The sequence below is a fragment of the Cedecea sp. genome, assembly GCF_036500665.1.
In the GTDB taxonomy this organism is placed as follows: domain Bacteria; phylum Pseudomonadota; class Gammaproteobacteria; order Enterobacterales; family Enterobacteriaceae; genus Cedecea.
The window spans coordinates 114,000-171,091 of record NZ_DASYBS010000042.1; the positions used below are offsets into that span (position 1 = coordinate 114,000).

General features: G+C 53.9%; 54 protein-coding genes (2 of these 54 cut by a window edge). 28 read left to right on the forward strand and 26 right to left on the reverse strand.

Going from position 1 to position 57,092, the window contains the following annotated elements:
• Positions 1-322: the start of a zinc ABC transporter permease subunit ZnuB gene (gene znuB, locus VGM55_RS07160; RefSeq protein WP_331635090.1), read on the reverse strand. Its footprint begins 464 nt before the window's first position; only the first 322 of its 786 coding nucleotides appear in the window; its start codon is at positions 320-322; the stop codon falls past the left edge of the window.
• Entirely contained in the window at positions 322-1,074 is a 753-nt protein-coding gene (znuC, locus tag VGM55_RS07165; RefSeq protein WP_154186638.1) for a zinc ABC transporter ATP-binding protein ZnuC, read from the reverse strand. Before znuC ends, znuB begins: the two co-directional genes overlap by 1 nt.
• A 79-nt stretch (positions 1,075-1,153) precedes the next feature.
• Between znuC and znuA the strand changes: the two genes are divergently transcribed.
• From znuA to lpxM, 3 genes are all read left to right on the forward strand, one after another.
• A complete protein-coding gene (znuA, locus tag VGM55_RS07170) occupies positions 1,154-2,098 on the forward strand; it encodes a zinc ABC transporter substrate-binding protein ZnuA (protein ID WP_154186640.1) in 945 nt (314 codons plus the stop codon).
• Between the two features lie 15 nt (positions 2,099-2,113).
• The gene (gene mepM / locus VGM55_RS07175; RefSeq protein ID WP_331635092.1) at positions 2,114-3,436 is read left to right on the forward strand and encodes a murein DD-endopeptidase MepM; all 1,323 of its coding nucleotides are present in this window, start codon (positions 2,114-2,116) and stop codon (positions 3,434-3,436) included.
• Positions 3,437-3,559: 123 nt separating this feature from the next.
• Positions 3,560-4,540 (forward strand): lauroyl-Kdo(2)-lipid IV(A) myristoyltransferase, encoded by a 981-nt coding sequence (gene lpxM, locus VGM55_RS07180; protein WP_154186641.1) that lies wholly within the window; start codon positions 3,560-3,562, stop codon positions 4,538-4,540.
• Positions 4,541-4,594: 54 nt separating this feature from the next.
• On the opposite strand, the gene msrA is transcribed toward lpxM, so the two are convergent.
• From msrA to VGM55_RS07200, 4 genes are all read right to left on the reverse strand, one after another.
• Positions 4,595-5,314, reverse strand: a complete 720-nt coding sequence (gene msrA / locus VGM55_RS07185) for a peptide-methionine (S)-S-oxide reductase MsrA (protein ID WP_331635094.1) — start codon at positions 5,312-5,314, stop codon at positions 4,595-4,597.
• A 14-nt stretch (positions 5,315-5,328) separates the two neighbouring features.
• On the reverse strand, positions 5,329-7,086 hold the full coding sequence (locus tag VGM55_RS07190) for a cytochrome c biogenesis protein DipZ (protein ID WP_154186645.1): 1,758 nt from the start codon (positions 7,084-7,086) through the stop codon (positions 5,329-5,331).
• Positions 7,087-7,370: 284 nt separating this feature from the next.
• A complete protein-coding gene (gene pyk / locus VGM55_RS07195) occupies positions 7,371-8,813 on the reverse strand; it encodes a pyruvate kinase (protein WP_154186647.1) in 1,443 nt (480 codons plus the stop codon).
• 126 nt (positions 8,814-8,939) lie between these two features.
• Positions 8,940-9,809 (reverse strand): MurR/RpiR family transcriptional regulator, encoded by an 870-nt coding sequence (locus tag VGM55_RS07200; RefSeq protein WP_154186649.1) that lies wholly within the window; start codon positions 9,807-9,809, stop codon positions 8,940-8,942.
• A gap of 376 nt (positions 9,810-10,185) precedes the next feature.
• On the opposite strand from VGM55_RS07200, the gene zwf reads away from it, so the two are divergent.
• The 3 genes from zwf to kdgA all read left to right on the forward strand — a co-directional run bounded on the left by zwf (position 10,186) and on the right by kdgA (position 14,430).
• Positions 10,186-11,661, forward strand: a complete 1,476-nt coding sequence (gene zwf, locus VGM55_RS07205; protein WP_331635095.1) for a glucose-6-phosphate dehydrogenase — start codon at positions 10,186-10,188, stop codon at positions 11,659-11,661.
• A 256-nt stretch (positions 11,662-11,917) separates the two neighbouring features.
• Positions 11,918-13,729 (forward strand): phosphogluconate dehydratase, encoded by a 1,812-nt coding sequence (gene edd / locus VGM55_RS07210; protein ID WP_154186653.1) that lies wholly within the window; start codon positions 11,918-11,920, stop codon positions 13,727-13,729.
• Positions 13,730-13,788: 59 nt separating this feature from the next.
• Positions 13,789-14,430 carry a bifunctional 4-hydroxy-2-oxoglutarate aldolase/2-dehydro-3-deoxy-phosphogluconate aldolase gene (gene kdgA / locus VGM55_RS07215; RefSeq protein ID WP_154186655.1) on the forward strand — a complete coding sequence of 214 codons (642 nt, stop codon included), beginning with the start codon at positions 13,789-13,791 and terminating at the stop codon, positions 14,428-14,430.
• A 68-nt stretch (positions 14,431-14,498) separates the two neighbouring features.
• Here kdgA and purT read toward each other — a convergent pair whose 3' ends face one another.
• A complete protein-coding gene (gene purT, locus VGM55_RS07220) occupies positions 14,499-15,677 on the reverse strand; it encodes a formate-dependent phosphoribosylglycinamide formyltransferase (RefSeq protein ID WP_154186657.1) in 1,179 nt (392 codons plus the stop codon).
• A gap of 137 nt (positions 15,678-15,814) precedes the next feature.
• On the opposite strand from purT, the gene VGM55_RS07225 reads away from it, so the two are divergent.
• From VGM55_RS07225 to ptrB, 3 genes are all read left to right on the forward strand, one after another.
• On the forward strand, positions 15,815-16,165 hold the full coding sequence (locus tag VGM55_RS07225; protein ID WP_154186659.1) for a YebG family protein: 351 nt from the start codon (positions 15,815-15,817) through the stop codon (positions 16,163-16,165).
• Positions 16,166-16,283: 118 nt separating this feature from the next.
• On the forward strand, positions 16,284-16,961 hold the full coding sequence (locus tag VGM55_RS07230) for a tellurite resistance TerB family protein (RefSeq protein ID WP_154186661.1): 678 nt from the start codon (positions 16,284-16,286) through the stop codon (positions 16,959-16,961).
• Positions 16,962-17,085: 124 nt separating this feature from the next.
• Positions 17,086-19,143 carry an oligopeptidase B gene (ptrB, locus tag VGM55_RS07235; RefSeq protein ID WP_331635121.1) on the forward strand — a complete coding sequence of 686 codons (2,058 nt, stop codon included), beginning with the start codon at positions 17,086-17,088 and terminating at the stop codon, positions 19,141-19,143.
• On the opposite strand, the gene exoX is transcribed toward ptrB, so the two are convergent.
• From exoX to VGM55_RS07250, 3 genes are all read right to left on the reverse strand, one after another.
• Positions 19,140-19,811 (reverse strand): exodeoxyribonuclease X, encoded by a 672-nt coding sequence (gene exoX / locus VGM55_RS07240; RefSeq protein ID WP_038481862.1) that lies wholly within the window; start codon positions 19,809-19,811, stop codon positions 19,140-19,142. The genes ptrB and exoX overlap by 4 nt on opposite strands.
• A 29-nt stretch (positions 19,812-19,840) precedes the next feature.
• Entirely contained in the window at positions 19,841-20,569 is a 729-nt protein-coding gene (locus VGM55_RS07245; protein WP_154186663.1) for a carbon-nitrogen hydrolase family protein, read from the reverse strand.
• 130 nt (positions 20,570-20,699) lie between these two features.
• On the reverse strand, positions 20,700-20,930 hold the full coding sequence (locus VGM55_RS07250) for a DNA polymerase III subunit theta (RefSeq protein ID WP_154186920.1): 231 nt from the start codon (positions 20,928-20,930) through the stop codon (positions 20,700-20,702).
• Positions 20,931-21,071: 141 nt separating this feature from the next.
• On the opposite strand from VGM55_RS07250, the gene yobA reads away from it, so the two are divergent.
• The 6 genes from yobA to VGM55_RS07280 all read left to right on the forward strand — a co-directional run bounded on the left by yobA (position 21,072) and on the right by VGM55_RS07280 (position 26,792).
• Complete coding sequence (yobA, locus tag VGM55_RS07255; protein ID WP_331635096.1) at positions 21,072-21,446, forward strand: CopC domain-containing protein YobA; 375 nt, start codon at positions 21,072-21,074, stop codon at positions 21,444-21,446.
• Between the two features lie 5 nt (positions 21,447-21,451).
• Positions 21,452-22,327 (forward strand): copper homeostasis membrane protein CopD, encoded by an 876-nt coding sequence (gene copD, locus VGM55_RS07260; RefSeq protein ID WP_331635097.1) that lies wholly within the window; start codon positions 21,452-21,454, stop codon positions 22,325-22,327.
• Between the two features lie 29 nt (positions 22,328-22,356).
• The gene (locus tag VGM55_RS07265) at positions 22,357-22,701 is read left to right on the forward strand and encodes a YebY family protein (protein WP_154186667.1); all 345 of its coding nucleotides are present in this window, start codon (positions 22,357-22,359) and stop codon (positions 22,699-22,701) included.
• Between the two features lie 543 nt (positions 22,702-23,244).
• On the forward strand, positions 23,245-24,741 hold the full coding sequence (locus tag VGM55_RS07270; protein ID WP_154186669.1) for a SulP family inorganic anion transporter: 1,497 nt from the start codon (positions 23,245-23,247) through the stop codon (positions 24,739-24,741).
• A gap of 255 nt (positions 24,742-24,996) precedes the next feature.
• Positions 24,997-26,244, forward strand: a complete 1,248-nt coding sequence (locus VGM55_RS07275) for an MFS transporter (protein ID WP_154186671.1) — start codon at positions 24,997-24,999, stop codon at positions 26,242-26,244.
• Between the two features lie 17 nt (positions 26,245-26,261).
• Positions 26,262-26,792, forward strand: a complete 531-nt coding sequence (locus tag VGM55_RS07280) for a GNAT family N-acetyltransferase (RefSeq protein ID WP_154186673.1) — start codon at positions 26,262-26,264, stop codon at positions 26,790-26,792.
• Positions 26,793-26,808: 16 nt separating this feature from the next.
• Here the strand turns inward: VGM55_RS07280 and VGM55_RS07285 are convergent, their stop codons facing one another.
• The 5 genes from VGM55_RS07285 to yebS form a co-directional block, all read right to left on the reverse strand.
• Positions 26,809-27,000, reverse strand: coding sequence for a YebW family protein (locus VGM55_RS07285; RefSeq protein ID WP_154186675.1), 192 nt, complete (start codon positions 26,998-27,000; stop codon positions 26,809-26,811).
• A gap of 242 nt (positions 27,001-27,242) precedes the next feature.
• Positions 27,243-27,482: a YebV family protein gene (locus VGM55_RS07290; protein WP_038482028.1), complete on the reverse strand. Its 240-nt coding sequence runs from the start codon at positions 27,480-27,482 to the stop codon at positions 27,243-27,245.
• A gap of 105 nt (positions 27,483-27,587) precedes the next feature.
• Positions 27,588-29,036: a 16S rRNA (cytosine(1407)-C(5))-methyltransferase RsmF gene (rsmF, locus tag VGM55_RS07295; protein ID WP_331635098.1), complete on the reverse strand. Its 1,449-nt coding sequence runs from the start codon at positions 29,034-29,036 to the stop codon at positions 27,588-27,590.
• A gap of 79 nt (positions 29,037-29,115) precedes the next feature.
• A complete protein-coding gene (locus VGM55_RS07300; protein ID WP_154186679.1) occupies positions 29,116-31,749 on the reverse strand; it encodes a PqiB family protein in 2,634 nt (877 codons plus the stop codon).
• Positions 31,718-32,962: a membrane integrity lipid transport subunit YebS gene (yebS, locus tag VGM55_RS07305; protein WP_414648215.1), complete on the reverse strand. Its 1,245-nt coding sequence runs from the start codon at positions 32,960-32,962 to the stop codon at positions 31,718-31,720. Before yebS ends, VGM55_RS07300 begins: the two co-directional genes overlap by 32 nt.
• A gap of 146 nt (positions 32,963-33,108) precedes the next feature.
• Here yebS and VGM55_RS07310 point away from each other — a divergent pair, with 146 nt between their 5' ends.
• The 4 genes from VGM55_RS07310 to htpX all read left to right on the forward strand — a co-directional run bounded on the left by VGM55_RS07310 (position 33,109) and on the right by htpX (position 37,533).
• Positions 33,109-33,597 carry a GAF domain-containing protein gene (locus VGM55_RS07310; protein WP_331635100.1) on the forward strand — a complete coding sequence of 163 codons (489 nt, stop codon included), beginning with the start codon at positions 33,109-33,111 and terminating at the stop codon, positions 33,595-33,597.
• Positions 33,598-33,701: 104 nt separating this feature from the next.
• A complete protein-coding gene (gene proQ, locus VGM55_RS07315; RefSeq protein WP_331635101.1) occupies positions 33,702-34,388 on the forward strand; it encodes an RNA chaperone ProQ in 687 nt (228 codons plus the stop codon).
• A 20-nt stretch (positions 34,389-34,408) separates the two neighbouring features.
• Positions 34,409-36,457, forward strand: a complete 2,049-nt coding sequence (prc, locus tag VGM55_RS07320; protein ID WP_154186685.1) for a carboxy terminal-processing peptidase — start codon at positions 34,409-34,411, stop codon at positions 36,455-36,457.
• Positions 36,458-36,651: 194 nt separating this feature from the next.
• Complete coding sequence (htpX, locus tag VGM55_RS07325; RefSeq protein WP_154186687.1) at positions 36,652-37,533, forward strand: protease HtpX; 882 nt, start codon at positions 36,652-36,654, stop codon at positions 37,531-37,533.
• Positions 37,534-37,578: 45 nt separating this feature from the next.
• On the opposite strand, the gene VGM55_RS07330 is transcribed toward htpX, so the two are convergent.
• A complete protein-coding gene (locus tag VGM55_RS07330) occupies positions 37,579-38,952 on the reverse strand; it encodes an MFS transporter (protein ID WP_331635102.1) in 1,374 nt (457 codons plus the stop codon).
• A gap of 175 nt (positions 38,953-39,127) precedes the next feature.
• Between VGM55_RS07330 and kdgR the strand changes: the two genes are divergently transcribed.
• A complete protein-coding gene (kdgR, locus tag VGM55_RS07335; RefSeq protein ID WP_154186691.1) occupies positions 39,128-39,919 on the forward strand; it encodes a DNA-binding transcriptional regulator KdgR in 792 nt (263 codons plus the stop codon).
• Positions 39,920-39,958: 39 nt separating this feature from the next.
• Here the strand turns inward: kdgR and VGM55_RS07340 are convergent, their stop codons facing one another.
• Positions 39,959-40,198: a YobH family protein gene (locus tag VGM55_RS07340; RefSeq protein WP_154186693.1), complete on the reverse strand. Its 240-nt coding sequence runs from the start codon at positions 40,196-40,198 to the stop codon at positions 39,959-39,961.
• A 159-nt stretch (positions 40,199-40,357) separates the two neighbouring features.
• Between VGM55_RS07340 and mgrB the strand changes: the two genes are divergently transcribed.
• From mgrB to rlmA, 7 genes are all read left to right on the forward strand, one after another.
• Entirely contained in the window at positions 40,358-40,501 is a 144-nt protein-coding gene (gene mgrB, locus VGM55_RS07345; RefSeq protein ID WP_008454016.1) for a PhoP/PhoQ regulator MgrB, read from the forward strand.
• Between the two features lie 55 nt (positions 40,502-40,556).
• Positions 40,557-40,838, forward strand: coding sequence for a YebO family protein (locus VGM55_RS07350; RefSeq protein WP_154186695.1), 282 nt, complete (start codon positions 40,557-40,559; stop codon positions 40,836-40,838).
• A 16-nt stretch (positions 40,839-40,854) separates the two neighbouring features.
• Positions 40,855-41,850, forward strand: a complete 996-nt coding sequence (locus VGM55_RS07355; RefSeq protein ID WP_154186697.1) for an MBL fold metallo-hydrolase — start codon at positions 40,855-40,857, stop codon at positions 41,848-41,850.
• Positions 41,851-42,394: 544 nt separating this feature from the next.
• Positions 42,395-42,538 (forward strand): DUF2627 domain-containing protein, encoded by a 144-nt coding sequence (locus VGM55_RS07360; protein ID WP_008454022.1) that lies wholly within the window; start codon positions 42,395-42,397, stop codon positions 42,536-42,538.
• A 12-nt stretch (positions 42,539-42,550) separates the two neighbouring features.
• Positions 42,551-42,760, forward strand: coding sequence for a transcription antiterminator/RNA stability regulator CspE (gene cspE, locus VGM55_RS07365; RefSeq protein ID WP_001062678.1), 210 nt, complete (start codon positions 42,551-42,553; stop codon positions 42,758-42,760).
• Between the two features lie 231 nt (positions 42,761-42,991).
• Positions 42,992-44,737, forward strand: coding sequence for a peptidoglycan glycosyltransferase FtsI (ftsI, locus tag VGM55_RS07370; RefSeq protein WP_331635103.1), 1,746 nt, complete (start codon positions 42,992-42,994; stop codon positions 44,735-44,737).
• 62 nt (positions 44,738-44,799) lie between these two features.
• Entirely contained in the window at positions 44,800-45,603 is an 804-nt protein-coding gene (gene rlmA / locus VGM55_RS07375) for a 23S rRNA (guanine(745)-N(1))-methyltransferase (RefSeq protein WP_331635104.1), read from the forward strand.
• Here rlmA and mntP read toward each other — a convergent pair whose 3' ends face one another.
• The 5 genes from mntP to manX all read right to left on the reverse strand — a co-directional run bounded on the left by mntP (position 45,604) and on the right by manX (position 49,778).
• On the reverse strand, positions 45,604-46,176 hold the full coding sequence (gene mntP, locus VGM55_RS07380) for a manganese efflux pump MntP (RefSeq protein WP_331635122.1): 573 nt from the start codon (positions 46,174-46,176) through the stop codon (positions 45,604-45,606).
• 392 nt (positions 46,177-46,568) lie between these two features.
• Positions 46,569-47,027, reverse strand: coding sequence for a DUF986 family protein (locus tag VGM55_RS07385; RefSeq protein WP_331635105.1), 459 nt, complete (start codon positions 47,025-47,027; stop codon positions 46,569-46,571).
• Between the two features lie 60 nt (positions 47,028-47,087).
• Positions 47,088-47,939, reverse strand: coding sequence for a PTS mannose transporter subunit IID (locus VGM55_RS07390; protein ID WP_154186703.1), 852 nt, complete (start codon positions 47,937-47,939; stop codon positions 47,088-47,090).
• A 12-nt stretch (positions 47,940-47,951) separates the two neighbouring features.
• A complete protein-coding gene (locus tag VGM55_RS07395; RefSeq protein ID WP_008454035.1) occupies positions 47,952-48,752 on the reverse strand; it encodes a PTS mannose/fructose/sorbose transporter subunit IIC in 801 nt (266 codons plus the stop codon).
• Positions 48,753-48,815: 63 nt separating this feature from the next.
• Positions 48,816-49,778, reverse strand: a complete 963-nt coding sequence (gene manX / locus VGM55_RS07400; protein ID WP_331635106.1) for a PTS mannose transporter subunit IIAB — start codon at positions 49,776-49,778, stop codon at positions 48,816-48,818.
• A 475-nt stretch (positions 49,779-50,253) separates the two neighbouring features.
• On the opposite strand from manX, the gene yoaE reads away from it, so the two are divergent.
• Complete coding sequence (gene yoaE, locus VGM55_RS07405; protein WP_154186705.1) at positions 50,254-51,816, forward strand: CNNM family cation transport protein YoaE; 1,563 nt, start codon at positions 50,254-50,256, stop codon at positions 51,814-51,816.
• Between the two features lies 1 nt (position 51,817).
• Here yoaE and VGM55_RS07410 read toward each other — a convergent pair whose 3' ends face one another.
• The 4 genes from VGM55_RS07410 to pabB all read right to left on the reverse strand — a co-directional run.
• Positions 51,818-53,416, reverse strand: coding sequence for an EAL domain-containing protein (locus VGM55_RS07410; protein ID WP_154186707.1), 1,599 nt, complete (start codon positions 53,414-53,416; stop codon positions 51,818-51,820).
• Between the two features lie 273 nt (positions 53,417-53,689).
• Positions 53,690-55,054, reverse strand: coding sequence for an L-serine ammonia-lyase (sdaA, locus tag VGM55_RS07415; RefSeq protein ID WP_331635107.1), 1,365 nt, complete (start codon positions 55,052-55,054; stop codon positions 53,690-53,692).
• 183 nt (positions 55,055-55,237) lie between these two features.
• Positions 55,238-55,834 carry a CoA pyrophosphatase gene (locus tag VGM55_RS07420; protein ID WP_331635108.1) on the reverse strand — a complete coding sequence of 199 codons (597 nt, stop codon included), beginning with the start codon at positions 55,832-55,834 and terminating at the stop codon, positions 55,238-55,240.
• 3 nt (positions 55,835-55,837) lie between these two features.
• Positions 55,838-57,092: the 3' portion of an aminodeoxychorismate synthase component 1 gene (gene pabB, locus VGM55_RS07425; protein WP_331635109.1), read on the reverse strand. 113 nt of this gene lie beyond the right edge of the window; the window shows 1,255 of its 1,368 coding nt (coding positions 114-1,368); its start codon lies beyond the right edge, outside the window — the gene reads right to left on this strand; its stop codon occupies positions 55,838-55,840.

Below are 57,092 nucleotides of genomic sequence, written 5' to 3' on the forward strand. Positions count from 1 at the left end.
GCACGTTCGACATCAGGCTCACCACAACAAGCCCGAGCGACAGGGCGCTGTGCGCCATAATGCCGAGCAGGGTATCAATAGCGAGGTGAGGGCGCTTTTCCAGCCACACCAGGCCAACCGCAAGCAGTAAGGTTACCGCGATAACGGCATAGAACGGATTAACGTTAAGCAGCAGGCCAAACGCCACGCCCAGCAGCGAAGCATGTGCCAGGGTATCGCCGAAGTAGGACATACGGCGCCAGACCACAAATGAACCCAGTGGCCCCGCCGCACAGGCAAGTAAAATCCCGGCCAGCCAGCCGGGTAACAACAATTCAAGCATTACTGTCCATTCCCTCTGCGCAGAACGATGCGACCCTGCAGATCGTGACGGTGATTATGGTGGTGGCGATAAATGCCTAACTGCTCAGCGCCGATAGGGCCAAACATTGAAATAAATTCCGGGTGCGTCGACACCACCTCTGGCGTACCTGAGCAGCAAATATGGTGGTTAAGGCACAGCACCTCATCGGTCTTTGCCATGACCAGATGCAGGTCGTGAGAGACCATCAACACCGAGCAGTTAAGTTCGTGGCGTAATTGATCTATCAGATTGTAAAGCGCCAGCTGACCGTTAACGTCAACGCCTTGAGTCGGTTCATCCAGCACCAGTAAATGCGGGGCATTAAGCAGCGCCCGGGCAAGCAATACGCGCTGATTTTCACCACCGGACAGCTTTTGCATTGGGGCATCAATTAAGTGCGCGGCCTGCACACGCTTCAGCGCCGGGAGAATATCGGCTTTCTTTACACCAGGACGCAGGCGTAAAAAGCGGCTGACCGTCAGCGGCAGGGTGGCATCCAGATGTAATTTTTGCGGCACATAGCCGATACGCAGATTTTGATCGCGTTTGATGATGCCTTTGTCAGGCGTCACGAGGCCAAGCACCACGCGTACCAGCGTTGATTTCCCGGCACCGTTTGGCCCCAACAGGGTCAGAATGCGCCCGGGCTTCAACGCAAGTGAGATATCGGACAGCACGCGTCGCTGGCCGAAAGAGACCGAGATATTTTCGAGTTCAACCAAATTTGTCATGACAATTTCAGGGGTTGCATAAGTTAGCGGATGTTATAATATCACAATTATTCTGGTTATCACGATGATAAGTTGCATTATGTTACATAAAAAGACACTTCTTTTCGCTGCATTTTCCGCCGCCCTTTGGGGCTCTGCCGCTACCGGCGCCAACGCCGCCGTCGTTGCCTCCATTAAACCGCTGGGTTTTATCGCCTCCGCCATTGCTGACGGGGTGACTAGCACAGAAGTATTGCTGCCTGATGGCGCCTCTGAACACGATTACGCGCTGCGTCCGTCCGATGTAAAACGCTTACAGGGCGCGGACTTAGTTGTCTGGGTTGGGCCAGAGATGGAAGCCTTTATGCAAAAATCCGTGCGTCAGGTTCCTGAACCAAAACAGCTTGAGCTGGCAGCACTCGCCGGCGTGAAACCGCTGCTGATGAAAGGCGGCGAAGACGACGACCATGACCACGGTGACGAACCGGTTCACATTGCAAAGAGTGACGAAGATCACCATCACGGCGAATACAACTTGCACATTTGGCTCTCCCCAGAAGTGGCGCGGCTGTCGGCGGTTGCAATCCACGATAAATTAGTGGAACTTATGCCCGAAAATCGAGCCAAACTTGACGCCAACCTGAAAGATTTCGAGTCAGGCTTAGCCGACGCCGATAAGCAGGTTGGTTCCGTGCTGTCACCGCTGAAAGGAAAAGGGTATTTCGTTTTTCATGACGCCTATGGCTACTTTGAAAAACACTACGGTTTAACGCCGCTTGGCCACTTTACCGTGAACCCTGAAATACAGCCCGGTGCGCAGCGTTTACATGAAATCAGAACACAGTTGGTTGAGCATAAAGCGGTTTGCGTTTTTGCTGAACCACAATTCAGGCCAGCGGTAATTAACGCCGTTGCCAGAGGCACTAACATTCGCTCCGGCACTTTAGATCCTCTGGGCATGGGAGTCGCGTTGGGTAAAAACAGCTATATGCAGTTTATGACCGCACTTGCGAACCAGTATGCGAGCTGCCTGAAAGGAGATTAACGAGGAAGTGAATACGTGCAACAGATAGCCCGCTCTGTCGCCATGGCATTTGACAATTTGTCACGACCCCACCGCGTTATGCTGGGGTCCCTGACGGTTCTTACGCTTGCGGTCGCGGTATGGCGACCGTCCATTTACCATCCGCAGTCCAGCCCGATAATCAAAACTATCGAGCTTGAGAAAAGCCAGATTCATTCGCTGCTGCCGGAAGCCAGTGAACCTCTTGACCAGTCTCCCGACGCTGAGGATGACACTATCCCGCAGGATGAGCTGGACGAGAAGACCTCCGGTGAGGCTGGCGTCCATGAATATGTGGTATCAACCGGCGATACGCTGAGCAGTATCCTTAATCAGTACGGCATCGACATGGGCGACATTAGCCAGCTTGCTTCCGCTGATAAAGATCTGCGTAATATGAAGATTGGCCAGCAGCTTTCCTGGACGCTAAATGCCGACGGCGATCTACAGCGCCTGACCTGGGAAATGTCGCGTCGTGAAACGCGAACCTATGACCGTACGGGTAACGCGTTCAAAATGAGCAGCGAAACCCAGCAGGGCGATTGGGTTAATAGCGTGTTGAAAGGTACGGTGGGCGCGAGTTTTGTTTCCAGCGCACGTGATGCTGGTTTGACTAGCGCTGAAATTAGCTCGGTTATCAAAGCGATGCAGTGGCAAATGGACTTCCGCAAGCTAAAAAAAGGCGATGAGTTCTCCGTATTAATGTCCCGTGAAATGCTGAACGGCAAGCGTGAGCAAAGTCAGCTGGTTGGCGTACGTCTGCGCAGCGACGGCAAAGATTACTACGCGATTCGCGCAGAAGACGGTAAATTCTATGACCGCAACGGTTCCGGCCTGGCGAAAGGCTTTATGCGCTTCCCAACCGTGAAGCAGTTCCGCGTCTCGTCGAACTTTAATCCACGTCGTCTCAATCCGGTAACCGGCCGTGTTGCTCCTCATAAAGGCGTCGATTTCGCGATGCCGCAGGGTACACCTGTGCTGGCCGTTGGCGACGGTGAAGTCGTCATGGCGAAGCGCAGCGGTGCCGCTGGTTTCTTTGTTGCTATCCGCCACGGCCGCACTTATACCACCCGCTACATGCACCTCAAGAAGCTGCTGGTGAAACCTGGGCAGAAAGTGAAACGCGGCGATCGCATTGCGCTCTCTGGTAACACAGGGCGTTCTACTGGCCCACACCTGCACTACGAAGTGTGGATTAACCAGCAGGCGGTTAATCCGCTGACGGCTAAACTGCCGCGTTCTGAAGGTCTGACCGGGTCCGATCGCAGTGATTACCTGGCACAGGTGAAAGCTGTCGTGCCGCAGCTGCGCGTTGACTAATTCTGCCTCATAATGAAAAGCCGGTACTCGTGACCGGCTTTTTCTTTTGTCTGTCGCCCGTCGCCCCGCTAAAATAACGATAAATTCGTCTCGCCAGGCCGCTGGCGAACTATTGAGAGCCGCATGGAAAAAGCAAAAAAAAACCACAGTGAGTTTATCCCCGAATTTCAAAAAGCCTTTTTACATCCGCGCTACTGGGGAGCATGGCTTGGCGTTGGCGCTTTTGCCGGACTGGCGCTTCTGCCTCCGGGGCTCCGGGATCCTTTGCTGGGTAAAATTGGGCGTTTAGCGGGCCGTTTGGGAAAAAGCGCCAGACGCCGTGCGCAAATCAACCTGCTTTACTGCTTCCCTGAAATGCCTGAAGACCAGCGCGAGGCCGTCATTGACCGCATGTTTGCCACCGCGCCGCAGGCAATGGTCCTGATGGCTGAATTGGGCCTGCGCGATCCGAAGAAAGTGATGACGCGTGTGGACTGGCACGGCAAAGAAATCGTGGATGAGATCCGTGCGCAAGGGGAAAACGTGATTTTCCTGGTGCCCCACGGCTGGGCGGTAGATATCCCTGCGATGCTGATGGCCTCTGAAGGCCAGAAAATGGCGGCGATGTTCCACAATCAGGGCAACCAGCTGTTTGACTATGTCTGGAATACCGTCCGGCGCCGCTTTGGTGGCCGTATGCACGCTCGCAACGACGGCATCAAACCGTTTATCAGTTCGGTACGTCAGGGCTATTGGGGCTACTATCTTCCGGACCAGGATCACGGGCCTGAACACAGTGAGTTCGTCGATTTTTTTGCTACCTATAAGGCGACGCTGCCGGCGATTGGCCGGCTGATGAAAGTGTGTCGTGCTCGAGTCATTCCGCTGTTCCCGGTCTATAACAGCGAAACGCATCGGCTGGATATTTTTATCCGCCCGCCGATGGACGATCTGCTGGAAGCCGATGACCATACCATCGCCCGCCGGATGAACGAAGAGGTGGAGCTGCTGGTTGGCCCGCATCCGGAACAGTACACCTGGATCCTGAAACTCTTAAAGACCCGCAAAGAGGGCGAGATAGAGCCTTACTGCCGGGACGAACTGTTCCCGAAGACGAAGAAGTAGCTTACTTTGCTTAAAGGAAAAACCGCGCCAATGCACAGCAGGCGCGGTTTTTTTTCAGGATTTTACCAGTACCGGCTCTTTGCTCCACAGCGCGGGGAACCGTTTTTTAAGCTGTTCAACCTTAGGAAGGTCGTTGATAACGATGTAAGGGTAGTTCGGGTTGTCGTTAAGGAAATTCTGGTGGTATTTCTCCGCGGGGTAGAACTGGGCATGCTCTTCCACCGTTGTCACCAGCGGGGCACTGAACCGGTGGCTGGCGTTAAGCTGTGAAATATAGGCTTTTGCAACTTTCGCCTGAGAGTCGCTGAGCGGGAAAACGGTCGAACGATATTGTGTACCGTAGTCCGGCCCCTGGCGATTCAGCTCCGTTGGGTTATGCGCCACGGAAAAGTAAACCTGCAGCAACTGGCCATAGGTGACTTTTGCCGGGTCGAAGATAACCTGCACGGACTCAGCGTGCCCGGTCATCCCCATGCTCACCGTCTCATAATTCGCCGTACGTGCCTTGCCACCCGTATAACCGGATATTGCGCTGGTCACGCCTTTAACATGCTGAAAAACGCCCTGAACGCCCCAGAAACAGCCGCCGGCAAAGACGGCGGTTTCGAGGTGTGCGCCCGTGGGTGACTCGTCCTGCAAGGGCGCAGGAATAGCAACCGCCGGTTCCGCCTCAGACCATGCGGTGTTCTGGAAAACCAGCGCGGCGATAATGAGAACAGGCGCGCTGAATAACGCTAAGCTGCGCTTAGCGGAGGAAACAATCGTGGTTTTCATCTCAAACCTCCCGGTTAACCGAACGTAAAGGCATAGGCGTTGACGCCAGCATCTTCAAATTCGATGCTGAAGGTGTGCTCGCCGCTGCCGCTTGACTGACGAATGAGTTGATACAGGCGCTGTTCGGTCACCGTGCCGCTGCCGTCTGGCGCGACGTCTGAGCCGTGAACGCTGCCCGGTGCCTGGCCATCGATAGTGACTTTAAAACGAACCGGTTTACCTTCAGTCCCCGGGCCGAGAACAAGATGCAAATCGCGGGCATGGAATTGATAGAAAATCCGGCCATTAGCGTGATTAAGCGCGATGCTCTCGCCGCTAATTGTCCAGTTTCCCTCGAGCCCCCAGCTATCAAGCGGCAGCGCGGAAGGCTGACGGTAGTCTGCGGGCTTATCTCCGGTTACGTCACCTGAAGCAAAGTTTTGCGCACGCATGTAGCCGAGATAGGTCTCCGGTGAAATATCATTCTGGCCACTGGCTGCCTGCTCTACGCCGCTGGCAGAAACCGCGCTGATGTTGCTATTAACATTTTTTGCGCCAGCCTGGCGCAGCAGTTCCTGAATGACGCGCTCTGATTGCGCATAATCCCCTTCGCCGAAGTGCTCGTAACGAATATGGCCATTGGCATCAATAAAGTAGTGCGCAGGCCAGTACTGGTTATTAAATGCCCGCCAGATGCTGTAATCGTTATCAATGGCGATGGGGTAGGTAACGCCCAACTTTTTCGCCTCTTTGGTGACGTTGCCTATGTCGCGTTCGAAGGCAAATTCTGGGGCATGCACGCCGATGACCACCAGGCCCTGGTCGCGATATTTCTCAGCCCAGGCCTTCACATACGGGAGTGAGCGCAGGCAGTTAATGCAGGAGTAGGTCCAGAAATCAACCAGCACGACTTTGCCTTTCAGCGATTCGCCAGTGAGCGGTGGAGAGTTAAGCCATCGGGTCGCCCCATTAAGTGGCGGCATTGCGCCCGCATCGGTCAGCGTTGGGATCGCGTCATCGTCAGACGTTTTCACCACGGAGGCGGGCGAGGGGGCGTTCGCTGTCGTACTGTCCGGGGACAGGTGCTTAACCAGAGACTGTTCAATCCCGCCGGTGGATGCCGTAGACAGGCGAGCCAGAACGCCAGTATCTAAGCCAAAGGTAATCGCGACCACGCCCAGCAGCATGCCGGCACCCAGGATACGGCGGATCCATTCCCCCACGCCAAGAGAGCGCTTCATCGCGCTAAAGACTTTGCCGCCAATCAGCAGCGCGAGCGCAAGCGAGGTAGCTGCGCCTGCAGCATAGGCTAACAGCAACAGCGTTGAGCCCACGTTAGCGCCCTGCAGCGCGGCTCCGGTGAGTACCAGTCCTAAGATAGGGCCAGCGCATGGCGCCCACAGTAAACCGGTAGCGATGCCGACTAAAAATGAACCACCTGGCCCCGCGGGCTGGCCCGGTGCTACCCGGTTGGACAGTGAATTACCGGCGGTAACAAGCGGGTGCATTATCCGATCGGCAAGGCGAGGAAACAGTAGGGTGATGCCAAACAGCGCCATCAGGACTAATGCGATGCCACGGCCATACTGGTTAGCCGCCACCACCCAGCCGCCGCCAACGGCCGCAAGGGTTGCAAACAACGTAAAGGTTAATGCCATACCGGCCAGCAGCGGCAGTCCGGCACGAACAAAAGGCTGGTCGGAGCGGGCAAATACAAACGGCAGCACCGGCAAGATGCAAGGGCTGGCAATGGTTAACAGGCCGCCCAGATAAGCAAGAATAATTACCAGCATCGTCAATGTCCCTGTGAGGGTATGAGAAGGATGTTTCGGCAAATATAGCCGCGACATCGGTCGATATTTCGCAAAAGACGCCGAGCCTTATTTGCGAAGGATGCTGTCAATTTACACAGAGAATGCTTACTAAATCCTCGTCGAAAGTTAACAAATTTGTGATAACTTCCCGAGGGCGATGGAAGGGGATAATGTGAGCGTAGCGGAGAATGCCCCAGGGCACCCACCGCTAATTTTGTGAAGATGTTTCAGGTGGACAGCAGGCTATCTGTGCCCGCTAAACATCACTCAACGCAGAGGATGCGGGTGGTGTTGGTGGTGCCGATGGTGCTCATGACGTCACCCTGGGTCACGATAACCAGGTCGCCGGAGATAAGGTAGCCCTTATCACGCAATAGGTTTACCGCATCATTCGCGGCGACCACGCCTTCGTTCACGCTGTCAAAGTAGACCGGCGTTACGCCCCGGTACAGCGAAGTCAGGTTAAGCGTACGTTCGTGGCGGGACAGGGCGAAGATAGGTAAGCCGGAGCTTATACGGGATGTCATCAGTGCGGTGCGCCCGGACTCTGTCATCGAGATGATAGCGGTAACCCCTTTCAGGTGGTTAGCGGCATACATCGCGGACATTGCGATAGCTTCTTCGACGTTATCGAACTGCACGTCGAGACGATGTTTGGAAACGTTAATGCTTGGGATTTTTTCTGCACCCAGGCAAACGCGAGCCATAGCCGCTACCGTTTCTGCAGGGTACTGGCCCGCGGCGGTTTCTGCCGACAGCATGACCGCATCGGTACCATCCAGCACGGCGTTTGCCACGTCCATGACTTCCGCACGGGTTGGCATGGGGTTGGTGATCATCGACTCCATCATCTGAGTGGCAGTGATCACGGCACGGTTCAACTTACGGGCGCGGCGGATTAAGGTCTTCTGAATACCGACCAGTTCCGGGTCACCGATTTCAACGCCAAGGTCACCACGCGCCACCATCACAACGTCCGAGGCGAGGATAATATCGTCCATTGCCGCTTCATCGCAGACGGCTTCCGCACGCTCAACTTTCGCTACAATTTTCGCATCGCAACCCGCATCGCGCGCCAGGCGGCGGGCATAATTCAGGTCTTCGCCACAGCGAGGGAAGGAGACGGCCAGGTAGTCCACGCCGATTTTGGCGGCGGTAATGATGTCCGCTTTGTCTTTTTCGGTCAGCGCTTCGGCAGATAGACCGCCACCCAGTTTGTTGATTCCTTTATTATTGGACAGTGGGCCACCCACGGTCACTTCGGTGAATACTTTCAGCCCCTGAACATCCAGCACTTTAAGCTGAACGCGACCATCGTCAAGCAGCAGAATATCGCCGGTGACAACGTCAGCCGGTAATCCTTTATAGTCAATGCCAACTTTCTCTTTATCGCCTTCACCTTTGCCCAGGTTGGCATCCAGCAGGAATTTGTCGCCCAGGTTGAGGAAAACTTTGCCTTCTTTGAAGGTGGAAACGCGAATTTTTGGGCCCTGCAAATCACCGAGGATCGCCACGTGGCGTCCCAGCTTCGCGGCAATTTCACGAACTTTATCCGCACGAAGTTGATGATCTTCTGGTGAGCCGTGGGAGAAGTTCATACGCACCACATTAGCGCCGGCGGCAATAATCTTTTCTAAGTTATTATCGCGGTCGGTTGCCGGGCCTAAGGTGGTAACGATTTTGGTTCTACGTAGCCGTCTGGACATGTATTACTCCGTTGACTGAAACAACTTGGTGTTGCGTGAACAAAACTCGGTGGGTCAGGGGACGCTGTGAGCACCCATGACAACGTAACCGAATAGACTAATAAGTTACAACTTTGTTATCAAAATTTAACGTTCATCGCCAGAGATAAGGCGTTCTTTATCAAAGCGCGATTCTTTGAGCGCTTCCTTGACTCGCTTCAAGTTATCCCTGAATTTTGCCCCTCTGCGCAAAGTAAAACCCGTTGCCAGCACGTCAATGACGGTTAGCTGCGCGAGACGAGACACCATTGGCATATAGATATCGGTATCCTCAGGGACATCAAGCAGCAATGAAAGCGTGGCCTCGCGGGCAAGCGGACTGCCCTCAGAGGTGATGGCGAGGACAATGGCATCGTTTTCACGCGCCAACTGCGCAAGTTCAACCAGATTTTTGGTGCGGCCAGTGTGGGAGATAAGCACCACAACGTCCTGCTCGGTACAATTCATACAGCTCATACGTTGCATAACGACGTCATCTGAGTAAATGACCGGTACATTAAAGCGGAAGAATTTGTTTGTGGCGTCGTGGGCCACCGCGGCTGAAGAGCCCAGGCCAAAGAAGGCAATTTTCTTTGCCTGGGTGAGCAGATCGACGGCGCGATTGACGGCTGACATATCCAGCGACTGGCGAACCCTGTCAAGGCTCGCCATTGCGGACTCAAATATCTTGCCGGTGTAGGACTCGACGCTATCATCTTCATCAACATTCCGGTTTACATACGGCGTGCCATTCGCCAGACTCTGAGCTAAGTGTAATTTAAAGTCCGGGAAGCCTTTGGTTTCGAGGCGGCGGCAGAAGCGGTTAACGGTAGGCTCGCTGACGTCAGCGCTGCGGGCAAGCGTAGCGATGCTGGAGTGAATGGCATCCTGAGGAGCGGCGAGAATCACTTCTGCGACTTTGCGTTCCGATTTGCTAAGGTGTTCCAGCTGAGACTGGATTTTTTCCAGCATATTCATAAAGACGGGCACTCATGGGTTTTAGCGATTTCAGCAAAAGAAGAAATCGTGGGCCGATTTAGCAAGAATATACTCTCGCTAAAATGTGAAAGGGCGAGTCACTGCATTAATGTTGTTGTTTTTTTTCATTACATGATCGGTGTCTAACTTTGGCAACGGTTACATCGCGTAAAAAAACGGCACGGAATGACACTTTAGTGCGGCATTGTGGGAAAAGTTAGCAAATGAGGCGATCAAACCGGGGTTAACGGTTGTCGTCAATTCAGCAAAAGCAGTACATTGCAGCGTAATAAAATTACAAGACTTGCCTGGCTTAATGCTATCTGTGCCCTCCGGGGTCGGTAACAGCCGGGATATCCGAAACGAGGAGACAAACATGGCGGTAACGCAAACAGCCCAGGCGTGCGATCTGGTCATTTTCGGTGCAAAAGGCGACCTGGCGCGCCGGAAACTGTTGCCATCCCTGTATCAGCTGGAAAAAGCGGGTCAAATCCACCCGGAAACCCGAATTCTTGGTGTTGGCCGTGCGGAGTGGGATAAAGAGGCGTACACCAAAGTGGTACGCGAAGCCCTCGAAACCTTCATGAAAGAGAAGATTGACGAGAGCCTGTGGGACAAACTGAGCGGTCGTCTGGATTTCTGTAACCTCGACGTTAACGATACCTCCGCGTTCACCAAGCTGGGGAAAATGCTCGATCAGCAGAATCGCGTAACCATAAACTACTTCGCGATGCCGCCAAGCACCTTCGGCGCCATCTGCAAAGGGTTGGGTAAAGCAAAGCTGAACGCCAAACCCGCGCGTGTCGTGATGGAAAAGCCGCTTGGTACCTCCCTTGAAACCTCCCAGGAGATCAATGACCAGGTCGGTGAGTTCTTCGAAGAGTGTCAGGTATACCGTATCGACCACTACCTGGGCAAAGAAACCGTTCTTAACCTACTGGCTCTGCGTTTTGCGAACTCCCTGTTTGCCAACAACTGGGATAACCGCACTATCGACCACGTAGAAATTACCGTGGCCGAAGAAGTGGGGATTGAAGGCCGTTGGGGTTACTTCGATCAGGCCGGGCAGATGCGCGACATGATCCAGAACCACCTGCTGCAAATTCTCTGCATGATTGCCATGTCTCCGCCGTCCGATCTGACCGCAGACCATATCCGTGATGAGAAAGTGAAGGTACTGCAGTCGCTGCGCCGCATTGACCGTACCAACGTGCGTGATAAAACCGTGCGTGGCCAGTACATCGCAGGCTTTGCTCAGGGCAAAAAAGTGCCGGGCTACCTGGAAGAAGAGGGCGCTAATAAAGCCAGCGCGACCGAAACCTTCGTGGCGATTCGTGTGGATATTGATAACTGGCGCTGGGCGGGCGTACCGTTCTACCTGCGTACCGGTAAACGCTTGCCAACCAAATGTTCAGAAGTCGTGGTTTACTTCAAAAATCCTGCGCTGAATCTGTTTAAAGATTCCTGGCAGGAGCTGCCGCAGAACAAGCTGACCATCCGTCTTCAGCCGGATGAGGGCGTGGATATTCAGATCCTGAATAAAGTGCCGGGCCTGGAGCATAAGCATAACCTGCAAACCACCAAGCTGGATCTGAGCTACTCCGAGACCTTCAACGAGTCTCATCTGGCAGATGCCTATGAACGCCTGCTGCTGGAAACCATGCGGGGCATTCAGGCGCTGTTCGTTCGTCGCGATGAAGTTGAAGAGGCGTGGAAATGGGTCGACTCCATCACCGAAGCCTGGGCTGCGGATAACGACGCCCCGAAACCTTATCAGGCAGGGACCTGGGGGCCGGTAGCTTCCGTGGCAATGATTACCCGTGACGGGCACTCGTGGAACGAATTTGAGTAACACGGGAGAACGTTGTCGGTAAACAGGTGATAACAAATCCGTCTTTATTTTACCGGTAACATGATCTAACACAGAAGTGGCATAGTTTTTTATGAATAAAAGCCCCGCGTGGATTCACCCGCGGGGCTTTTTTATTTACACTAGCTGAAGCGATTTTGCTCCCGAGGTCAAGGTTAACGGGTTGTGAGGGTATTATCACCCACTCCGGACATGACTAAGAGAAAACGGGAGAACAGCCACTTTCTGAGGAATTTTTATGAATCCAAATTTGTTACGGGTAACATCGCGTATTATCGAACGCTCTCGCCCAACGCGTGAAGCCTATCTGGCACGTATTGAAAAGGCCAGGAGTAAGACCGTTCACCGCTCGGAGCTCGCCTGCGGTAATCTGGCGCATGGTTTTGCTGCCTGCCAGCCGGACGATAAGGCGGCGCTGAAAAGCATGTTGCGTAACAATATTGCGATCATCACGTCCTACAACGACATGCTGTCTGCCCATCAGCCGTATGAACATTACCCTGAACAGATTCGTAAAGCGCTGCACGCCGTGGGCGCGGTAGGGCAGGTTGCAGGCGGGGTACCTGCGATGTGTGACGGGGTAACCCAAGGGCAGGATGGTATGGAACTGTCGTTGCTGAGCCGCGAAATCATTGCCATGTCTACCGCTATTGGTCTATCTCATAACATGTTTGACGGCGCGCTCTACCTCGGCGTGTGCGACAAAATTGTTCCGGGGCTGACGATGGCCGCGCTGTCCTTTGGGCATCTACCGGCGGTCTTTGTGCCATCGGGCCCGATGGCCAGTGGTTTACCTAACAAAGAAAAAGTTCGCATTCGCCAGCTTTATGCTGAAGGTAAAGTAGACCGGCTCGCGCTGCTGGAAGCGGAAGCCGCTTCTTATCATGCGCCGGGAACCTGCACCTTTTACGGTACGGCGAATACTAACCAGATGGTTGTTGAGTTTATGGGTATGCAGCTGCCGGGATCTTCGTTTGTCCAGCCAGACGCTGAACTGCGCTATGCGCTGACGGATGCCGCGGCGCGTCAGGTGACCCGCTTGACCGGCAACGGAAACGAATGGATGCCGATAGGGAAAATGATTGACGAGAAAGTCGTGGTAAACGGCATCGTCGCGCTGCTGGCAACCGGGGGCTCCACTAACCACACCATGCACCTTGTCGCAATGGCTCGTGCCGCCGGGATCATCATTAACTGGGACGACTTCTCCGACATCTCCGAGATAGTGCCGCTGCTGGCGCGCTTATACCCGAACGGCCCGGCGGATATTAATCATTTCCAGGCGGCGGGTGGCGTACCGGTACTGATGCGTGAACTGCTGAAAGGCGGGCTGCTGCATGAAGACGTCAATACCGTTGCTGGTTTTGGCCTGCATCATTACACCATGGAACCGTGGCTGGATAACGGCCAGCTGGCATGGCGTCAAGGTGCCAGCCAGCCGCTGGATGGTGACGTGATTGCCACCATGGAAAAACCGTTCTCCCGCCACGGCGGAACGAAAGTGCTTAGCGGAAACCTGGGGCGTGCGGTGATGAAAACCTCTGCTGTTCCGGCTGAGAATCAGGTGATTGAAGCCCCTGCTGTTATCTTCGAAAGCCAGCACGACGTATTACCTGCCTTTGAAGCAGGTAAACTCGACCGCGACTGCGTGGTTGTGGTACGCCACCAGGGGCCAAAAGCCAACGGCATGCCAGAATTGCATAAACTTATGCCGCCGCTTGGAGTATTATTGGACCGCTGTTTCAAAATTGCTCTGGTGACAGATGGAAGACTATCCGGCGCCTCAGGTAAGGTGCCTTCTGCAATCCATGTTACCCCGGAAGCGTATGACGGCGGGCTGCTGGCGAAAGTGCAGGATGGCGACATTATTCGCGTCAACGGCCAGACCGGCGAGCTAACGTTGCTTGTCGATGAAGCCGTACTTGCGGCGCGCACTGCTTATCACCCGGATCTCAGCGCCGAGCGCACAGGAACCGGACGCGAGCTATTCGGCGCATTGCGCGAACAGCTTTCGGGCGCTGAACAAGGCGCAACCTGCATTAAATTTTAAGCCCGCGACGGGTATATGCCCCGCGGAAAACAGATTAAAAGTGGCTAAGAGGCACTCAGATGAAAAATTGGAAAACAACAGCAGAACAGATCCTGAAAACTGGCCCGGTCGTTCCGGTTATCGTCGTTAACAAGCTGGAACATGCGGTGCCGATGGCAAAAGCGCTGGTAGCCGGTGGCGTGCGCGTGCTCGAAGTAACGCTGCGTACCGCCTGTGCCATCGACGCGATTCGCGCGATTGCGAAAGAAGTGCCTGAAGCCATTATCGGTGCGGGTACAGTACTGAACCCACAGCAGCTGGCAGAAGTGACTGAAGCCGGCGCGCAGTTCGCTATCAGCCCGGGCTTGACCGAGCCGCTGCTGAAAGCCGCCACTGAAGGGAGCATCCCACTGATCCCGGGCATCAGCACCGTATCTGAACTGATGCTGGGCATGGACTACGGTCTGAAAGAGTTTAAATTCTTCCCGGCGGAAGCTAACGGCGGCACCAAAGCATTGCAGGCGATTGCTGGCCCGTTCTCTCAGGTGCGTTTCTGCCCAACCGGCGGTATCTCCCCGGCTAACTACCGTGACTACCTGGCGCTGAAAAGCGTGCTGTGCATCGGCGGCTCCTGGCTGGTACCGGCCGATGCGCTGGAAACCGGGGACTACGACCGCATCACTAAGCTTGCCCGTGAAGCCATTGAAGGCGCGAAGCTGTAAGGCATTCAAAAGCCCCGTCTGTTCACGGGGCTGAATGAGTGAATAGCCCTTAATCGAGGGCTATTTTTTTAGCCTTCGACTTTCACCTGCGCAGCAGACACGACGGCTCTTGCGACAGCGTCATCAACGTTGCTTCCCGTTGCCAGCGCCACACCCATGCGACGTTTACCCGCAATTTCCGGCTTGCCAAACAGGCGAACCTGTAAGCCGCCGCCTAGCGCACCGGCGACATTGTTGAACGTGACATTATCGCTTTGCAATTCAGGCAGGATCACCGCCGATGCGGCCGGGCCGTACTGGCGAATCTCACCGATTGGCAGGCCGAGGAAGGCGCGAACATGCAGGGCAAACTCAGAAAGATCCTGCGAAATCAACGTCACCATGCCGGTATCGTGTGGGCGAGGAGAGACTTCGCTGAAAATAACGTCATCGCCACAGACAAACAGCTCAACGCCAAACAGGCCATGCCCCCCCAGGGCGGTAACCACCTTCTCAGCAATCTCTTTTGATCTTGCCAGGGCGATGTCGCTCATCTGCTGAGGCTGCCAGGACTCACGGTAGTCACCCTCTTCCTGACGATGGCCGATTGGCGCACAGAAATGCACCCCATCTATGGCATTGATGGTCAGTAGGGTAATTTCAAAATCAAAATTGACCACGCCTTCAACAATAACCCGGCCTTTACCGGCACGCCCGCCAAGCTGCGCGTATTCCCACGCGTTTGGCAACTGGTCGGCGGTGCGAATAAAGCTCTGGCCTTTGCCGGATGAGCTCATCACCGGTTTGACGATACAAGGCAAGCCAATCTCCTGTACGGCCTGCTGGAAAGCCTCTTCACTATCCGCAAAGCGGTAGGCGGAGGTTGGCAGTTGAAGCTCTTCTGCCGCGAGTCGGCGGATCCCTTCGCGGTTCATCGTCAGCTTTGTTGCGCGCGCACACGGCACCACGCGTTGTCCCTGCGCTTCCAGCTCCAGCAGAGCGTCGGTAGCAATAGCTTCAATTTCAGGAACGATAAAATCAGGCATTTCGGCCGCAACCAGCGCTTTTAACGCCGCAGCGTCCAGCATGTTGATAACATGGCTGCGGTGTGCGACGTGCATCGCGGGCGCATTCGCGTAGCGGTCGACGGCGATAACTTCTACTCCGAGGCGCTGACACTCAATAGCCACTTCTTTACCCAATTCACCGGAACCCAGCAGCATGACTCGCGTAGCTGCCGGGCGCAGAGCTGTTCCCAACGTTGACATGTGATTTAGCCTTAACAGAGAAAAAAAGACCGCGGCAGTATAAACGAAAACGTTTGCGTTGGCAGCGGCTTTACGGCTTGTGTGATAAAATGAATGGCGATATACTGGATAAATAAACAGGTAAACGGAGCTGCAAAATGGCGGTCGAGATTAAATATGTTGTAGTGAGAGAGGGACAAGAAAAAATGGCCTTTGCCAGTAAAAAGGACGCTGACGCTTACGACAAAATGCTGGATCTGGCTGAAGTGCTTGGCGAATGGCTGCAGCAAAGCCCGCTAGCGCTTGATGAAGGGCAGAGCGATACCCTGGCGATGTGGATGGCTGAAAACAAGGATCTGCTGGCGGGCGTCCTGAAAAATGGCAAATTGCCGGCGCCGGAGTTGACCGAATCTGAGCCACAAACAGAGGCCCCTGTGGCTGAGCAAACGGCTGTGGCGGAAGACAACGTAAGCGAACATCCCGGGCGTAAACGTACTAAAGCGGCATAACCGCGCTGCCTGCGCCGGGCTACCGGCGCGATTCTTTTCCCATCTTTAGCGCCGTCCGACATTTCTTGACGTCCCGTGGCCTACTCTCGACGCGTTAAGCCAATAAAAGGTGGTCGTCATGAATAACTGGTTACAGCAGCTTCAGTCGTTACTGGGGCAATCTACCTCCTCCCCACAATCTTCGCAGCCGGCGGCCGGTACTGGCCCGGAAGGGCTTAGCAAACTTCTGGTGCCGGGAGCGCTGGGCGGATTAGCCGGGTTACTGCTGGCAAGCAAATCCTCGCGCAAACTGTTAACAAAATACGGCACCAGCGCCTTATTGGTTGGCGGCGGGGCCGTCGCCGGTAGTGTGCTTTGGAACAAATACAAAGACCGGGTTCGCCAGAGCCAGCCAGCCGCTTCGGGCTACGGTCAGCAACACTCGTCGGTAGATGTTCGTACCGAGCGATTGATTACCGCGCTGGTATTTGCCGCCAAAAGCGACGGTCATATTGATGCCAAAGAACGTCAGTTTATCGAACAGCAGTTGCGTGAAGTGGGCATCGAGGGCGAAGGTAAAGCGCTAATTGAGCGGGCGATCGATAGGCCCCTGGATCCTCAACTGCTTGCGCAGGATGTAAAAAATGAGGAAGAAGCGCTGGAGCTTTATTACCTAAGCTGTACCGCTATCGATATCGATCACTTCATGGAACGCAGCTACCTGAGCGCTCTTGGCGATGCGCTGAACATTCCACAGGATGTGAGAGTCGGCATCGAGCAGGATATTCAACAGCAAAAACAATCGCTCCCGGTTTAATCATCCTGTACCGCTACTATGCCGGGGATCTCCCGGCATTTTCTTTTTATCCTTCACGTTCCGCTTGCAAGCTTGGCTGAATTTGCCACCCTTACAGGGTGTTAAACGGAAAATGAAGAAAGTGATGCCGCCAAAAGCCAAAAAGATCCCCCACGCTATGACGCTTCATGGCGATACCCGCACGGACAACTACTACTGGCTGCGAGATGACGAACGCGCCGATCCTGACGTACTGGAATACCTTCACCAGGAAAATGACTACGGTAAAAGGATCATGGAGAGCCAACGTGCTTTGCAGGACCAACTGCTAAAAGAGATGATCGCCCGTATTCCGCCTCATGATGTTTCCGCGCCCTATGTTAAGAATGGCTTTCGCTACCGTCAGGTCTATGAGAAAGGCGATGAATACGCCGTTTACCAGCGGCAATCGGTCATTCAGGAGGAGTGGGACGCCTGGGAGGTTTTGCTGGATGCTAACAAACGTGCCGCCCACAGCGAGTTCTATACCATGGGCGGGTTATCTGTCTCGCCGGATAACGCCGTTATGGCGCTGGCGGAGGATTATCTCTCTCGCCGTCAGTTCGGTATTCGCCTGCGTAATTTAACCACCGGGAACTGGTATCCGGAGTTGCTGGATAATGTCTCAAGTAGTTTTGTTTGGGCAAATGACTCCGCAACGCTTTACTACGTTCGGAAACACCCTAAAACCCTGCTGCCTTATCAGGTCTGGCGCCATACGCTTGGCCACCCGGTTACGAGGGATCGGCTGGTATATGAGGAGAAAGATGACGCTTTCTATGTCAGCGTACATAAAACGACCTCACAGCATTTTATTGTTATCCATCTCGCCAGCGCGACCACCACTGAAGCTTTGCTGTTAGATGCGGAGCTTGCAGATGCCGAGCCACAGGTATTTGTGCCTCGGCGTAAAGATCATGAATACACGCTCGATCATTACCAGCACGGATTCTACATTCGCTCTAACAAAGACGGCAAAAATTTTGGTTTGTTCCGCAGTACGGTTCGCGATGAGAAACAGTGGGAAACGCTGATTGCTGCGCGGGAGCAGGTCATGCTCGAGGACTTCACGCTGTTTCGCGACTGGCTGGTGATTGAAGAGAGGCAGCAGGGGTTAACCAGCCTGCGCCAGATTAATCGCCATACGCACGAGTCCACCGGCATTGCTTTTGATGACCCGGCTTATGTCACCTGGCTTGGCTACAATCCCGAGCCTGAGACTTCTCATCTGCGCTATGGCTACTCCTCAATGACCACGCCGGATACGCTTTTTGAGCTGGATATGGATACCGGTGAACGCAAGGTTATCAAGCAAACCGGGGTGGCCGGTTTTGACGCCAGCAACTACCGCAGCGAACATCTCTGGATTACGGCGCGGGATGGTGTGCAGGTGCCGGTTTCGCTGGTTTACCACCGCAAGCATTTCCGCCGGGGGAAAAGTCCGCTGCTGGTCTATGGCTATGGTTCATATGGTAGCAGCATGGATGCGGATTTCAGCAGCAGCCGTCTTAGCCTGCTGGATCGAGGGTTTGTGTATGCCATTGCCCACGTGCGCGGCGGCGGAGAGCTGGGGCAGCAATGGTACGAAGACGGTAAGTACCTGAAAAAAATGAATACCTTTAACGACTATCTGGACGTCTGCGACGAGCTGCTTAAGCAGGGATATGGCGACCCGAAATTACTTTATGGTATGGGGGGAAGTGCGGGCGGAATGTTGATGGGGGCGGCAATCAATCTGCGCCCTGAGTTATTCCATGGCGTGGTGGCTCAGGTGCCGTTTGTTGATGTCGTGACGACTATGCTGGATGAGTCGATCCCGCTGACAACCGGTGAATTTGAAGAGTGGGGCAATCCTCAGGACGAAGAGTATTATTACTACATGAAGCAATACAGTCCTTACGACCAGGTTCACGAGCAAGCCTATCCCCATCTACTGGTCACTACCGGCCTGCATGATTCACAGGTGCAGTACTGGGAGCCTGCGAAATGGGTAGCCAAATTGCGCGACTATAAACGAGATGACTCTCTGCTGTTGCTGTGTACCGATATGGATTCGGGGCATGGAGGGAAATCGGGGCGATTCAAGGCTTATGAAGGCGTGGCGCTTGAGTTTGCATTCCTGATAGCCCTGGCGCAGGGAACGTTGCCAGGGCGAGTACATTAATCTGCCGCGTTGGCCGCCAGATAATGCTTTAAGGTCATACGAAGGTCCGGCGTTAGCTCCTTGATGTTGTTGAGCATCCAGCGTAGATAACCCGGATCGTCCTCGGCGATTTCCGCGATAGGCTTGCCCCGGTATTTACCAAACATCATCGTGGTCACCAGCGCAGGACGGCCGGTGATCGTGACCATCTCCTCCGGGGTCCAGCCCGACACGTCCATAATTCTCAACAGCAGGGCCGCGGTGATATAGCAGTCGAACAAGGCGCGGTGATGATGAAGTCCGGCGGGCGTGTCCACGTGCAGCTTCAGTGACTTATACAAACCCATGTTGCTGTATTTGATGCCCGGCCACAGGCGGCGCGCCAGCTTCACGGTACAAATCCAGTCACCCTGCATTTCTGGCAGCATGCGGCTGTCAAAGCTTGCGTTGTGCGCAACATAATAACGGCTCCCGTGATAACGAGGGATCACGTCTTCAATCCAGGGTTTATCGGCCACCATTTCTTCGGTAATTTTATGGATGGCCATCGCCTGATGGCTAATCGGGCGGTCAGGGCGAACAAGATCGCTCATCGGGTTCACAATCTGGCCGTCGAGGATATCGACCGACGCCACTTCCACCACGCCACCCTGCAATCCACAGGTTTCCGTATCAATAATGCGCAGCATTTTGGGCTCCGTTAACAGACTTCAGGCGACTAGCGTAAAGGAATGACCTCGCCGTGCCAACCTCTCTCGTCCCGACGACCAATCGCCAGTAGTTCACCCTGATCGGCTCTGACAACCAGCTGGCCGAGATTATCCCAGCAGGCGCTGCGGCCAGCGGAACGCGGTTCCGTGCCTGACCAGGCGTGGTTGGCCTGCAAAATGGTTAACCCGTACTTATGTGCCCAACGTTGCATGTACATTTCATCCTGCTGATAACTTAGTTCAGTCATGGCCGCGCCTGTGGCATAGAGGTCGGCGCCAATTTCCGCCGCGCTCCTTGGCCAGGCCTCATCGTGACTCCAGGCACTGACGGCGAGGGCGATATTACGAGAGCGTTGTCCTAAAAGCGGGGTGACGGGGGGCTGAGCGTCAATGGGATTATCCTCCGGGGGACGTTTACAGCAAGCGATACGCGACCCATCCGGCAGAAAGCCAACCATACCCGTCACGCAGCGTTCCTCTCCACCCAGCGGCAGGCCCACTATCACGGTCATATGATAGCGGTTAGCGGCATCTCGCAGGGGATCGAACAGCATATCGGTGAACGCTGGGGGGTTGGCATCAGGGCGTAAACCGCTTAATGAGAGCTCGGGGAAAACCAGAAGATCGATTTCTTCTACGGCAGCACAATATATGAAATCAAGATGATGAGCGATGTTAGCCCGGTAATCACCGGAAACGACACCGTATTGCGCAGCGGCAACATTCCAGCGTGGCATATGTTCTTCCTTAATCCATTCATCCAACGATTGCATCCTGCGATCGTTACGGATGAGCCAAAGCTTGTGGTCAACTGAACAAGGAAGAGAGTAGCATCACTTTTGCAATAGTGTGAAAATTCTTAATTTTTTATTTTTGCTTCGGTTCGTACGGCAGACGCGAGAGATTTACCGAGGCCAGGCGATAGGCGATGAGTCTTTCACGAAACCAGCCACGAAGGTGCTCCGGCTGTTCCCGTTCCACCACTTCGGCCACGATGGGCATGTTATAGCGCTCTTTAAACGCAACCCCGGCAGCAGCGAGATCGACGTTAATTTTGTCCATTTCTTCTTGGGGTAAATCGGCGAGATTGTAGCTCATCATATCCTCCTGCAAAGTCAGCGCAGACGTTACTGTTTTGCGGGGCGGATGACAAGCAACAATAGCTTATCCCGTCTCGACTTGATACCGGAGCGGGGTTATCCTTTCCGCCTTAGCACATAACAAAAAGGAATAGTTAATATGGCGTTCATCTCTTCCCGCATCGCAACCGTGGCAGCATTTGTCGCTGCTATGGCCGTTTCTCCAGCCGTTTTCGCTCACGCCCACCTGAAGCAGCAGTCCCCGGCGGCAGATTCTGCCGTGACCGCTTCCCCGCAGGCGCTGACCCTGAGCTTCTCCGAAGGCGTTGAGCCTGGCTTCAGCGGCGTGACCGTCACGGGGCCGCAGAAATCAGCGGTGAAGACCGGGAAAGTGAAGGTTGCCGGTGCCGACAACAAACAGCTGATTGTGCCGGTAGAAGAGGCCTTAAAGCCGGGTGACTATTCTGTTGACTGGCATGTCGTGTCGGTAGACGGGCACAAAACCAAGGGTAACTATCACTTCTCCGTGAAGTAAGCGCCGTGCTGTCGGCGTTTTACATCGCGCTGCGTTTTGTCCATTTCACCGCATTGATGGTGCTGCTTGGCAGCGCGATCTGCTGTTCGCTGCTGGCGCCGCAACGTTTTAAACCCGTTCTGGTTCGTCGACTCCGCGCGCAGTGGCGGCCTGCCGTTTGGCTATCGCTGGTCAGCGCTTGCCTGCTGTTTATGGCCCAGGCCGGGCTAATGGGCGACGGCTGGCGCGACGTGATTTCCCCGGACGTATGGCAGGCTGTACTGTCCACACGCTTTGGATCCGTCTGGATATGGCAGCTGTTGCTGGCCGTGGTGACGCTGGCGGTGGTGCTTATTGGGCCACGCGCGATGCAGGGATTACTGATGCTCTTTGCTGCAGCTCAGCTGATTGTTCTCGCCGGAGTAGGGCACGCCGCGATGCATGACGGTGCGCTCGGCACATTCCAGCGTATTAACCATGCCATTCACCTGTTGAGCGCAGCCTGGTGGGTTGGCGGCCTGCTGCCGCTCCTGGTTTGTATGCATATGGCGCATAAGCCGCGCTGGCGTGGTCCGGCGATTACGGCGATGATGCGTTTCTCGCGCTATGGGCACCTTGCCGTGGCTGCGGTGCTGGTGACCGGCGTTGTCAACAGCCTGTTGATCCTCGGCTGGTCTCTGCCGCTGGAAAGCGGCTATTTCCGTTTGCTGGTGCTGAAAGTCGCGCTGGTGCTTGTCATGGTGGTTTTGGCGCTGGTTAATCGTTATTTGCTGGTGCCACGTTTTGATTCTGCAGAGGCCGGGGCGCAGCGGCGCTTTATTCAGTTCACCTGGCTGGAAGTGATTTTATCGGTAGCGGTACTGCTGCTTGTCAGTACATTCGCCACCTGGGAGCCGTTCTGACGGCAACAAACTGGTTATATGAGAGACTCATGAAAAAGAGTATTTTGACTTTACTGCTGCTGGCCTGTGCTGGCTCTGCACTTGCTGCCCCGCAAATTATTACCGTCAGTCGCTTTGAGGTGGGTAAAGACAAATGGGCGTTCAACCGCGAAGAGGTGATGTTGAGCTGCCGTGCAGGCGATGCGTTATTCGCCATTAACCCAAGTACGCTGATGCAGTATCCGCTAAATGCTATTGCCGAGCAGCAGGTGAAGAGCGGCAAGACAAGCGGGCAGCCAATTAGCGTGATTCAGGTCGACGACCCGCAGCATCCGGGGCAGAAGATGAGCCTCGAACCTTTCATTGAGCGTGCGCAAAAACTGTGCGATGAGTAAAAGCTACACAATTTTTTGCCATAAAAAAACAGCAATAGCCTCAACAGGATATTGCTGTTTTTGCATAAAAAGTCACCTGAAACGCGGCTTTTTTCTGACCACTTTTGCTGCGGACTGGAAAACCTGCGTCGGTAATCTATTCTTAAGAGGCAGGGCGACTTAGCCTGCATTAATGCCAACTTTTAGCGCACGGCTCTCTCCCAAGAGCCATTTCCCTGGACCGAATACAGGAATCGTGTTCGGTCTTTTTTTTGCACGGGAACCGGCGAGCCCGCCTGGGCGTGAAGCGTTTCCCATAACGCTTTGGCTCTACCAGTGCGCTAAAACCATATCACACCTTGATGGCTTGCCGTCCAGCGTTTTTTGCGGAAATTGTTAATTATTTGTTGCGCAAACATGCGGTGTCGCGCGGACATCTCACCGTAGCTGGTGATACAGATCACAAAAATTCGCATCACACCTGCGACAACGCTACAATTCCGGCCTTGCTGACTGCGTTCCCTGAGAGACGCAGCACCCATGACAATAAGCCTGCATCCCACTATGACAAATCAAACCGAGCTTGCCGCTCAACATGCTCACGAGAATAGCCTGCGCGCCGTGCTCCGTTCCCCCCGGCTTATCCAGCGAGAAGTGCTTGCCGGGGTTGTGACCGCGCTGGCGCTGATCCCCGAAGTTATTTCCTTTTCCCTGATTGCCGGCGTCGATCCGAAAGTCAGCCTGATAGCCTCTATCGTGCTTTGCTTTGCCATGTCGATTTTGGGCGGCCGTCCCGCAATGGTTACCGCCGCAGCCGGATCGGTGGCGTTGGTGATTGGGCCGATGGTCCACCAGTACGGCATCGGCTATATCCTGCCCGCGGTGGTACTGGCCGGGGGGATCCAGATCCTGTTCGGCGTGACCGGGCTGGCGCGCATGATGCGTTACATACCGCTTTCAGTGATGACCGGGTTTGTTAACGCCCTGGGCATACTTATTTTCTTCGCTCAGGTGCCTCATGTCTGGGGGCAATCACCGCGGGTTTGGGGGCTGTTTGCCGTGACGCTTGGCGTCGTACTGCTGCTGCCGAGGGTGTTGAAATCAGTACCTTCACCGCTGGTGGCTATCGTGCTGGTGACCGGCCTGAGTGCTGCAATGGGCTGGACGCTGCCTACGGTCGGCGACAGCGGGCCAATGAAGGCAGGGTTGCCGGGATTAACGGCGCTGCAGGTGCCGCTGAACCTTGAGACGCTGCGCATTATCTGGCCCTGCGCCCTGAGCATTGCTTTTGTCGGGCTAATGGAATCGCTGTTGACCGCAAAGCTGGTGGATGACCTGACCGATACGCCATCCAGCAAACGCCGTGAATGCTGGGGGCTTGGCGTTTCCAATATCTTCGCCGGTTTTTATGGCGGTATCGCCGGCTGCGCGATGATCGGGCAAACCATCGTCAACGTCGAGCTGGGAAGAGGGCGTACGCGGCTTTCGACGGTGGCGGCTGCTCTGGTGTTATTGCTATTGGTGACCGCGTTGAGCGAGGTGATGGCCAAAATCCCAATGGTGGTGCTCGCCGGGATCATGATGATTGTGGCGGTGAAAACGCTGAATTGGCACAGCATCTCGCCCCGCACGCTGCGCCGGATGCCGCTTCCGGAAACGTTAGTGATGCTCGTTACCGTTGCCGTAACGGTCTATACCGATAACCTGGCGCTTGGCGTGCTGGGCGGCGTTATTTTCGCGATGATGCTGTTTGCTCGCCGTATTGCCCACGTTGTACGTGCTGAGCGTCAGCTTTCGGCGGATGGTCGCACTGTGACTTATGCGGTGCGTGGTCCGTTATTCTTTGCCAGCAGCAACGATCTGGTGGAGCATTTTCATTATGCCGACGATCCGCCGCGGGTGATTATCGATCTCACCTATGCGCAAATTTGGGACGCCTCCACCGTTGCCGTACTGGACGCCATTGAAACGCGCTATCAGCGCTACCAGGCAGACGTTGAGATTGTTGGCCTGGATACCCACAGCGCGGATTTCCATCAACGCCTGAGCGGCAAACTTTAGTCTTTTTTCCGGCAGCGTTCGGCTGCCGGCTACTCCCCATATCTCTCAGCATGAAATGCCGCTTTTTGAGCGCGCGGTCACAATTTCCCACTACTTTTATCTGTCTGACTGACGGTTTAAATTACAAGCTGGGGAAATAAACATTTTCGCAACATTTCCATTGCCAGCCATAACGGAATAACTTATTACTATTTAACCGCTTAGTGATATTAAGCGGCCCCGCCTCCACTATAACGATAAATAACAGGACACTTTATGACGACAAACGATGCCGTCCGTGAGGACGCTGCGCGCGGTTTTTGGCCGACGGTCAAAACCTTCCCGGCGACGGTAATTGCGCTACTGTTTTTCACCCTGGTCATCCGCTTCAGCTACTTTATGGCCTGGCCGTTTATGACGGTGATCATGACCCGTAATTACCATCTCTCGCCGATCTCCGTTGGGGTGGCGATGACCAGCAGCGCGCTTTTAGCCGTAGTGCTGGGGATGTATGGCGGGCAGCTGTCGGATAAATTAGGCCGCCGTGGCGTATTAGCCCTGGGCTGTGCTCTGTCTTTCGTGGGATATGCGCTACTCGGGCTGGCGACAGGAATGACGTTGTTTATCATTGGGCTAATGATCGTTGGCGTCTGTTTTGCGTGGGTTGAGCCGCCAACGCGTGCCCTGATGAGCGACTTACTGGGTGACCGCCGTCGCCGCGCCCTGGCGCTGCAAATTCGTTACTATCTGGTGAACGTCGCAGCGGTTACCGGGCCGGTGGTCGGTATTGCTTTTGGGCTGACGTCGCAAAAGGGGACGTTCGTGATAACCGCCATCAGTTATTTGCCGTTGCTGGTTTATACCTTACTGTTTATTCCTGCCGGGAAGTTGGTGGCAAATGGAAGCGAACATAAATCCGCAGTGAGATTGCGCGACGTTATGCTGATTATCGCGCGCGATAAACTGTTTGTAGCGGCGATGTTATGCAGCACATTATGCGCAGTCGTCTTTGTTCATTATGAGTCCGTGGTCCCGCTTTATTTACTGACGCTGAACGCCGAAGCCGCGGTGAAACTGATTACGCTGATTCTGGTGTCGAACGCCTGTACGGTATTGATAGCCCAGCTGTTCCTGGTTCGTTTTCTGTCGCAGGTTAGCCTGCCTAACCGTATTTTGCTGGGTGGCGCTATTTTTGCGATTTCACAGCTTCTGTTCTGGTCCGTGCGGACGCCGGATGCGTTGCTCTGGGTGAGCGTCACGATTATTTTCAGCATCGGTGAGGCGATTTTGATGCCAAACCTGAATATTCTGCTGGATCAGCTGGCGCCGGATGAGCACCGGGGAGCTTATCTTGGGGCCTCTACGCTGACCACGCTGGGCGTTGCCCTGGGGCCACTGATTGGCGGCGTAATGCTGACCCTGACGGGGGCCGGCGTCTTTTTGGGAACCATGCTGTTTAGCCTGCTGCTGTGCGCTATTATCTACGCCTGCAAATCCGGCCTAAAACAACGGTTACAAGAGTAAAACTGAGCGGAGTTAAGATGGTTACTGAAGCACCACGCCTTGAAACGGAACGTCTCGTTCTGCGCCACTTCACGCTGAACGACTACGATGCGCTGGTCGCCTGCTGGGCCGATCCGGAAATGGTCAAATTTATCGGCGGCGGGAAGCCGCAGGACGGCGAGATGAGTTGGGGACGGCTGATGCGCTACATCGGTCACTGGCAGGCGCTGGGCTATGGCTACTGGGCTTTATTTGAGAAACAGAGCGAGCGATTTGTCGGTTCGTTCGGTTTCCAGGACGCTAAACGCAGCCTCACGCCAGCGCTGGAGTACCCTGAGGCAGGTTGGTCGCTGATTCCGGCTGTACACGGTAAAGGGTATGCGGCTGAAGCGCTCAATGCGGTTATAGGCTGGGCGGATGAAAACTTCGATGGGCCGGTGTGCTGCATTATCGACGACGATAACCAGCGCTCTATTGGACTGGCAGAGCGCTTTGGTTTTGCTTTCCGTCACTATGTCGAATACCACGGCAAGCAGGTAAGAATGCTGGTACGCCCGCGTAACCGCTAGCTTTAAGGCATCCTGCTCAGAAGTCGCTGTACTGCCGGGCAGGTAGCCAGAACCCGTCGATAAAATCTTCTACCGGATAACACCCGCCGTGGCGCATGCGCTGCTCACTCATTGCGCTCAGGCACCGGTGCTTGCTGGTAAACACCTCAAGCACCAAATCGTCGCAGCCGCCGTCCAGGTAACAAACAAATAAAACCAAAGCAAACATTAGCGCCTCAGAACCGCTTCGTTTGGTTTAAGTGTAGTGGAGCAAAAGGGAGTGGGGGAAATAAATAACCCGTCTCGTGGACGGGAGAGAATACTGACAAGTTCCTTGATTTAAAAATCCTGAACTTTGATCCAACAATAACAATGAATAATATTCTCTGGTTTACTCCAAACAGCTGAAAACCACGTTTTTCGGCTGTTTGTCATCTATGTAACCCGTCTCGTGGACGGGTTCATCTTGAGTTATGCAAGGCGCATCACCCAGGCATCACGGTGCTGGTCGTAATGTTGTAGGTAAAGCACGGAGTGTTCGCCGTCCAGCACGGCGGGAATCGAGGTTTCGTCATCCCAGGCATCAAGCTGCATGCACAGGTCTGGGTCGGACTTGCAGGGGATGCTTAACGTTCGATCCCCCTGTTGTTCACCGTGTAATTCGGCATCGTCAATTTCGAAGATGCCGATCCGGACGTTGGTTTTTGTCATCTTTGGCTCCTTGTTAGCTGCAGCAGGTGGTATGACCAGTAAGTCACTCCATTTTCAGCGTAGTCAAGGCAGCACAAATTGCCAACTTAAAACGTGCTTATTTCTTTACCCAGCCTGCGGTGCGGCGAAAAGCTTGCCGTCACGGACCAGCTCTCTCGGATAGCTGTTCTTCAGGCGTGAGCCCACTTTACGCGCCAGACCAAGCGGCTGACTCTGAAAAGTGACAACAACCTCATCACGTGACGGTGTCACTTCTGGGTAGATATCCCGCCCACGGTACCACTCTTCGGCCTCTGCTTCGCTCAGCGGGAAACAAAGCGAGTTGTCACTTTTTACCAACGCGACCACGGCTTCATGCTGCCAGCGGAAGCCTTTGTTGTGCTGTTCGGCAAGCTTCAGGCCAATACGGGAGAAACGAACTTTGCCGATAAGGGGTTCTATTTCGGTCGGGAACAGCCAGATTTCTTTATCACGCTGCCACAGACGGAGTTCATCGCCCCAGGTAAGACCCGATTTTTCCGCGGCGGCGGTGACTTCTGCCGCCGATTTTCCCTTCATAGGCACGAAGGGGAATTTTCCCACTTTATAGCCGGGAGCTGGAAGCGGCTCGATGGAGGCCGTTTTGCGTAAACGTGCGACGAAAAAGCCTTCACAGTCGTAAATCTGCGGAAAGACGTGCAGGAAACCTTCCGGCGTCAGCGCGCGAGCTGCTTCAGGGAAAAGCTCGTCGAGAGGCGCAATTTCTACCGCGTCCGGCCAGGTATCCAGCAGCCACTGGCAGATTTCCTGATTTTCCTGGCGATTAAGCGTGCAGGTTGAGTAGACCAGGGTGCCGCCTGGGCGCAGAGCGTGAAAAGCGCTTTCGATCAGTTCACGTTGGGTATTGGCTATCTCAGCCGTGCTTTCAGGTGACCAGTTGCGCAGGGCGTCCGGATCTTTACGCAGCACGCCTTCGCCCGAGCAGGGCGCATCCAGCAGAATGGCGTCGAAGGATTCTGGCAAGGCGGCACCAAATACGCGGCCGTCAAAATGGGTAAGTGCCACGTTGCAGATACCGCAACGGCTGATGTTTGCGTGCAGGACTTTCACCCGGCTGGCAGAGTATTCGTTCGCCAGAATTGCGCCAGTATTACCCATACGAGCGGCTATCTGGGTCGTTTTAGAGCCTGGGGCGGCGGCGACGTCCATCACACGCTGCGGCGCATTGCCGTCGGCAAACAGGGCGGCCACGGGCAGCATCGAGCTGGCTTCCTGAATGTAGAACAGGCCGCTCAGGTGCTCGGCCGTACTGCCCAGCGGCAGGGTATCTTCATCATCTCGCTCAATCCAGAAACCTTCTTCACACCACGGCACCGGCGTCAGGCGCCAGTGATAAGGGGCGACGAGCGTGAGAAACTCGGCCACGGAGATCTTCAGCGTGTTGACGCGCAGGCTGCGGCGCAGCGGCAGCTGGCAGTATTCGATAAAGCTTTCCAGCGTCTGGTCTGCGGGAAGCGCATCGCGAATAGCGTCGAGGAAAGGTTGCGGAAGATAAACGGCAGTAGATTGAGCCATGAAAAACGCCCCTGGAAAAATTAAGGGGCGCAGTTTAACACGGAATTGCCCGGGCGGCGCACCGCTCCGGGCTTGAGGGCTAGCGTGGCAGGGCGGTTCCCCACTGGCGCCACTCTTTCGGCTCGCTTTCCAGCAGCAGGAAGTGTTTGCCCGTTTCGGCCTTCGGCGAGAGCGGGATCCCCGGTGGGGTGGCAAACGCAATGCCGCCGCGAATAAACTGGTTAAAGGTCCCGGTTTTGACCACGCCGCCGGTTAAGCCAAAGTCCAGGCTGTAGCCGGAAGCCAGCCAGAATACCGAACTCTCACGCACCAGATGCTGGTAACGCTTGCTGATGCGCAGGCCAACCATTACGCGATCTGAGAGGTTGCCAAGCGTCATGCCGGTCACCGTACCAACTTCAATCCCTCGGAACAGCACCGGCGTGCCGATGCTCAGAGAACCGGCTTCCGGCACCTCGAGCACGATGTTCAGGCCGTCGGAATAACGGGAGTCGGTGATTGACGCCTCCTGTAGCTCGAAATCACGGCGTGGGTTGCCGTTGCCTGGCTCAACGTTGATGTAAGGCTGGAAAATCGTATCAAGATGATCGACGCCCGCCGCCGAGATTTGCGGCGTCACAACGGAGAAGCGGGTGCCGCCCCGTGCAAAGGTGGAAACATATTCCGGGTACAGGACCGCCTTCGCCTCAACTTCGTTACGCGATTGCGTCAGGTTCAGCGATTCAAGCTGACCAATATCGATACCCAGATAGCGGATTGGCATGCCTGCTGAAAGCTTCCCGGCATCAAACGTGTGCAGCGTTATCTGGCTGCCTACCGCCCGCGCTGCGGTTTCTGAAGCATAAAGTACGCGTTTTTCGCCTTTCACCTGACCCACGCTTGCGCCTGTCATATTGTCAAAGCTGATGGCACCTTTCAGGGCACGAGAAAGCGGAGAAGCCTGAACGGTAAGCCCGCTGCCGTTAAGCTGCACGCGCGCACCGCCTTCAGCCCAGAACACGGTGTTTGGCGTCAGAAGCTTGCGGTATTCCGGCTTGATATGGACATCAATATCAAAGTTATTGGCGCGAGGGCGAATGGAGATAATTTCCCCCACCTGGAATTTGCGGTACAGCACCACGGAGCCTGTTTGAATATCGGGCAGGCTGGAGGCGGTAAGCGTTAACGTAGTGGTCGGAATGTCGCTCAGGCTGTTTTCAATGGCTTTTTCCATGTTGGCGTAAAGCGGATAGCTGCTTTTCATCTCGCCTTTGCTGCCCGGTAGCACGCGGATGCCGCCGTTTACCCATTCGCTGGCGCTGGCGCCAAGGAACTCTACGCCGTCCATACCAAGCTTCACGTCAATGCGGCTGTTAACGACAAACTTGCTGTCGCCCTGCAGCAGGTGGCGATACTGCGGGTCAATGGCAACGGAGAAGGTGACCCCCTTCGCCGAGAGATTGCGTTCCACCACCTGGCCGATTTGTATTCCGTGCAGAATGATGGGCTGCCCGGCGTCGATGCCGTAGCTCTCCGGCGCGCTCAGGGAAAGCGTTAACACGTTAGGTTGCTGCAGCGGCGTTTTGTCGCTTGGCACTACGGTAAATTTAGCCTGCGGCTCGCCCTCGCCTGGAACGAGCTCAAAAGTGCTGCCCGTCAGCAGGCTACTGATGCTCGGATTATCGAGCGAGATTTTAGGGCTGCGTAGCTCGATACGCGTTCCGCTGCGCATCAGGCTAACAACGCCTGGATCAACGGTCATTTCACCGGTTACCGCCCCACCGGGATTCAGGTTCAACTTGGTCAGAGAGCCGACTTCCAGCCCCTGATACATCAGTTTCGTCGACCCTGCCTTCAGGCCATCACCGCTTGGGAGATCGAGATTAATGATGACGCCACGCTGGCTGTGGGCCAGGTCTTCATACAGACCAAACTCATCATCGGCTTTCGCTGGCTCAGAGTTGTCAGGGGAGTCAAAAGCGATGGCTCCGTTCACTAACGCTGCCAGGCTTTCAAGCTGAACTTTGGCCCCGCTCAGGCCTACATCCGCCTTAACGCCGGATACGTTCCAGAAGCGGCTGCCTTTTTTCACCAGGTTCGTGAAGCGACGATCGATAAGTACGTCGACGGTAACGCCCTGTTTGTTCTGGTTGATGGCGTAGTCATATACGCGGCCAACCGGAATTTTACGGAAATAGACCAGCGAACCGCTGTTCAGCGAACCCAGGTCTGGTGCATGCAGGTGAATCATTAGTTCACCGTTATCAAGCCGATATTTAGGCTGGGTATCGAGCGCGGTGAAGTGGTCGCGCGGCTCGCCTTTACCCGGCATCATGCCGATATAGTTACCGCCAACCAGCGCATCAAGCCCTGACACCCCGGCAAGCGAAGCCTTTGGCGTAACCAGCCAGAACTGCGTGTCTTCACGCAAAGCGTCCTTCATGTCGCTTTTGATGCTGACTTTGACTTCAATTTTACGCAGGTCATCGCTCAGGCTAATGTTCTGCACGGTACCGACTTCAACCCCCTGGTAGCGCACGGGCGTGCGGCCGGCAACGATACCGTCGGCAGAGATAAAGTCGATGGTAACGGTGTTGCCCCGCTCCTGATAAGTCGTCCAGATCAGCCAGCCGGCGATCAGCAACGCAATAATAGGTAACAACCAGAAAGGAGAGATCCGGCGTTTCGTTTTAATTCGCGCCTCAGTCGGTGAAGCGGGCGTTTCCTGACTCATGTGCGTCCCAAAGTAGTCGGCTATCCAGCCATTCGACGGCAAGAATAGTTAATATAACCGCCGCGCCAAAAAATACCGCGGCGGGCCCCATCGTAAAAGCTAACAGCTGGTCACGGTTAACCAGTGACATCATCAATGCAATGACAAACAGATCGAGCATAGACCAGCGGCCAATCCAGGTGACAAAGCGCAGCAGCAAAATACGGGTTCTTAGTCCCTGCTGGCATTTGAAATGAATACTGATAAGCAGCGTAATCAATACAATAACTTTAGTAAACGGCACCAGGATACTGGCAATGAATACCACGGCGGCAACGGCAATGTTGCTGTGTGCGAGAGAGATAATGCCCGACATAATGGTGTCTTCTTGCCGTGCGCCATTCACGTAAATAATAGAAATAGGCAGCAGGTTAGCCGGGAGCAGGAACACCAGCGAGGCAATCAGCGCCGCCCAGGATTTTTGTAAGCTTTGCTTACGGCGATGGTGCAGCGGTACATGGCAACGTGGGCAGCGGCCCCGATCGTCGGGAACACCGGTGAAATGACAGCCCAGGCAAACCCGCAGCTGCGCGTTGAAGGCGCGCGGAGGGCGCTGTGGATAAAAACGTTCCCACAGCTGCTCAATATTGAGATGGATCATGGTCAACAGGCTCAGAACCACCAGCGCAATAAAGGCGACGAGGCCCGGGCCTGGCTGTATAAAGGCATACTCCCGGACTTTGATGCAGGCCACGCCGATACCCACCAGGTAGATATCCAGCATTACCCATTCTTTGAGCTTATCCAGCATCAGCAGCACCGGGCGCAGATTCATACCGAGAATATTGCCAAAATAGAGGTAAGCAATCGCCGCGACCAGCGTCGCAGGAGCCCCTACAACGCAGAAAAGCACCACTGCGGCAGTAAGCACATCCCCCTGGCTTGCCATCTGCCAAATCCCTTGCATGACGTTGGCGTCAATACGCGAGCCGAGCAGGTAAATCCTCAGTAAGGGATCGGCGAAGGCGACCGGCATCAGTAGCAGCATCGCAATAGCCATCGCCCCCAGGCGCGTTAGTGACCAGTCGCGGCCATGGTGTACCCTGGCCTCACAACAAGGGCAATAGGCACTTTGTGTTGATTTGACCGGCGGCAGCGAGAAAAGGGTATCGCATTGGGGACAACGCTGATAACGTGCCTGGGGCAGGACCTGACTGATGGCGTGTATTTTCATGGTGCGTCGTAAGCCGGGAGCGTTGTTATCTGAATTATTCATTTAGCCTATCGTAATTCATAAAATGATACACCTTGTGGCACAGCGCATTTAATGCTTATTTTAGTATGCTACGAAGTAAAGTAAGACAACATGACGGTTATTTAATGAACAAAGAACAATTTTACGCGGATCTAAACCGCGATTTTAGTGCGTTAATGGCAGGTGAAACCAGCTTCCTTGCAACACTCGCGAATACCAGTGCTTTGTTGTTTGAACGCCTGGACGGTGTTAACTGGGCGGGATTCTACCTCCTTGAGGCACAGACGCTAGTGCTGGGACCCTTCCAGGGCAAAATCGCGTGCGTGCGTATCCCCGTGGGCAAAGGCGTATGCGGTACGGCTGTCGCCACCGCGTCAGTTCAGCGTGTCGAAGATGTACATGCCTTTGACGGCCACATCGCCTGCGATGCGGCGAGTAATTCTGAAATTGTGCTGCCGTTAGCGGTAAATGGCCAGGTTATCGGCGTGCTTGATATTGACAGCACCGAGTACGGTCGTTTTTCAGAAGAAGACGAAATCGGTTTAAAAACCCTGGTTTCGCGGCTTTCAGAGGTGCTTGGCGGCACTGATTTTAAAAAATTCTTCCCTCGATAGCATGATAAGCAACGGATAACGTGGCATTTAGCGATGGCGTCATTATAATGTCGCCTGTTCATGCCTGCGGCTTATTGGCAATTCCGTTGTAATCAGGAAATTTCATGGAAAATCAACCTAAGTTGAATAGCAGTAAAGAAGTTATCGCATTTTTGGCCGAGCGTTTTCCACGCTGTTTTAGTGCTGAAGGTGAAGCTCGTCCGTTGAAGATTGGTATCTTCCAGGATTTAGTCTCCCGCGTTGAAGGCGAAATGAGCCTCAGCAAAACTCAGCTTCGTTCGGCATTACGTCTTTATACTTCAAGCTGTCGTTACCTGTACGGCATCAAAGCTGGCGCGACTCGCGTTGATCTTGATGGTAATCCGTGCGGTGAGCTGGACGAACAGCATGTAGAACATGCTCGCCAGCAGCTTGAGGAAGCAAAAGCTCGAGTGCAGGCGCAACGCGCTGAACAGCAGGCGAAAAAACGTGAAGCTGCCGCCGCCGCCGCTGGCGTAACGGAAGAGGCGCCACGTCGCGAACGTAAACCTCGCCCGGCAGCTACACCACGTCGTAAAGAAGGGGCAGAGCGCAAACCTCGCGCAGAAAAGCCGGCACCTAAGGCTCCTCGTGAAGAGCGCCGTACACCGGTGACCGATATTGCAGCTCTGCAGGTTGGACAGGCCATTAAAGTCAAAGCGGGTAACAACGCAATGGATGCTACCGTATTGGAAATTACCAAAGATGGCGTCCGTGTACAGCTGACTTCTGGTATGGCAATGATCGTACGCGCAGAACACTTGCAGTTCTGAAACGGAGGCCTGACTCAGGCATGAACAAACTCTTTAAGCTTACGGCTATCGCCAGCCTGCTGTTCATGGCAGGCAGTGCCCTGGCCCTGGACAACATTACCCGTGCTGACCAAATTCCGCAGTTAAAGGAAGAGGCTCAGCACGCAACGGTGAGTGAACGTGTAACCTCTCGTTTTACGCGTTCTCATTACCGCCAGTTCGATTTGGATGCCAACTTCTCGGCAAAAATCTTCGATCGTTATCTGAATCTGCTGGACTACAGCCATAACGTGCTGCTGGCAAGCGACGTCGCACAATTTGCCGCGAAGAAAGGGCAGATTGGCGATGAGCTGCGGTCTGGCAAGCTCGACGTATTTTATGATTTATACAACCTGGGCCAGAAGCGCCGTTTTGAGCGCTATCAGTATGCGCTGAAGGTGCTGGCGAAGCCGATGGACTTCACCGGCAACGACACGATTAATCTGGATCGCAGCAAGTCACCGTGGCCGACAGGCGTCGAAGAGTTGGATAAACTCTGGGATGCAAAAGTGAAGTACGACGAGCTAAGCCTGAAGCTGGCCGGTAAAACCGAGCAGGAAATTCGCGAAACGCTGACTAAACGCTATCAGTTTGCTATTCGTCGTTTGACGCAAAGCAACAGCGAAGACGTGTTTTCGCTGGCGATGACGGCGTTTGCTCATGAGATAGACCCGCACACCAATTATCTCTCCCCGCGCAGTACCGAACAGTTCAACACCGAAATGAGCCTTTCTTTAGAAGGGATCGGTGCGGTACTGCAAATGGATGATGATTACACCTTGATTAACTCCATGGTAGCCGGTGGCCCGGCGGCGAAAAGCAAAGCCATTACCGTAGGTGACCGAATTGTTGGCGTAGGCCAGACGGGCAAGCCAATGGTTGATGTTATTGGCTGGCGTCTGGACGATGTTGTGGCGCTGATTAAAGGGCCGAAAGGCAGCAAAGTGCGCCTTGAGATCCTGCCTGCGGGCAAAGGCACTAAAACGCGTACCGTTACGCTAACCCGCGAGCGCATTCGTCTTGAAGACCGCGCGGTCAAAATGTCCGTGAAAACGGTCGGTAAAGAGAAGGTCGGCGTGCTGGATATTCCTGGCTTCTATGTTGGCCTCACCGATGACGTGAAGGTTCAGCTGCAGAAACTGGAAAAACAGAACGTTAAAAGCGTGATTATCGACCTTCGCTCTAACGGCGGCGGTGCACTGACGGAAGCGGTATCGCTGTCCGGTCTGTTTATCCCAAGCGGTCCGGTCGTCCAGGTGCGTGACAACAACGGTAAAGTCCGTGAAGATAGCGACACCGATGGGGTGGTCTATTACAAAGGACCGCTGGTGGTGCTCGTTGACCGCTTCAGCGCCTCAGCATCTGAAATCTTTGCTGCGGCAATGCAGGACTATGGCCGCGCGCTGATTGTCGGTGAACCGACCTTCGGTAAAGGTACGGTTCAACAGTACCGTTCGCTGAACCGTATATACGATCAGATGCTGCGCCCGGAATGGCCTGCTCTGGGGTCGGTTCAGTACACCATCCAGAAGTTCTACCGCATCAACGGCGGCAGTACGCAGCGTAAAGGTGTGACCCCGGACATCATGATGCCTACCGGTACCGAGCAAACCGAGACCGGCGAAAAGTTTGAAGACAACGCGCTACCCTGGGACAGCATCAACGCGGCAACCTACGTGAAGACCGGTGATTTAACGCCGTTCGAACCAGAATTGTTGAAGCTGCATCAGGATCGTATCGTGAAAGATCCGGAGTTCCAGTACATCATGAAGGACATTGCTCGCTTCAATGCCCTGAAGGAAAAGCGTAACGCTGTCTCTCTTAATTACGCCCAGCGCGAAAAAGAGAACCTGGAAGACGACGCCACGCGCCTGGCCCGAATCAACGACCGCTTCAAGCGTGAAGGCAAAGCGCCGATTAAGAAACTCGACGATCTGCCGAAGGATTACCAGGAGCCCGATCCGTATCTTGATGAAACGGTTCATATCGCTATCGATCTTGCCGGAATGGAGCAGGGGAGACCGGCGGAGCAGCCGGCTCCGGCGAAATAACTCTCCCGGATGGGCACCCGAAACGGTGCCCATTTTTTTACCTGTCTCCAGCGATGTAAGACAAATGCATACAAAATGTAAAGTTATGTATTATTAATCACTTGGCGGCGTCAGATGCTTGAAAATAGGCGGCGCGCCCCTACGATGTTGTGGAGCGCAAAGAGCGTGTTTTTAACCGAGGTAAAAAGAAAATTATGATGCGTATCGGGCTTTTCCTGCTGACCAACCTTGCGGTAATGGTCGTTTTCGGGCTGGTGCTAAGCCTGACGGGGATTCAGTCAAGCAGCGTTCAGGGTCTGATGATCATGGCGGTGCTGTTTGGCTTTGGCGGCTCAATTATTTCCCTGCTGATGTCAAAATGGATGGCGTTACGTTCAGTAGGTGGCGAGGTGATTGAGCAGCCTCGTAACGAAACTGAGCGCTGGTTGATTGAAACCGTGCGCCAGCAGTCACAGCAGGCGGGCATCGCTATGCCACAGGTCGCGATTTACCACGCACCAGACATCAATGCTTTCGCCACCGGAGCACGCCGCAACGCTTCTCTGGTCGCAGTGAGTACGGGTCTGCTGCAGAATATGAGTCGTGATGAAGCAGAAGCGGTTATCGCCCACGAAATTAGCCATATCGCCAACGGTGACATGGTGACCATGACCCTGATTCAGGGGGTAGTGAACACCTTTGTTATCTTCATTTCCCGTATCATCGCTCAGGTGGCTTCCGGCTTCCTGTCCGGGAACCGTGATGATAACGAAAGCAGCAATGGCAACCCGCTGATTTACTTTGCGGTGGCTACGGTACTGGAGCTGGTGTTTGGTATTCTTGCCAGCATCATCACCATGTGGTTCTCTCGTCATCGTGAATTCCACGCTGACGCCGGTTCAGCGAAGCTTGTTGGCCGTGAGAAGATGATTGCTGCGCTGCAGCGTCTGAAAACCAGCTATGAGCCACAGGAAGCCAGCAGCATGATGGCGTTTTGCATCAACGGTAAGGCAAAATCAATGAGCGAGCTGTTCATGACGCACCCGCCGCTGGACAAACGTATTGAAGCGCTGCGCAGCGGCGAATACCTGAAATAAACGAAGTATTGAAGCAAAAAGCGTGCCCTGAGCGGCACGCTTTTTTTATGCCTGCGTGCGGGGTTGAGACATTCGCAATCCGCTGACGATGGCGGCAATGGTGGCAAAAATACCCGCCAGCACCAGCGAAGCGTGAGTGCCGCCGGTGGTAAACAGGTTGAACATAAGCGCCACCAGCGCCGCGCCGCAGCTCTGGCCAAGCAGGCGCGCGGTGCCCAGCATTCCGCTGGCTCCGCCGCTGCGGTGACGAGGAGCTGAAGAGATAATGGTGTGGTTGTTAGGCGACTGGAACAGGCCAAAACCCGCCCCGCAAAGCACCATGCGCCAGATGATATCGATATCGGACGGATTATGCGGCAGCAGCGCCAGGGCGAATAATCCGCAAGCCATAACGGCCAGCCCCACGGCGCCCATCAGCCCGGCGTGGAGGCGCTCAATCAGGTAGCCCGCAAGCGGCGCCATCACCATCGTGGCCAGCGGCCATGGCGTTAGCAACAGTCCGGTTTCAACTTCACTACGCCCCAGCACGGTTTGCATAAAAAAGGGCAGGGAGACCAGCGCCAGCATCTGGGCGGCAAACGAACATATTGAGGTGCCAATGGACAGCGAAAAAATCGGGATCCTCAGCAGGTCAACCGGCAGAAGCGGGAACGGAAGGCGCAGCTGACGGCGAATAAAGAAATAGCCAATCACCACCAGCGCGAGCAGCTCGCCAATAATGACTGAGCCAGGCTGTCCCTGCGAAAAGCCGCTGATGGCCGAAATCAGCAGGCCGAAGGTCAGGGCGTTCATTACTGCGCTCGGAATGTCAAAGCGCTGACCCTGAGATTTCTGCTGATTCGGCGGCAAATAGCGCAGGGCCAAAACCAGCGAAACAATGCCAATCGGCACGTTGATTAAAAACAGCCACTGCCATGACGCGACAGAAAGAATGGCGGCGGCAACCGTAGGGCCCGCCGCTGATGACACCGCAACAATAAACGAATTAACGCCCATACCGCGGCCAAGAAAACGCTGAGGGTAAATAAGGCGAATCAGCGCGGTGTTGACACTCATCAACGCTGCCCCTCCAAACCCTTGCAGTACACGGGCAAATGTCAGCATTGGCAGAGACGTTGAAACTGCGCAAAACAGTGATGTCAGGCAGAACAGCACCAGGCCGCTCTGATAGATACGGCGGTAGCCAAAAATATCGCCAAGGAAGGAGAGTGACAGAAGCGAGACAATAATAGCAATCTGGTAGGCGTTAACGACCCAGATGGATTCCGCCGGGCTGGCATTTAAATCGTGATCTATGGTCGGCAGGGCGACGTTAGCGATAGCGCCGTCCAAAACGGCCATCATTATCCCGAGCGCAATGGTAAAAATGGCGCCATAACGTTGGGGCGTAGGTAAGCCGTCGGACACTAATTTATCCATACTTTAAATTTGCTGTGCGAAGTCGTTAGGAGGGTAATGATTTTATCATTAAACAATCTCCGGGATGCCGCAGATTTGTAACGAATCAGCAGGCTTCGATTGCGGCACAGGCGGCGCATCCATATACTAAAAAACGGTTCCAATTTTTATAAAACAATGACGCCCGAGGTGATGAATGGCACTTGCAGACCCCGATAAGCAGCCCGACTCCGTTTCTTCCGTGCTGAAAGTCTTCGGTATCTTACAGGCGCTTGGCGAAGAGAAAGAAATAGGGATCACCGAACTGTCTCAGCGTGTGATGATGTCGAAAAGCACCGTCTATCGCTTCCTGCAAACCATGAAATCGCTGGGCTACGTGGCGCAGGAGGAAGAGTCAGAAAAATACTCGCTTACGCTGAAACTCTTTGAGCTCGGCAGCGGTGCTTTACAGAATGTTGATCTTATCCGCAGCGCGGATGTGCAGATGCGCGAGCTTTCCCGTCTGACGAAAGAGGCAATTCATCTCGGCGCGTTGGACGAAAGCAGTATTGTTTATATTCATAAAATCGACTCACTCTATAATTTACGGATGTACTCCCGTGTCGGGCGTCGAAATCCGTTATACAGCACGGCAATTGGTAAGGTTCTGCTGGCGTGGCGCGAGCGTGCAGAGGTTCTTGAGATCCTCTCTGATGTTGAATACGTTAGCAGCACCGAGCGGACGATATGCAGCACGGATGAATTATTGCCAGCGCTGGATTGTGTACGTGAGCAGGGCTTTGGTGAGGACAATGAAGAGCAGGAAGAGGGTATTCGCTGCGTAGCGGTGCCGGTATTCGATCGTTTTGGCGTGGTTGTTGCCGGGATGAGCATCTCTTTTCCAACCCTACGCTACACTGAAGAGGGGCTGGCAGAATACGTGAACATTCTTCATCAAGCGGCCCGCACGCTCTCCCGGCAGATGGGTTATAACCACTATCCTTTCTAGCGGGGTGGCCTGTCGCGCGTCGCCCGCGGCCGGAGAAAATTAGCCGTTATCAATCGGCGTATCGATTTTTCGCAGTAACGGGCAGTTGGTCAGGCCGATAATCCCGCTGTCGGTATGAATAAACTGCGCAGTAACGGTATTACGCGCCGTCAGATATTTACATTGCAGCCCCAGCCCTGCAGCATTTTCGTTGCTGCCAATAAGTACACTGTATCCGGAGAGCAACAGGCCAATCCAGATGATGGCGATAACAACAACCGTACGGACAATCAAACGCATATCTACCTCATACCTCACATAATCTCTTTATCAAGCATACCTTTAATAGTTAACGGCACAATCTGATGATTCTGAAATAAAAAAGCAGGAATCGTTACTTATGGTTTAGTTGGATAGTGTTAAATTAGCGAAATTCTATGGTCAAGAGGTGGCATTGTAGTGAGAAAGTACAGATGGGTGATTGTGTTAGTGATTGTCGTTACCTGCCTGCTGTTATGGACTCAAATGATAAATGTGATGTGCGACCAGGATGTGCAATTTTTCAGCGGCATTTGTACCATCAACAAATTTATCCCCTGGTAGTGATTTTTCTCTGCCTGCCTCAGGTGTAGAATGCCTTTTTTATTGAGGTGGTAAGATGAACGAATTGGGTTTTAGTGCTCTGAATATCATGCCGCTGGCTTTCTCGCTGGTGACACTGATTGTTGGTCTTGTATTGTGGTTTTTTGTGAATCGTTCCAGCAGTCGTGCAAACGATCAAATTGCACTGCTTGAAGAACTGGTCGATCTACAAAAGCGTCAAAATGCTTTGCTGCGTCGCCTGTGCGAAGCAAATGAACCGGAGTCGGAGCAAAAACCTGCTGCGGCTGCGAAAGAAGATAATGAAGACGACTTTGTGCGTCTGGTAGCGGAACGCTAAGCAAGCGGGAGGTGGGATGCGTTGGAAAAACCCCTGGTACAATCCGCAGTTATCCCACCATCTACCTGACGGGTTCTGTAACACGGAACCCGCTGTGCGTCAGCCCGGCGACGTAAAACGCTGGCAGAAGGCGCGTAAAGCGCAACAGCTGCCTCATCCTCCCGGTGACGGCTACCCCGCGTTTATACAACGCTGGTGGCAGCAAGCCGATCTGAGCGGCCACGATGACCGTGTATGGTGGTTAGGGCATGCCAGTCTGTTATTACGACTAAACGGCTGCTACTTGCTCACTGACCCGGTTTTTTCCCGTCGTGCATCCCCCCTCTCTTTTGTCGGGCCCGCTCGTCGAACAGAGGTTCCGCTAGATATTAAACAGCTTCCCCGGCTGGATGCGGTTCTGATTTCCCATAACCATTACGACCATTTGGACAGTAAAACCGTACGCCGGCTAATTAGACGTTTCCCTGATGTACATTTCTTCGTGCCGCTTGGCCTGAAGACGTGGTTCAGCAAGCGTGGGATAGAGCAGGTCACGGAGCTGGACTGGTGGCAAAGCTTTAACTGGTGTGGGATGGTTTTCACCGCCGTGCCGGCTCGCCACTGGAGTATGCGAACTTTTTGGGATCGTAATCGTTCACTGTGGTGCGGTTGGGTGATAGAACAGGGGGCTTTGCGTTTTTGGTTCAGCGGTGATTCTGGCTATAGCGAATCGCTGGCAGAAATCTCCAGGCGACTGGGGCCGTTTGATATGGCGGCGTTGCCAATCGGTGCCTACGAGCCACGCTGGTTTATGGGGGATCACCATATGGATCCGCAGCAGGCTGTAACGCTATGGCAGGAAATCGGGAAGCCTATGGCCATCCCTATTCACTGGGGCGTGTTTGAGCTTGCTGATGAATCGCTGGATAAGCCGCCGCAGGAGTTGCTCGCCGCTCTCCACGATCGGAGCGAGTGCACTGAGGCGTTTTCACCGCTTCGCATTGGACAAAGTTTGCCCATGGTGAAAAAATAAGAATTAATTATTATTGCTCCGCACGACTATTCTTTTTGGACAAATTAAACACCGCCGGTAACTCGCATTAATTCAGCGAAACGTTTTTATTGCCTTATCGTGGGGCAATCTGTCATTAAACTTTCATTATTTTGGTGCATTATTATAACCCGGCTGTGCAGGCGTTATTCTGTTGAACATAAAAAATACAGTAAAAGAATCCCTCAGCGCTTCGTCATGATTGGCTTAAGGTTAATTTGTGCATAGGTATGCATAAAAAATCATAAAGATATATCCTCAAAACAGGATTTTATTAAGCTAACATCTGGACGAAAACTACGGTTTGCGCTAAGGTTCAAAAGTTGTCAAAATTTTCTTGAAACACAGTCTGTTGCGACAACTTTTGATAGTGTGTATTTAATTCAAAAAACGCGAATTGCTTTATCAGAGTAATCGTGTAATTTTCTGAATCTGTGCGGCAGATCGACACATGCTTAAAAATGGCTTGCCATTGTTTACGTTGTGTGTGATAACACGTTGGGTTAAACGAGGTACAGTTCTGTTTATGTGTGGCATTTTCAGTAAAGAAGACCTGAGTAAACACGTTGTCGTTGAATACCGCTTCTCTGCCGAGCCTTATATTAGTGCCTCATGCAGTAATGTCTCTGTTTTATCTAAGTTATGCCTGCGGGCGAAGAATACAATCTAAGGAATTTGCAAAATGGCAAAGATTAAAGGTCAAGTTAAGTGGTTCAACGAGTCTAAAGGTTTTGGTTTCATTACTCCAGCTGACGGCAGCAAAGATGTATTCGTACACTTCTCTGCAATCCAGGGTAACGGCTTCAAAACTCTGGCTGAAGGCCAGAACGTTGAATTCGAAATCCAGGACGGCCAGAAAGGCCCTGCTGCAGTTAACGTGACTGCCATCTAATTCTTCTGGATTAGAGCTCAGGCGCGAATAACGCCGAATTGTGATAAAAGCCCCGTCTCGACGGGGCTTTTTCATGTCTGCGGCCAATTTAATGCTTTGCAGGTTATTAACAAATTGAATCATTTGTTGCCTCTTGTTGCAAAGCTGCGAAGGTTTTAGCACTGTTATCCCGGTAAAAATGCCCGATTCTGGTTAAATCTTTCAATCGCTTAGGCCGTGCAAGGAGTGGTTGTGAAGAAGGGTGTTCCCGCATTAACCGGTAATTTTATCCAGTGGCGCTTTGGACTGCTGTGCGTGGCCATCACCGGCAGTCTGGTTTTCCTGCTTGGGCGTATCGCCTGGCTGCAAATCATCTCTCCCGATAATCTGGTTAAGCAGGAGGACATGCGTTCCCTGCGTGAGGAGCCGATAGATGTTCCCCGGGGCATGATTGAGGACCGCAACGGGAAGCCACTGGCGGTAAGCGTCCCCGTGGAAGCCGTGTGGGCTGACCCGAAAACGGTGATGGAGAAGGGCGGTGTTCTGGTTAACAGCCGTTGGCAAGCGCTGGCCTCCGCGCTGCATGTTCCCCTCAGCGACATTGCCACAAAGATCCACAGCAACGAACGCGGCCGTTTTATCTACCTTGCCCGCCAGTTGGACCCCCAGCAGGCACAGTACATCGACAAACTAAATATCCCTGGCATCGCCCTGCGTGACGAGTCCCGCCGTTTTTATCCTGCGGGCCGGGTAGGGGCGAACCTGATAGGATTTACCAACATTGACGATCAGGGCATCGAAGGGATCGAGAAAAGCTTCAATCAACAGCTCACCGGAAAAGAAGGCGAGCGCCTGGTACGTAAAGACCGCTACGGTCACGTAGTGGAAAATATTACCGAGAACCCCGCCAGCCCCGCGCATAACATTCAGCTCAGCATTGATGAACGCCTGCAAACCGTCACGGAAGATGCGCTTAGCAACGCCGTGTCCTGGAACAAAGCAGAGTCCGGTGCTGCGGTGGTCATCGATGTGCAGACCGGTGAAGTATTGGCGATGGCCAACTACCCAACCTTTAACCCGAATAACCGCGATAATGCAAAGCTGGACGACTTCCGTAACCGCGCGATAAGCGACACCTTCGAACCCGGCTCGACGGTTAAACCGATGGTAGTGATGACGGCGCTGCAGCAGGGAATTGTCCGGCCTGACAGCGTTATAGATACCCACCCGTTTACTCTGGATGGGCACAACATCCGCGACGTTGGATACTATCCGCAACTGACCCTGACAGGCGTGTTGCAAAAATCGAGTGATACCGGTGTGTCACGTCTGTCACTGGCAATGCCCGTGCAGAATATTTGGGACACTTATCATAAATTTGGCTTTGGAGTGCCAACGGCCATCGGCCTGACGGGTGAAAGCCGTGGCCTGTTGCCGGTGCGTCAGCGCTGGGGGGAACTGGATCGGGCCACTTTTGCATTTGGCTATGGCCTGATGGTGACCCCGCTGCAGTTGGCCCATGTTTACGCCACTATCGGTAGCTTCGGTATTTCACGCCCGCTGTCCATCACGCGCGTTGATCCGCCGGTGGAAGGGCAAAGGGTGATGCCTGAAGAAATCGTGCATGAAGTGGAACACATGATGGAGAGCGTGGCGCTGCCCGGCGGCGGCGGGGTTAAGGCGGCGGTGCATGGTTACCGCGTGGCGGTGAAAACCGGTACGGCCAAAAAGATCGGCCCCGATGGTAAATATGTGGATCAGTACATTGCCTACACCGCGGGTGTGGCACCGGCCAGCAATCCTCGCTATGCGCTGGTGGTGGTGATTAACGACCCGTCCAATGGCAAGTACTATGGGGGAGCGGTTTCCGCCCCCGTTTTCAGCCAAATCATGGGCGATGTTTTACGGCTCGAAAATATTGAGCCGGATGGACTGCCCGCCGGAGACAACAGCATGATGGTGCTGAACAAAATGGAGAATGACCACGCCGCCATGTAGCGGTTTCGCAAACGGGGCGTTTGGCGTTACACTTGCGCCCTTTATTGCCTCCGGAGTTCTCTATGTCCTGGCTTTGCCCACTCTGCCATTCCGTGCTAAGCGCCAATGCGAACAGCTATCGCTGCCCTCAGGGGCATCAGTTTGATATCGCCAAAGAAGGTTATGTCAATTTGCTGCCCGTTCAGCATAAACGTTCGAAAGACCCGGGTGACAGCGCGGAAATGATGCAGGCCCGCCGGGCATTTCTCGATGCCGGACATTATCAACCGTTGCGAGATACCCTTTGCCAGCTGTTAAAAGCGCTGGCGCCCTCTGCGCTATTGGATATTGGCTGTGGGGAAGGTTACTACACGGCGGGATTTGCAGCGGTAGTGGCAGAGAAGGGCGGTGAGACCTGGGGACTGGACGTTTCAAAAGTAGCGATTCGCTACGCGGCCAAACGTTACCGCGAGGTTAAGTTCTGCGTGGCGTCCAGCCATCGCCTGCCGTTTGCCGATGAGAGTATGGACACGATCGTACGTATTTTTGCTCCCTGCAAGGCCGAAGAGCTGGCGCGAGTCGTGAAACGTGGCGGCGTAGTGGTGACGGCCACGCCGGGGCCACGTCATTTGATGCAGCTAAAGGGGTTGATTTATCAGGATGTCATGCTGCATAGCGAAGAGGTTGAAGCGATGCCTGGCTTTACCCTACAACAAACGCTTCAGCCCGCCTGGCCGATGAGCCTGCAGGGTGATGAAGCCATTGCCCTGTTGCAAATGACGCCGTTCGCCTGGCGCGCTCGCCCAGAAGTCTGGGATGCGCTGAAGGCAGAAACGGCGTTTAGCTGTGAAACAGATTTTGTGGTGCGTGTCTGGCAGCGCGACTGATCAGTTAAACGGAGCGAAGTGGCTGTACATAATCTGGCAGCCAATAGCAATCAGGACAATACCGCCCAGAATTTCGGCGCGTTTACCCAGAATGGGGCCAATAAAGCGGCCAACCATCATGCCAAGTGTTGACATAATCGCGGTAGCGCAGCCGATAGCCAACGCCGTCTGAATAATATTGACCTGCAGGAAGGCGAGGCCGACGCCGACCGCCATGGCGTCAAGACTGGTGGCAATCGCGGTTGTCACCAGCAGCCAAAATCCGTGGCGATGAATTTTCGGAGCGTCTTCCTGACTTGTGCCGCGGAAACCTTCCAGTACCATACGCCCGCCAAGGAATACCAGCAATATGAAGGCAACCCAATGGTTCCATTCGAGCACGACCTGGCTTGCCAGCAGGCCAAGTCCCCAACCGATGAGCGGAGTAATTGCTTCGATAACGCCAAAAATAAGGCCGGTACGAAGGGCTTCGGAAAATTTGGGTTTGTGGAGCGTGGCACCTTTACCGATGGAAGCGGCGAATGCGTCCATGGACATGCCGAAAGCAAGGAGGATAGTTGCGGAGAGATTCATCATTGTGCCTCAGTTGGGGATATCCATATACACGCAAACCATCCCCAACTTTACGATGGCGCGTGCCTATGGTCTCGCCTACTCAGAATTCTGAGGCGTACATGCCACGTTAATCTCAATTGCGGATATAACGAGTATGTTGACATGTACATCTCTGCCTATGGCAGAAATCGGCTACTCCCCAACGACGGGCGCAACCTTAACATATTTTTTTAAATTAAAACAATCTTTGAATTCTATTTTTCGGATAATTAGTTGATAACGATTTTCATTTAACTGCATATGCAAATAAAACGTTAAAATAAAGGCATGTAAATCTTATGAAATAGCAAAGGCTATGTTTTATATGGTGAAAAATAAACCAATAATATAGACTTTGCTATAATTATAACTTATTGAGTTACAACCATTAAATTGTATATTTTTTCGAGATCGTCAATATTTTTTACCCGTATCAATAAGCGACGCTGCTCTAATTGCATCACCAGCACACCATCCTCAGATAAATTCATCTCTTTAATACGGTTATATTCCACCCAAACATTGGCGAAGAAAAAACCATGGCTTTTGAACAATAACTTAGGCTGTCTTATCCATGACACATAAATGGCCATTAGCGCCAGAGCAGATAATAACCATGTTGTCAGCGGGGTGCCGTGAGAGGTGACGTTGTTATAAATGAGAATGCCAACCAGAAAAACAAAGATAGTGCTGTCGACGCGGTTACGGCGGAGCAGGGTGATTTTAAGTAAGGTTTTGCCCTTGATTTTGTCCATTACGAATTCATCGTAGATGGCAAAAGCGAGCAGCAGCCCGATGAAAACAACCAGCACGGCATCCGTCAGCGTCATGAAACCTCCCGTTAAAGATAAAAAAGCCGGGGGCGTTTAGCCCCCGGCTGGTAGAACAAATTACACACCCAGCAGGCCGATAGCGTAACCCACAATACCGATGACGAAGAAGCCCATAATGATCCACAGCGCGTTGACTTTTTTGCGCAGCAGCCACATACAGGCGAAAGTCAGCAGCAGCGGTACCAGGCCCGGCATCAGCTGGTCAAGAATGGTCTGCACGGTGGTGACTTTAACGGCCCCGGTCTGGTCGGTGATTTTTGACACCACCAGCGGGATGTTAACGTGCGTCCACTTGTTTACCAGCGCCCCCATGACAAACAGGCCGAGGATTGACGCCCCTTCCGTCAGTTTTTGCAGGAAGCCGCCGCCCATATCCTTAACGATATCGACGCCTTTGCGGTAGCCGTAGGCCACGCCGTAATAGCGGGTCAGCAGGCGTACTGCATTGAACAGGATAAAGAACAGCAGAGGTCCAAGCAGGCTACCGCTCATGGCGATACCCGCCCCCAGTGCGGCGAATACCGGACGTACGGTGCCCCAGAAGATAGGGTCGCCCACGCCGGCCAGCGGACCCATCAGGCCGACTTTGATACCGTTAATGGCACCGTCATCGATCTCTGCGCCGTTAGCACGCTGCTCTTCCATCGCCAGCGTAACGCCAAGTACAGGGGCAGCAACGTAAGGGTGGGTGTTAAAGAACTCAAGATGACGCTTGATGGCCTGACGGCGCGCGTCGTTGTTTTCCGGGTACAGGCGTTTGATAACCGGCACCATACAGAAGCAGAAGCCTAACGCCTGCATACGTTCGAAGTTCCATGAGCCCTGGAACAGGTTAGAACGCAGGAATACGCCACGGATATCACTCTGGGTGATTTTCTTCTCAGTCGCTAATTTAGTGGAATCAACCATTTCGCTCACCTGTTAGTCCAGTTCGTTATCAAGATCGTTAGCGGCGGCAGCCTGCGCCGGTGCGCCCGCACTACGGTTATATTTCGGGCTCAGCTGGATGTAGAGGATAGCCATCACTGCACCAATCACACCCAGGGCAACCAGGTTGAAGTTGGTGAACGCTGCGGTAACGAAACCGAGGTAGAAGAACGGCATCAGGTAGCCTGCGCGCATCATGTTGATGACCATCGCATAACCGACAACCACGATCATACCGCCGGCGATGTTCAGACCGCTGGTCACCACTTCAGGAATGGCGTTCAGCATGTTCTGGACTTCGCTGGTGCCTACGGAGATGGCGACGATAACCGCTGGAATCGCGATACGCATTGCCTGCAGGAACAGCGAAGAGACGTGGATCCAAGAGAGCGCCGTCAGGTTGCCGTTATTGGCCGCCTTATCCGCTGCGTGCTGGAAGCCCACGGTAATAGTACGCACGATAATAGTCAGTACCTGGCCCGCAGCGGCCAGAGGAATGGCAAGGGCAATACCTGCACCGATGCTTTGGTGTCCGGCAATAACCAGGATGGTTGAGATAATTGAGGCGAGGGCGGCATCTGGGGCCACGGCGGCACCGATGTTCATCCAGCCCAGGGCGATCATTTCCAGCGTACCGCCGATGATGATGCCGGTTTTCATGTCGCCGAGCACGGCGCCGATTAAGGTACAGGCGATAAGCGGACGGTGGAACTGAAATTCATCGAGCACCGACTCCATACCGGCGATACAGGCTACGACAAACACCAGCACAATCTGAAGAGTGGTAATCTCCATTGTACTTCTCCTATTGACGATGACTTATGTGTGAAATCTGAGCAATATTATTAGTGATGACAATCATTTAACTTTGGCGATCAGATCCATCATTTTCAGTTTTTGATCGGTAGACACTTTTCGCGCTTCGAGTTCGATACCGCGGTCATTCAGTTTTTTGAAGGCCTCAATATCTTTATCATCAACGGAAATAGCGTTGTTGACCTGCGTTTTGCCCTGGCGGAAAGCCATACCGCCGATATTAACGGAGGTGATTTTTACGCCGCCTTCGACAATGCGCTCGACATCGGTTGGGTTAGTGAAAAGCAACATAACGCGGTCGCCAGCATATTTTGGGTTGTTGTAAACGCGGATCATTTTCGCGATGTCAACAACGTGCGCGGTGACGCCTGGCGGCGCTACCTGAGTCAGCAGGGTCTTACGGACGGTGTCTGCCGCAACCTCATCGCTGACCACGATGATGCGGGTAACGTTGGTTTCTTTCGTCCAGCGGGTAGCGACCTGACCATGAATTAAACGGTCGTCGATACGTGCAAGACCGATCTTCATATAGTCGTTTGGCCCCATCGGTTTGGCCGGTGCTGTAGCCTTTGGCGTCGCGGTGGGGGCCGGGGCGGCTTTTTCTGCCGGTTTGGCCTTCAGTGCCTTCACGCCTTCACGGCCGGTTTCGACAGCATGTGCAACCAGCTCATCAACGGTCGGGTTGTCGTCTCGCGACATAAGGGTTTCGACCAGCATCGGGATATTGACCCCGGCGACCACTTCGTAATGTTCTTTATCCACAACGATACGGCTTGCCGCATTGAATGGGCTGCCACCCCAGGTATCCACGAGGAATAACACGCCCTTGCTGGTGTCCAGTTTCTCCAGCTGTGCGTTATATTTCTCGATCAGGGTTTCAGCATTTTCACCCGGGACGAAATCTATCCAGCCAACGTTCTCTTGTTCGCCTAATAGCATTTCGGCGGTTTTCAGCAATTGTTCCGCTGCCCAGCCATGTGTGCCTATGACAATAGCAATAGTCACTTGCTACCTCCTGTTTTTGTCATTACGTCACCCCTCGAAGGGTGCGGTGGTGTATCGGTATCGGTTTTAGCGAATCGATTCAGATAATATGTTCAAGAAAGAACTCATCATTTGCCGGAATTATTTTAGACAGTGAAAAAATAATTTATGTGATGAAGATCCGTAATTCAACTTTGTTACTTATTCAAGCAATTACGCTGTAAAATAGGGGCAGCGTAAGTTGCAAAAAAATTGCAAAGTCAGGTAAATCTTTGCCAACCCCTGGTTTCCTTTGATAATGTTAGCGTCCGATTCACTTTCAGGAGTAGCGGGCAGTAGCCCACCCTATGGACCGTCACCGACGTCTTTTCACTGCCGGGATGCCTAAATCCCCCCTTCTCAGCGGCGTTTCACGCCCGCAAATACGATTCACTAGCCACTTTGCGTCCGTAACCTACGGAATGCCGATTTGCTGCACCTTGAGCGGGAGTCCAACATGGAACTGCTAATGGACCCGCAAATCTGGGCCGGTTTGCTGACGCTGGTCGTGCTGGAAATCGTACTGGGTATTGATAACCTGGTGTTTATCGCCATCCTGGCGGACAAGCTGCCGCCGAAGCAGCGTGATAAGGCCCGCCTGATAGGCCTTTCGCTGGCGCTGGTTATGCGTCTGGGGCTGCTGTCGCTGATCTCCTGGCTGGTCACGCTGACGACGCCGCTGTTCAGTATCGCGGACTTCACGTTCTCAGGTCGTGACCTGATTATGCTGGTGGGGGGGATCTTCCTGCTGTTTAAAGCCACCACGGAGTTGCACGAGCGGCTTGAAAACCGCCAACACGATGACGGGCACGGTAAAGGCTATGCCAGCTTCTGGGTGGTCGTGTTGCAGATTGTAGTGCTCGACGCCGTTTTCTCGCTGGATGCGGTGATTACCGCAGTGGGGATGGTAAATCATCTGCCGGTAATGATGGCCGCGGTCGTCATTGCTATGGGGGTGATGCTGCTGGCCTCGAAGCCGCTGACTAACTTTGTTAATCAGCATCCTACCGTGGTTGTGCTCTGCCTGAGCTTCCTGCTGATGATTGGTCTGAGCCTGGTTGCCGAAGGCTTTGGTTTCCATATTCCGAAAGGTTATTTGTACGCGGCAATTGGCTTCTCGATCATCATCGAGCTGTTTAACCAGATCGCGCGCCGTAACTTTATTCGCCATCAGTCACGTCAGCCGCTACGTGCCCGTACCGCTGATGCAATTCTGCGCATGATGAGCGGCAAACGTCAGGAGCGTTTGCAAAGTAGCGAAGACAGCAAAGCCATGACGCCTATTGAGGCCGAATCTTTTGCTGAAGAAGAACGCTACATGATCAATGGCGTGCTGACGCTGGCCTCTCGTTCTCTGCGCAGCATCATGACGCCGCGCGGTGAGATCTCATGGGTGGATGCGGTGAAAAGTGTTCCGGAAATCCGCGAACAACTTCTGACGTCGCCGCACAGCCTGTTCCCGGTTTGCCGCGGTGAGCTGGACGAAATCATTGGCGTCGTTCGCGCTAAAGAGCTGCTGGTTGCTCTGGACGAAGGTGTTGATGTGGCGGCCATGGCTGCGCAGTCACCGGCTATTGTGGTGCCGGAAACGTTGGATCCCATTAACCTGCTCGGCGTGCTGCGCCGCGCTCGCGGCAGCTTCGTTATCGTTAACAACGAATTTGGCGTGGTGCAGGGGCTGGTCACGCCGCTGGACGTACTGGAAGCGATTGCGGGTGAATTCCCGGATGCGGATGAAACCCCGGAGATCGTGCGCGACGGCGAAGGCTGGCTGGTGAAAGGCTCAACTGACCTGCACGCACTGCAGCAGCGTCTGGACATTCATCGTCTGATGCACAATGAAGAAGACATCGCTTCCATAGCCGGTCTGGTCATTTCGGTAAAGGGTCATATCCCGAAAGTGGGAGACGTTATCGACGTGCCGCCGCTGCGTATTCAGATAGTTGAAGCGAACGATTACCGTGTCGATCTGGTTCGTGTGGAAAAAGAACGTTCCCCACACGAGGATGAAGAAGAGTAAATTAGCGCATCGGGAAGGCCGGGATAGCCCGGTCTTCATGGCGAGGGGGTGGCGGGGTGTTGCCCTCGAGCCAGTGAGCAAAATCCCGTAGCGGCATCGGTTTTGCGAATAAAAAGCCCTGTAGCACCGTCACACCGTTATGCCGCAGATATTCTGCCTGCTCTTGTGTTTCCACCCCTTCAGCAACCAAATTGATACCCAGCCTTTGCCCAAGGGCAATAATAATATCCGTTACCGTTGAGTTAACCGCGTCCGTACCGATGGCGGCGGTAAAGGATTTGTCTATCTTCAGAACGTTGGGATTGAGCATTTCCAGATAGGCAAGCGAACTGTGTCCGGTGCCGAAATCATCTATCGCAAGGTCAATACCGAGCTGGTGTAGCTCCTGTACTACGCTGTGGTCTACTGCCGGTAAGGCATTTCGCTCGGTAAGTTCAAGCGTTAACTTTTGTTTAGGGTTAGCCGGGAACCAGTAACGTTTCAGGTCATGAATAATGGCTCCATCGTGAAAATGGCTTGCGGCAACGTTAAGGCCGATATGAAAACCGGCTGTTTTGGGGAAAATGTCAAGGTTACGCACCATTTCATCCAGCACGAAGCGCGTGAGCGGGGCGATTTGCTGCTGCTGCTCCGCCAGGGGAATAAACACATCAGGGGAAATCCAGCCTTGACGGGGATTATTCCAGCGAAGCAGCAGCTCCACGCCAACGCAGTGTAAATTTCTGGCGCTGACCAGCGGCTGGCAAAAAACTTCAAATTCCCGGGCGGCGAGACCGAGGTTTATCTCCCAGGAAAAGCTCATTCGGTTGGCGGTAGCGAGCCAGGCAATGTAGCCCAACAGCATGCTGAGCAGTAAAGCCAGTGGAAGCTGTGCCGGTAAGTTTTGCAGCGTCAGTTGGTCGGCAGATGGACCAATGGCGCTGATGGAATAGGGATAAAGCTTCGATGCCATTACCTGAACAACCCGATCGTCTTCGATCTTAACCTTTGCCAGCAGACCGGAACCGTACTCAAGATGATCGTCCCCGACGTTGAGCACTGCCCGCGTAACCCAGGGATGTTCAGGCTTGAGCAGCAGGCCGGTAAGCATCTGTATATTGACAATCTGCATGACGCCGTCATTGGTTTTTCCGGACTGAGGACGCCAGAAGATAAGTACCGGCGTGCCTTTCAGCAGCGAGCTGTCACGCGACAAGAATAATAGTGGTTCAGGGGACGGCAGGCGCGTATGGAGCTGGTGAATACCCACATTGCGGGAACCATAAATACTGGAGCAGTAAAGAATACCGTCTTTAATTAACCCAATAGCACGCACCGTTTGCATTTTTGCCGCATGTTCGCGGATTTTTAACTGGGCATCATCGCACGAGGTGCCGACGAGCTGCATAATGTCGTCGCTAACGGTATTCAGCGGGGCGAGCAGGGTATCGAGGGTGGTAATAATACGCTGGTTAAACTGGACGACGCGGTGCTCGTTAAGATTGCGCTCGATGGCGTATCTGACGCTAAGCGTGACGATTAAAACTAAAATGGCGAGCGCAGCGCAGACAATAACTCGCCTGCGGCGATAGTCAGAAATAATCCGCTGTGCCGTTTGCATCCCTGTGTCCCTGTTTCTCGCCGCAAGAAGTGAGGCGTAACGTTATCATCAAAGTGTAGTGACATATCAGGGTGGCAAAAAAATAAAAATGCATAAGATAAAAAACGCCGAATTCACGGCGCTGATAACGTTCATTGCTTACAAAAGCGGTCACTGTGGCCTTATAAAAACAATGAATAATGTTATTTGGATGACCTCAATTCGGCGAAACCACGTTTTTCGGCTGTTCGTCAGTAAACAAAACGCCGCGTGAGCGGCGCTTTGTATGACGGATTAGTCGCACTGGACCTTGATGGCCAGGCCGCCTCGCGAGGTTTCGCGGTATTTGGCGTTCATGTCCTTTCCGGTCTCGTACATAGTTTCAATAACCTTATCGAGCGAGACGCGAGGTGCGCTGGTACGGCGCATCGCCATGCGGGTGGCGTTAATCGCCTTCACCGACGCGATAGCATTACGCTCGATGCACGGTACCTGAACCTGCCCGGCAACCGGGTCACACGTCAGGCCAAGGTTGTGTTCCATGCCGATTTCCGCCGCGACGCAAACCTGCTCCGGGCTTGCGCCCAGTATTTCCGCAAGGCCGGCTGCCGCCATTGAGCAGGCTACGCCAACCTCACCCTGACAGCCGACTTCTGCGCCAGAGATGGACGCGTTCATCTTGTAGAGCACGCCGATGGCACCGGAAGCCAGGAAGTAACGGATCCAGGTGTCTGGCGTAACCGGCTCGATAAAGTGGTCGTAGTAGGCTAAAACCGCCGGGACAATACCGCAGGCGCCGTTGGTCGGTGCCGTCACTACGCGTCCACCGGCGGCGTTCTCTTCGTTTACCGCCAGCGCAAACATATTCACCCAGTCAACCACGTTCATCGGGTCATTGGAGAGCTTGTCGCTGGAAACCAGCATACGGCGCAGGGCAGATGCACGGCGGGGCACACGCAGTGGGCCAGGCAAGACGCCTTCGGTGTTCATTCCACGGTCAATACAGGCACGCATGGTCTGCCAGATATTAGCGAAGTAGTCTTCGATTTCCCGGCGGCTGTGCTGCGCCAGCTCGTTCTGCATCACCATGCCGGACACGGAAAGCCCGGTGTCCTTACAGTGCTGCAGCATCTCCTGCGCGGAATGGAACGGATAAGGCACTGAGACTTCGCTTACCGCGTCCTTACCAAAGTGCTCCTCATCAACGATAAAGCCGCCGCCGATGGAGTAGTAAGTCTTGCTGTAGATCTCTTTATCGCCGTTGTAAGCGTGGATCTGCATGCCGTTTTCATGCAGCGGCAGGTTGTCGCTTCGAAAACGCATGCCGTTATCCTGCGGGAAATCGACTTCATGGCGGCCCTGAGCGATAAGCAAGCGGCCGCGGGTTTCCACGTCGCGGATGAAAGCAGGAATAGAGTCTATATCCACGTTATCCGGCTGGTTGCCCGCCAGACCCATGATAATCGCGATATCGGTATGGTGGCCTTTCCCCGTCAGGGAAAGGGAACCATAGACGTCCACCGCGATGCGGGTGGTACTGTCCAGCAGCCCTTGCTCGATCAGTGCGTCGACAAACTGTTTCCCGGCCTTCATTGGCCCGACGGTATGGGAGCTGGATGGCCCGATGCCGACCTTGAACATGTCGAATATGCTAATCACTCTAAAACTCCTCTGATAGCACCCTGTTTCATGGAACATGATGCTTTGAAATGGCTAAGCGCTAGTTTAAAAATTTATTGGTTCCACCAGGAAACTATTCACATGAATTAAACTAATGCTTAACCATAAACCACCTAATAGCAGGTGATTTATGGCCTTTCTATCTCTTAAATATAGCCATTGTCAGCGTTGTAAAGTGTCGGCTGGATCGCTATCCACTTGTAAAGAAAGTTCACGAATAATGCCCGCCGTCATGCCCCAGACAAAATAGCGTTGATACCAGGAAAGCCAGACTCGGTGCGCGTTGCCGCGGCGATGAATGTCTAAAGGATAGTAGCGTCCGAGGCGAAGCGCTTCGGCAAGCGGCATCTCAAAGACCGCCGACACTTCATCTTCGCTGGCGCGCCACGGTAAATCGGGCGGAATAATGCCGACAATGGGCGTGACCTGGAACCCGGTCACGCTGTCCACCGGGGGAAGAGTTCCGATAACCTCGACGGCGTCAGGGGGAATAGCGACTTCTTCCTGGGCCTCACGCAGCGCGGCGGCAATCAGTGAACTGTCGGTGTTATCCACCGCGCCGCCGGGAAAAGCCACCTGGCCTGCGTGTTTGCGTAGCATAATGGAACGCTGGGTGAGCAATAGCCCGGGCTGAGGGCGTCTGACGATAGGAACCAGCACTGCCGCCTGGCGCTTATTGCTCACCGGCCCGCTTTCTGCCGGGCGCAGTAGTTGAAAGCGGGTGAGGAAATCATTCAGCGTCAGGGACGAAACGGCCATGCATTAACTCTCCAGTAGGGGCAGAATACGGTTAACTTTATCAAACGTTTCCTGATATTCCGCCGCTTCGTTGCTGTCGGCGACAATCGCGCCACCGGCAGAACAGTATAATTTTCCGCCTTCGGCGGTTAGCGTGCGGATGGTGATGCTGGTATCCATATTTCCGCAGAAGCTAATGTAGCCGATGCTGCCGCACCATGCGTTGCGCCGCTGCGGCTCCAGCTCTTCGATTATTTCCATCGCTCTCACCTTTGGCGCACCGGTAATCGACCCGCCGGGGAACGTTGCCTTTAACAAATCGCAGGCGCTGAGCGTCTCGGGAAGTTCGGCGGTAATCGTGCTCACCAGATGATGAACGGCGGGGAAAGGTTCAACCACAAACAGCTCCGGGACCCGGACGCTGCCCGGCACCGCCACCCGGCCAATGTCGTTACGGAGTAAATCAACAATCATCAGGTTTTCTGAGCGATCTTTAGCGGAGTTTGCCAGCTGAATTGCCTGTGCGGCATCGGCTTCAGGATCGGCCAGACGAGGCAGGGTGCCCTTAATCGGTCGCGTTTGGATTTGTTTTCCTTTAAGCAGCACGAAGCGTTCAGGTGAAAGACTAAGCATGCAGCTTTCGGGAAGCCGAATAAAAGCGCTGAATGGCGCCCGGTTAGCCTGATTTAACGCCTCAAAAGCCTGCCATTCGTCGCCCTGATAGCTCGCGCTAAAACGCTGGGCAAGATTGACCTGGTAGCAGTCACCGCTTCTCAGGTAGGCCTGAATTTGGCGGAATTTCTCGCCATACGCTTCGCGTGACATATTGGCACGCCACTCGCTGGTGAGCCTGAAACGCTGAACAGGTTTCTGTGGTTTTAGTGCATTAAGCCAGGCCAGACGGGTCGCAAGATCGCCACGGCAGACCAGCGTCAGGCGCTGAAGCTGATGGTCAGCGATCAGCGCCCAGTCATAGATACCAACGGCCATATCGGGCGTGGTTAAGTCCTGCTTTGTTGTTGCGGGCAGTTTTTCAAGACGGCGCCCCAAATCGTAGCCAAACAACCCCAGCGCACCGCCGCAGAAGGGGAGGTCAGGATCGGGCGTTGCCGGCAGGGCATAACTATCCAGCGTTTGCTGCAGCAGCCCGAGCGGGCAATCCTCGTGGTAGGTCAAATTGCCGTCGCGCTCAATTACGGTCTCCTGCCCTCGCGTGACAAGCGTAGCCAGCGGGTTGGCGACCATAATGTCGAAACGGTTATGGGGGTGCTCGGCAAAC

Bases quoted from the DNA above. Each gene is read 5' to 3' on its own strand.
- VGM55_RS07275 (WP_154186671.1), top strand. From the start codon at position 24,997: ATGACGACAAACGATGCCGTCCGTGAGGACGCTGCGCGCGGTTTTTGG.
- VGM55_RS07250 (WP_154186920.1), bottom strand. From the start codon at position 20,930: ATGAGCTACAATCTCGCCGATTTACCCCAAGAAGAAATGGACAAAATT.
- msrA (WP_331635094.1), bottom strand. From the start codon at position 5,314: ATGAAAACCACGATTGTTTCCTCCGCTAAGCGCAGCTTAGCGTTATTC.
- pyk (WP_154186647.1), bottom strand. From the start codon at position 8,813: ATGTCCAGACGGCTACGTAGAACCAAAATCGTTACCACCTTAGGCCCG.
- VGM55_RS07410 (WP_154186707.1), bottom strand. From the start codon at position 53,416: ATGCAAACGGCACAGCGGATTATTTCTGACTATCGCCGCAGGCGAGTT.
- VGM55_RS07225 (WP_154186659.1), top strand. From the start codon at position 15,815: ATGGCGGTCGAGATTAAATATGTTGTAGTGAGAGAGGGACAAGAAAAA.
- yobA (WP_331635096.1), top strand. From the start codon at position 21,072: ATGGCGTTCATCTCTTCCCGCATCGCAACCGTGGCAGCATTTGTCGCT.
- edd (WP_154186653.1), top strand. From the start codon at position 11,918: ATGAATCCAAATTTGTTACGGGTAACATCGCGTATTATCGAACGCTCT.
- VGM55_RS07350 (WP_154186695.1), top strand. From the start codon at position 40,557: ATGAACGAATTGGGTTTTAGTGCTCTGAATATCATGCCGCTGGCTTTC.
- ptrB (WP_331635121.1), top strand. From the start codon at position 17,086: ATGCCGCCAAAAGCCAAAAAGATCCCCCACGCTATGACGCTTCATGGC.
- purT (WP_154186657.1), bottom strand. From the start codon at position 15,677: ATGTCAACGTTGGGAACAGCTCTGCGCCCGGCAGCTACGCGAGTCATG.
- znuC (WP_154186638.1), bottom strand. From the start codon at position 1,074: ATGACAAATTTGGTTGAACTCGAAAATATCTCGGTCTCTTTCGGCCAG.
- yoaE (WP_154186705.1), top strand. From the start codon at position 50,254: ATGGAACTGCTAATGGACCCGCAAATCTGGGCCGGTTTGCTGACGCTG.
- cspE (WP_001062678.1), top strand. From the start codon at position 42,551: ATGGCAAAGATTAAAGGTCAAGTTAAGTGGTTCAACGAGTCTAAAGGT.
- lpxM (WP_154186641.1), top strand. From the start codon at position 3,560: ATGGAAAAAGCAAAAAAAAACCACAGTGAGTTTATCCCCGAATTTCAA.
- VGM55_RS07355 (WP_154186697.1), top strand. From the start codon at position 40,855: ATGCGTTGGAAAAACCCCTGGTACAATCCGCAGTTATCCCACCATCTA.
- zwf (WP_331635095.1), top strand. From the start codon at position 10,186: ATGGCGGTAACGCAAACAGCCCAGGCGTGCGATCTGGTCATTTTCGGT.
- VGM55_RS07280 (WP_154186673.1), top strand. From the start codon at position 26,262: ATGGTTACTGAAGCACCACGCCTTGAAACGGAACGTCTCGTTCTGCGC.
- proQ (WP_331635101.1), top strand. From the start codon at position 33,702: ATGGAAAATCAACCTAAGTTGAATAGCAGTAAAGAAGTTATCGCATTT.
- exoX (WP_038481862.1), bottom strand. From the start codon at position 19,811: ATGCTGCGCATTATTGATACGGAAACCTGTGGATTGCAGGGTGGCGTG.
- VGM55_RS07245 (WP_154186663.1), bottom strand. From the start codon at position 20,569: ATGCCACGCTGGAATGTTGCCGCTGCGCAATACGGTGTCGTTTCCGGT.
- VGM55_RS07395 (WP_008454035.1), bottom strand. From the start codon at position 48,752: ATGGAGATTACCACTCTTCAGATTGTGCTGGTGTTTGTCGTAGCCTGT.
- VGM55_RS07310 (WP_331635100.1), top strand. From the start codon at position 33,109: ATGAACAAAGAACAATTTTACGCGGATCTAAACCGCGATTTTAGTGCG.
- prc (WP_154186685.1), top strand. From the start codon at position 34,409: ATGAACAAACTCTTTAAGCTTACGGCTATCGCCAGCCTGCTGTTCATG.
- kdgR (WP_154186691.1), top strand. From the start codon at position 39,128: ATGGCACTTGCAGACCCCGATAAGCAGCCCGACTCCGTTTCTTCCGTG.
- htpX (WP_154186687.1), top strand. From the start codon at position 36,652: ATGATGCGTATCGGGCTTTTCCTGCTGACCAACCTTGCGGTAATGGTC.
- VGM55_RS07360 (WP_008454022.1), top strand. From the start codon at position 42,395: ATGTGTGGCATTTTCAGTAAAGAAGACCTGAGTAAACACGTTGTCGTT.
- VGM55_RS07190 (WP_154186645.1), bottom strand. From the start codon at position 7,086: ATGCTGGTAATTATTCTTGCTTATCTGGGCGGCCTGTTAACCATTGCC.
- VGM55_RS07390 (WP_154186703.1), bottom strand. From the start codon at position 47,939: ATGGTTGATTCCACTAAATTAGCGACTGAGAAGAAAATCACCCAGAGT.
- VGM55_RS07340 (WP_154186693.1), bottom strand. From the start codon at position 40,198: ATGCGTTTGATTGTCCGTACGGTTGTTGTTATCGCCATCATCTGGATT.
- VGM55_RS07290 (WP_038482028.1), bottom strand. From the start codon at position 27,482: ATGACAAAAACCAACGTCCGGATCGGCATCTTCGAAATTGACGATGCC.
- VGM55_RS07330 (WP_331635102.1), bottom strand. From the start codon at position 38,952: ATGGATAAATTAGTGTCCGACGGCTTACCTACGCCCCAACGTTATGGC.
- rsmF (WP_331635098.1), bottom strand. From the start codon at position 29,036: ATGGCTCAATCTACTGCCGTTTATCTTCCGCAACCTTTCCTCGACGCT.
- yebS (WP_414648215.1), bottom strand. From the start codon at position 32,962: ATGAAAATACACGCCATCAGTCAGGTCCTGCCCCAGGCACGTTATCAG.
- mntP (WP_331635122.1), bottom strand. From the start codon at position 46,176: ATGAATCTCTCCGCAACTATCCTCCTTGCTTTCGGCATGTCCATGGAC.
- kdgA (WP_154186655.1), top strand. From the start codon at position 13,789: ATGAAAAATTGGAAAACAACAGCAGAACAGATCCTGAAAACTGGCCCG.
- VGM55_RS07420 (WP_331635108.1), bottom strand. From the start codon at position 55,834: ATGGCCGTTTCGTCCCTGACGCTGAATGATTTCCTCACCCGCTTTCAA.
- rlmA (WP_331635104.1), top strand. From the start codon at position 44,800: ATGTCCTGGCTTTGCCCACTCTGCCATTCCGTGCTAAGCGCCAATGCG.
- VGM55_RS07200 (WP_154186649.1), bottom strand. From the start codon at position 9,809: ATGAATATGCTGGAAAAAATCCAGTCTCAGCTGGAACACCTTAGCAAA.
- VGM55_RS07230 (WP_154186661.1), top strand. From the start codon at position 16,284: ATGAATAACTGGTTACAGCAGCTTCAGTCGTTACTGGGGCAATCTACC.
- VGM55_RS07285 (WP_154186675.1), bottom strand. From the start codon at position 27,000: ATGTTTGCTTTGGTTTTATTTGTTTGTTACCTGGACGGCGGCTGCGAC.
- VGM55_RS07385 (WP_331635105.1), bottom strand. From the start codon at position 47,027: ATGACGCTGACGGATGCCGTGCTGGTTGTTTTCATCGGGCTGCTGCTC.
- VGM55_RS07270 (WP_154186669.1), top strand. From the start codon at position 23,245: ATGACAAATCAAACCGAGCTTGCCGCTCAACATGCTCACGAGAATAGC.
- VGM55_RS07300 (WP_154186679.1), bottom strand. From the start codon at position 31,749: ATGAGTCAGGAAACGCCCGCTTCACCGACTGAGGCGCGAATTAAAACG.
- VGM55_RS07265 (WP_154186667.1), top strand. From the start codon at position 22,357: ATGAAAAAGAGTATTTTGACTTTACTGCTGCTGGCCTGTGCTGGCTCT.
- znuA (WP_154186640.1), top strand. From the start codon at position 1,154: ATGTTACATAAAAAGACACTTCTTTTCGCTGCATTTTCCGCCGCCCTT.